55 protein-coding genes and 3 pseudogenes (1 of these 58 only partly in view) are annotated in these 56,549 nt (G+C 71.2%); 44 read left to right on the forward strand and 14 right to left on the reverse strand.

The annotated features are described in order from the left end of the window. Window positions 1–29: 29 nt before the first annotated feature. From ABZ659_RS22475 to tgmC, 5 genes are all read left to right on the forward strand, one after another. Window positions 30–446 (forward strand): ATP-binding protein, encoded by a 417-nt coding sequence (locus tag ABZ659_RS22475; RefSeq protein ID WP_360223066.1) that lies wholly within the window; start codon window positions 30–32, stop codon window positions 444–446. After that, window positions 440–832, forward strand: coding sequence for a hypothetical protein (locus tag ABZ659_RS22480; RefSeq protein WP_360222867.1), 393 nt, complete (start codon window positions 440–442; stop codon window positions 830–832). The genes ABZ659_RS22475 and ABZ659_RS22480 overlap by 7 nt, the downstream gene beginning before the upstream one ends. A gap of 89 nt (window positions 833–921) precedes the next feature. Further along, window positions 922–1,224, forward strand: coding sequence for a putative ATP-grasp-modified RiPP (tgmA, locus tag ABZ659_RS22485; RefSeq protein ID WP_360222870.1), 303 nt, complete (start codon window positions 922–924; stop codon window positions 1,222–1,224). Window positions 1,225–1,229: 5 nt separating this feature from the next. Beyond that, window positions 1,230–2,192 (forward strand): ATP-grasp ribosomal peptide maturase, encoded by a 963-nt coding sequence (gene tgmB / locus ABZ659_RS22490; protein ID WP_360222873.1) that lies wholly within the window; start codon window positions 1,230–1,232, stop codon window positions 2,190–2,192. Next, window positions 2,182–3,369 carry an ATP-grasp peptide maturase system methyltransferase gene (tgmC, locus tag ABZ659_RS22495; protein ID WP_360222876.1) on the forward strand — a complete coding sequence of 396 codons (1,188 nt, stop codon included), beginning with the start codon at window positions 2,182–2,184 and terminating at the stop codon, window positions 3,367–3,369. The genes tgmB and tgmC overlap by 11 nt, the downstream gene beginning before the upstream one ends. A gap of 71 nt (window positions 3,370–3,440) precedes the next feature. On the opposite strand, the gene ABZ659_RS22500 is transcribed toward tgmC, so the two are convergent. Beyond that, window positions 3,441–4,043, reverse strand: coding sequence for a hypothetical protein (locus tag ABZ659_RS22500; RefSeq protein WP_360222879.1), 603 nt, complete (start codon window positions 4,041–4,043; stop codon window positions 3,441–3,443). Between the two features lie 278 nt (window positions 4,044–4,321). On the opposite strand from ABZ659_RS22500, the gene hemL reads away from it, so the two are divergent. The 8 genes from hemL (at window position 4,322) to ABZ659_RS22540 (ending at window position 12,491) form a co-directional block, all read left to right on the forward strand. Then, window positions 4,322–5,638, forward strand: coding sequence for a glutamate-1-semialdehyde 2,1-aminomutase (gene hemL, locus ABZ659_RS22505; protein WP_360222882.1), 1,317 nt, complete (start codon window positions 4,322–4,324; stop codon window positions 5,636–5,638). After that, on the forward strand, window positions 5,635–6,321 hold the full coding sequence (locus ABZ659_RS22510; RefSeq protein ID WP_360222885.1) for a histidine phosphatase family protein: 687 nt from the start codon (window positions 5,635–5,637) through the stop codon (window positions 6,319–6,321). The genes hemL and ABZ659_RS22510 overlap by 4 nt, the downstream gene beginning before the upstream one ends. Window positions 6,322–6,482: 161 nt before the next feature. Then, window positions 6,483–7,712 carry a hypothetical protein gene (locus ABZ659_RS22515; protein ID WP_360222888.1) on the forward strand — a complete coding sequence of 410 codons (1,230 nt, stop codon included), beginning with the start codon at window positions 6,483–6,485 and terminating at the stop codon, window positions 7,710–7,712. A 66-nt stretch (window positions 7,713–7,778) separates the two neighbouring features. Further along, on the forward strand, window positions 7,779–8,411 hold the full coding sequence (locus tag ABZ659_RS22520) for a TlpA disulfide reductase family protein (RefSeq protein ID WP_360222891.1): 633 nt from the start codon (window positions 7,779–7,781) through the stop codon (window positions 8,409–8,411). A gap of 7 nt (window positions 8,412–8,418) precedes the next feature. Beyond that, window positions 8,419–9,189, forward strand: coding sequence for a cytochrome c biogenesis protein CcdA (locus ABZ659_RS22525; protein ID WP_360223068.1), 771 nt, complete (start codon window positions 8,419–8,421; stop codon window positions 9,187–9,189). Window positions 9,190–9,192: 3 nt separating this feature from the next. Beyond that, window positions 9,193–10,923, forward strand: coding sequence for a cytochrome c biogenesis protein ResB (locus tag ABZ659_RS22530; protein ID WP_360222894.1), 1,731 nt, complete (start codon window positions 9,193–9,195; stop codon window positions 10,921–10,923). Then, window positions 10,920–12,035, forward strand: coding sequence for a c-type cytochrome biogenesis protein CcsB (gene ccsB, locus ABZ659_RS22535; protein ID WP_360222897.1), 1,116 nt, complete (start codon window positions 10,920–10,922; stop codon window positions 12,033–12,035). The genes ABZ659_RS22530 and ccsB overlap by 4 nt, the downstream gene beginning before the upstream one ends. Before the next feature lie 60 nt (window positions 12,036–12,095). Further along, complete coding sequence (locus ABZ659_RS22540) at window positions 12,096–12,491, forward strand: hypothetical protein (protein ID WP_360222900.1); 396 nt, start codon at window positions 12,096–12,098, stop codon at window positions 12,489–12,491. Between the two features lie 3 nt (window positions 12,492–12,494). Here the strand turns inward: ABZ659_RS22540 and ABZ659_RS22545 are convergent, their stop codons facing one another. Together ABZ659_RS22545 and ABZ659_RS22550 are read right to left on the reverse strand one after the other, a co-directional pair. Next, a complete protein-coding gene (locus tag ABZ659_RS22545; protein ID WP_360222903.1) occupies window positions 12,495–14,054 on the reverse strand; it encodes a hypothetical protein in 1,560 nt (519 codons plus the stop codon). Beyond that, entirely contained in the window at window positions 14,054–16,183 is a 2,130-nt protein-coding gene (locus ABZ659_RS22550) for a hypothetical protein (protein WP_360222906.1), read from the reverse strand. The genes ABZ659_RS22545 and ABZ659_RS22550 overlap by 1 nt, the downstream gene beginning before the upstream one ends. Before the next feature lie 194 nt (window positions 16,184–16,377). On the opposite strand from ABZ659_RS22550, the gene ABZ659_RS22555 reads away from it, so the two are divergent. Next, complete coding sequence (locus tag ABZ659_RS22555; protein WP_360222909.1) at window positions 16,378–17,370, forward strand: DMT family transporter; 993 nt, start codon at window positions 16,378–16,380, stop codon at window positions 17,368–17,370. On the opposite strand, the pseudogene ABZ659_RS22560 reads toward ABZ659_RS22555, so the two are convergent. Both ABZ659_RS22560 and ABZ659_RS22565 read right to left on the reverse strand, forming a co-directional pair. Then, window positions 17,273–18,148, reverse strand: a pseudogene (locus ABZ659_RS22560) (LysR family transcriptional regulator); the annotation flags it as partial. The gene ABZ659_RS22555 and the pseudogene ABZ659_RS22560 overlap by 98 nt on opposite strands. Continuing rightward, complete coding sequence (locus ABZ659_RS22565) at window positions 18,148–18,537, reverse strand: PLD nuclease N-terminal domain-containing protein (protein ID WP_360222912.1); 390 nt, start codon at window positions 18,535–18,537, stop codon at window positions 18,148–18,150. The gene ABZ659_RS22565 and the pseudogene ABZ659_RS22560, both read right to left, overlap by 1 nt. Before the next feature lie 87 nt (window positions 18,538–18,624). On the opposite strand from ABZ659_RS22565, the gene ABZ659_RS22570 reads away from it, so the two are divergent. The 8 genes from ABZ659_RS22570 (at window position 18,625) to ABZ659_RS22605 (ending at window position 25,164) form a co-directional block, all read left to right on the forward strand. Then, window positions 18,625–20,076 carry a menaquinone biosynthesis decarboxylase gene (locus tag ABZ659_RS22570; RefSeq protein WP_360222915.1) on the forward strand — a complete coding sequence of 484 codons (1,452 nt, stop codon included), beginning with the start codon at window positions 18,625–18,627 and terminating at the stop codon, window positions 20,074–20,076. Between the two features lie 79 nt (window positions 20,077–20,155). After that, window positions 20,156–21,067, forward strand: a complete 912-nt coding sequence (gene mqnP, locus ABZ659_RS22575; protein WP_360222918.1) for a menaquinone biosynthesis prenyltransferase MqnP — start codon at window positions 20,156–20,158, stop codon at window positions 21,065–21,067. A gap of 49 nt (window positions 21,068–21,116) precedes the next feature. Then, a complete protein-coding gene (locus tag ABZ659_RS22580; protein ID WP_360222921.1) occupies window positions 21,117–21,785 on the forward strand; it encodes a UbiX family flavin prenyltransferase in 669 nt (222 codons plus the stop codon). 62 nt (window positions 21,786–21,847) lie between these two features. Next, window positions 21,848–22,303, forward strand: a complete 456-nt coding sequence (locus ABZ659_RS22585) for an Lrp/AsnC family transcriptional regulator (protein ID WP_360222924.1) — start codon at window positions 21,848–21,850, stop codon at window positions 22,301–22,303. Between the two features lie 50 nt (window positions 22,304–22,353). Further along, window positions 22,354–23,517, forward strand: a complete 1,164-nt coding sequence (gene mqnE / locus ABZ659_RS22590; RefSeq protein ID WP_360222927.1) for an aminofutalosine synthase MqnE — start codon at window positions 22,354–22,356, stop codon at window positions 23,515–23,517. 7 nt (window positions 23,518–23,524) lie between these two features. Beyond that, entirely contained in the window at window positions 23,525–24,049 is a 525-nt protein-coding gene (locus tag ABZ659_RS22595; RefSeq protein ID WP_360222930.1) for a GNAT family N-acetyltransferase, read from the forward strand. Window positions 24,050–24,141: 92 nt separating this feature from the next. Continuing rightward, complete coding sequence (locus ABZ659_RS22600) at window positions 24,142–24,444, forward strand: DUF4229 domain-containing protein (protein ID WP_360222933.1); 303 nt, start codon at window positions 24,142–24,144, stop codon at window positions 24,442–24,444. A 60-nt stretch (window positions 24,445–24,504) separates the two neighbouring features. Beyond that, complete coding sequence (locus ABZ659_RS22605; RefSeq protein ID WP_360222936.1) at window positions 24,505–25,164, forward strand: TetR/AcrR family transcriptional regulator; 660 nt, start codon at window positions 24,505–24,507, stop codon at window positions 25,162–25,164. A 92-nt stretch (window positions 25,165–25,256) separates the two neighbouring features. Here the strand turns inward: ABZ659_RS22605 and ABZ659_RS22610 are convergent, their stop codons facing one another. After that, a complete protein-coding gene (locus ABZ659_RS22610; protein WP_360222939.1) occupies window positions 25,257–26,105 on the reverse strand; it encodes a MaoC/PaaZ C-terminal domain-containing protein in 849 nt (282 codons plus the stop codon). Beyond that, entirely contained in the window at window positions 26,105–27,412 is a 1,308-nt protein-coding gene (locus ABZ659_RS22615) for a 3-oxoacyl-ACP reductase (RefSeq protein WP_360222942.1), read from the reverse strand. The genes ABZ659_RS22610 and ABZ659_RS22615 overlap by 1 nt, the downstream gene beginning before the upstream one ends. A 299-nt stretch (window positions 27,413–27,711) precedes the next feature. Here ABZ659_RS22615 and ABZ659_RS22620 point away from each other — a divergent pair, with 299 nt between their 5' ends. After that, window positions 27,712–29,670, forward strand: coding sequence for an AMP-dependent synthetase/ligase (locus tag ABZ659_RS22620; protein WP_360222945.1), 1,959 nt, complete (start codon window positions 27,712–27,714; stop codon window positions 29,668–29,670). Here ABZ659_RS22620 and ABZ659_RS22625 read toward each other — a convergent pair. The 3 genes from ABZ659_RS22625 to ABZ659_RS22635 are packed head-to-tail and all read right to left on the reverse strand — an operon-like array spanning window position 29,667 to window position 31,364. Further along, the gene (locus tag ABZ659_RS22625; protein ID WP_360222948.1) at window positions 29,667–30,356 is read right to left on the reverse strand and encodes a class I SAM-dependent methyltransferase; all 690 of its coding nucleotides are present in this window, start codon (window positions 30,354–30,356) and stop codon (window positions 29,667–29,669) included. The genes ABZ659_RS22620 and ABZ659_RS22625 overlap by 4 nt on opposite strands. 37 nt (window positions 30,357–30,393) lie before the next feature. After that, entirely contained in the window at window positions 30,394–30,708 is a 315-nt protein-coding gene (locus ABZ659_RS22630; RefSeq protein ID WP_360222951.1) for an AzlD domain-containing protein, read from the reverse strand. After that, a complete protein-coding gene (locus tag ABZ659_RS22635) occupies window positions 30,705–31,364 on the reverse strand; it encodes an AzlC family ABC transporter permease (RefSeq protein WP_360222954.1) in 660 nt (219 codons plus the stop codon). Before ABZ659_RS22635 ends, ABZ659_RS22630 begins: the two co-directional genes overlap by 4 nt. A gap of 108 nt (window positions 31,365–31,472) precedes the next feature. Between ABZ659_RS22635 and ABZ659_RS22640 the strand changes: the two genes are divergently transcribed. Beyond that, the gene (locus ABZ659_RS22640) at window positions 31,473–32,069 is read left to right on the forward strand and encodes an XRE family transcriptional regulator (RefSeq protein ID WP_360223071.1); all 597 of its coding nucleotides are present in this window, start codon (window positions 31,473–31,475) and stop codon (window positions 32,067–32,069) included. A gap of 113 nt (window positions 32,070–32,182) precedes the next feature. On the opposite strand, the gene ABZ659_RS22645 is transcribed toward ABZ659_RS22640, so the two are convergent. Then, a complete protein-coding gene (locus ABZ659_RS22645; protein ID WP_004984723.1) occupies window positions 32,183–32,386 on the reverse strand; it encodes a cold-shock protein in 204 nt (67 codons plus the stop codon). Window positions 32,387–32,810: 424 nt separating this feature from the next. Here ABZ659_RS22645 and ABZ659_RS22650 point away from each other — a divergent pair, with 424 nt between their 5' ends. The 6 genes and pseudogenes from ABZ659_RS22650 to ABZ659_RS22675 all read left to right on the forward strand — a co-directional run bounded on the left by ABZ659_RS22650 (window position 32,811) and on the right by ABZ659_RS22675 (window position 38,516). Further along, complete coding sequence (locus ABZ659_RS22650; RefSeq protein ID WP_360222957.1) at window positions 32,811–33,659, forward strand: menaquinone biosynthesis protein; 849 nt, start codon at window positions 32,811–32,813, stop codon at window positions 33,657–33,659. Between the two features lie 85 nt (window positions 33,660–33,744). After that, on the forward strand, window positions 33,745–35,481 hold the full coding sequence (locus tag ABZ659_RS22655; RefSeq protein WP_360222960.1) for a serine/threonine-protein kinase: 1,737 nt from the start codon (window positions 33,745–33,747) through the stop codon (window positions 35,479–35,481). Between the two features lie 70 nt (window positions 35,482–35,551). Further along, window positions 35,552–36,751, forward strand: a complete 1,200-nt coding sequence (gene mqnC / locus ABZ659_RS22660) for a cyclic dehypoxanthinyl futalosine synthase (protein ID WP_360222963.1) — start codon at window positions 35,552–35,554, stop codon at window positions 36,749–36,751. Window positions 36,752–36,764: 13 nt separating this feature from the next. Next, complete coding sequence (locus tag ABZ659_RS22665; RefSeq protein WP_360223074.1) at window positions 36,765–37,229, forward strand: hypothetical protein; 465 nt, start codon at window positions 36,765–36,767, stop codon at window positions 37,227–37,229. A 57-nt stretch (window positions 37,230–37,286) separates the two neighbouring features. Beyond that, window positions 37,287–37,815 (forward strand): annotated as a pseudogene (locus tag ABZ659_RS22670) (acyltransferase); the annotation flags it as partial. Continuing rightward, a complete protein-coding gene (locus ABZ659_RS22675) occupies window positions 37,812–38,516 on the forward strand; it encodes a demethylmenaquinone methyltransferase (RefSeq protein ID WP_360222966.1) in 705 nt (234 codons plus the stop codon). The pseudogene ABZ659_RS22670 and the gene ABZ659_RS22675, both read left to right, overlap by 4 nt. Before the next feature lie 179 nt (window positions 38,517–38,695). Here ABZ659_RS22675 and ABZ659_RS22680 read toward each other — a convergent pair. Further along, window positions 38,696–39,201, reverse strand: a pseudogene (locus ABZ659_RS22680) (GNAT family N-acetyltransferase). Window positions 39,202–39,299: 98 nt separating this feature from the next. Between ABZ659_RS22680 and ABZ659_RS22685 the strand changes: the two are divergent. Continuing rightward, a complete protein-coding gene (locus ABZ659_RS22685) occupies window positions 39,300–40,583 on the forward strand; it encodes a geranylgeranyl reductase family protein (RefSeq protein ID WP_360222969.1) in 1,284 nt (427 codons plus the stop codon). Between the two features lie 9 nt (window positions 40,584–40,592). Here the strand turns inward: ABZ659_RS22685 and def are convergent, their stop codons facing one another. Beyond that, window positions 40,593–41,219: a peptide deformylase gene (gene def / locus ABZ659_RS22690; RefSeq protein WP_360222972.1), complete on the reverse strand. Its 627-nt coding sequence runs from the start codon at window positions 41,217–41,219 to the stop codon at window positions 40,593–40,595. Window positions 41,220–41,410: 191 nt separating this feature from the next. Next, window positions 41,411–42,247, reverse strand: a complete 837-nt coding sequence (locus ABZ659_RS22695; protein WP_360222980.1) for a C40 family peptidase — start codon at window positions 42,245–42,247, stop codon at window positions 41,411–41,413. 724 nt (window positions 42,248–42,971) lie between these two features. Between ABZ659_RS22695 and ABZ659_RS22700 the strand changes: the two genes are divergently transcribed. The 13 genes in view from ABZ659_RS22700 to ABZ659_RS22760 are tightly spaced (at most 15 nt apart) and all read left to right on the forward strand, a layout consistent with a single transcriptional unit that may run on beyond the window. Continuing rightward, a complete protein-coding gene (locus ABZ659_RS22700) occupies window positions 42,972–43,331 on the forward strand; it encodes an NADH-quinone oxidoreductase subunit A (RefSeq protein WP_086791863.1) in 360 nt (119 codons plus the stop codon). A 12-nt stretch (window positions 43,332–43,343) separates the two neighbouring features. Further along, the gene (locus ABZ659_RS22705; protein ID WP_189217821.1) at window positions 43,344–43,898 is read left to right on the forward strand and encodes an NADH-quinone oxidoreductase subunit B; all 555 of its coding nucleotides are present in this window, start codon (window positions 43,344–43,346) and stop codon (window positions 43,896–43,898) included. Continuing rightward, window positions 43,895–44,635: an NADH-quinone oxidoreductase subunit C gene (locus ABZ659_RS22710; protein ID WP_360222985.1), complete on the forward strand. Its 741-nt coding sequence runs from the start codon at window positions 43,895–43,897 to the stop codon at window positions 44,633–44,635. Before ABZ659_RS22705 ends, ABZ659_RS22710 begins: the two co-directional genes overlap by 4 nt. Continuing rightward, window positions 44,632–45,954: an NADH-quinone oxidoreductase subunit D gene (locus tag ABZ659_RS22715; protein ID WP_360222988.1), complete on the forward strand. Its 1,323-nt coding sequence runs from the start codon at window positions 44,632–44,634 to the stop codon at window positions 45,952–45,954. The genes ABZ659_RS22710 and ABZ659_RS22715 overlap by 4 nt, the downstream gene beginning before the upstream one ends. Beyond that, a complete protein-coding gene (nuoE, locus tag ABZ659_RS22720; protein ID WP_360222991.1) occupies window positions 45,951–46,820 on the forward strand; it encodes an NADH-quinone oxidoreductase subunit NuoE in 870 nt (289 codons plus the stop codon). The genes ABZ659_RS22715 and nuoE overlap by 4 nt, the downstream gene beginning before the upstream one ends. Then, entirely contained in the window at window positions 46,817–48,169 is a 1,353-nt protein-coding gene (gene nuoF / locus ABZ659_RS22725) for an NADH-quinone oxidoreductase subunit NuoF (RefSeq protein ID WP_360222994.1), read from the forward strand. Before nuoE ends, nuoF begins: the two co-directional genes overlap by 4 nt. Continuing rightward, window positions 48,166–50,667, forward strand: a complete 2,502-nt coding sequence (locus ABZ659_RS22730; protein ID WP_360222997.1) for an NADH-quinone oxidoreductase subunit G — start codon at window positions 48,166–48,168, stop codon at window positions 50,665–50,667. The genes nuoF and ABZ659_RS22730 overlap by 4 nt, the downstream gene beginning before the upstream one ends. Next, a complete protein-coding gene (gene nuoH, locus ABZ659_RS22735) occupies window positions 50,664–52,028 on the forward strand; it encodes an NADH-quinone oxidoreductase subunit NuoH (RefSeq protein ID WP_360223000.1) in 1,365 nt (454 codons plus the stop codon). The genes ABZ659_RS22730 and nuoH overlap by 4 nt, the downstream gene beginning before the upstream one ends. After that, window positions 52,021–52,668 (forward strand): NADH-quinone oxidoreductase subunit NuoI, encoded by a 648-nt coding sequence (gene nuoI, locus ABZ659_RS22740; protein ID WP_360223003.1) that lies wholly within the window; start codon window positions 52,021–52,023, stop codon window positions 52,666–52,668. The genes nuoH and nuoI overlap by 8 nt, the downstream gene beginning before the upstream one ends. Further along, the gene (locus ABZ659_RS22745) at window positions 52,668–53,510 is read left to right on the forward strand and encodes an NADH-quinone oxidoreductase subunit J (protein ID WP_360223006.1); all 843 of its coding nucleotides are present in this window, start codon (window positions 52,668–52,670) and stop codon (window positions 53,508–53,510) included. Before nuoI ends, ABZ659_RS22745 begins: the two co-directional genes overlap by 1 nt. Further along, entirely contained in the window at window positions 53,507–53,806 is a 300-nt protein-coding gene (nuoK, locus tag ABZ659_RS22750) for an NADH-quinone oxidoreductase subunit NuoK (RefSeq protein WP_356061246.1), read from the forward strand. Before ABZ659_RS22745 ends, nuoK begins: the two co-directional genes overlap by 4 nt. Window positions 53,807–53,821: 15 nt before the next feature. Continuing rightward, window positions 53,822–55,768 (forward strand): NADH-quinone oxidoreductase subunit L, encoded by a 1,947-nt coding sequence (gene nuoL, locus ABZ659_RS22755; protein WP_360223010.1) that lies wholly within the window; start codon window positions 53,822–53,824, stop codon window positions 55,766–55,768. 5 nt (window positions 55,769–55,773) lie between these two features. Continuing rightward, a protein-coding gene (locus ABZ659_RS22760; RefSeq protein ID WP_360223013.1) for an NADH-quinone oxidoreductase subunit M crosses the window boundary here: on the forward strand, window positions 55,774–56,549 show its 5' end (the start). 796 nt of this gene lie beyond the right edge of the window; only the first 776 of its 1,572 coding nucleotides appear in the window; its start codon is at window positions 55,774–55,776; the stop codon falls past the right edge of the window.

Raw genomic sequence — 56,549 nt, forward strand, 5'->3', positions numbered from 1 at the left:
CCCAGCCTCGGAGGGATGACCCCGTGACCATGACCGCCGCCAAGCCAACCGCGACTGGTGTTCCGGGCTACATCGAGACGGTGCCGTGCGAGCCGGAATCCGCGCGCCGCGCACGTCTGCTCGTGTCCGCGGCTCTGGACACCTGGGGCATAAGCGAGTTGGCCGAGGTGGGCACTCTGATCGTTTCGGAGCTGATCAGCAACGCCGTCAGCCACACGCCCTGTCGCGTGGTCCGTGTGGTGATTCGACGCGAGACGGCCGAAGTGATTCGGATCGGCGTTGCCGACAGGTGCCGAGACACCCCGGAACTGGGCTGTCCTGAAGGTGACTCCGAGGGCGGCCGTGGTCTGCTCCTGGTCGAGTCGCTGAGCTGGCGGTGGGGCTACGACCTGCATCGTTGGGGCAAGCTCGTCTGGGCAGAGTTGAGGGTGCCGACCGCATGCTGATCTCGCGTATCTCCTTACGACTCCTGCCCTCGGAGGGACTGGTGGGCGACCCGTTCCCGGACGCGTGCGTGCAGCTGGTCTTCGGCCCGACGCGTCCGTCTGACGAGGCCCGCGCGGTTGCTGTCCCAGAGCCGGTCCGGATAACTCCCACCGACCTTGTGCGGCTGCGCGTCGAGTCGGGACTGGCTCTCGGCGAGATCCGCGCGGAGATGCAGCGTGCCGAGATCGCGTGGCGGCAGCAGCTCAGCCGCTGGTATGGCGACAGCCGCCTGGCAGTCGAGGCCCGCGCACCGGACATCAGCCTCCTTCAACGTGTCCTGAACGGACTGCGGAATCCCGGTCCGGTTTGGACAGGCCCCGGCGCCACTTCTTCCCGGCGCACCTGAGACTCCCGCACAAGCAGGATCGTGTTCCTCGATGCCGTGCGGGTGAGCAAGTCAGGCGAAGGACAGAACTTCTGACAGGAAGGAAGACCGTGTTCAACCACATGGATCGATTCCCCACGGGCAGCCCGCTGCCGCAGGGGCATCTGACCGCGGCCCCGTGGGGTCTCCGTCGCATCGCCCCGTACCCGCCCGTCGAGGGCCCCGCCTACGCGACGGTGACGCTGGATCCGGAGACGCAGACCGCCCGGTACTTCGACACTTCCGGGGCGCCCACCATGTCCCCGGGCCACGGCACATCCTCCGGTACGAATCCCGCGACCGGCACCACAGGCCAGGGCGACCGCAACAGCGACTCCCCGGACAGCGACACGGGGAACGACACCGACCAGTGACTCTGGTGACGAACGACGATCGTCCGGTCCTGGTCGTCACCAACCTCGACGACCCGACCGCGGACTTCGTGATCGCCGAGCTGCACGACCGGGACGTCCCGGTCGTGCGGTTCGACTCCGGTGACTTCCCCGCCACTCTGTCGTGTTCGGCCATCATCGGTGGCACCGATAGGTGGCGGGGAAGCGTGCAGACCCCGACCCGACGTGCCGACCTAGGCGCGGTGCGCTCCGTGTATTACCGCCGTCCCTCCGGGTTTGCCTTCCCCCACCTCGACAAGCAGGACGACCGATTCGCCGTGGCCCAGGCGCGCTACGGGCTCGGCGGCATCATGACCTCTCTGCCCGGCTGCCTTTACGTCAACCACCCCCATCGCATCGGCGACGCCGAGTACAAGCCAGCCGGGCTTGCGGCAGCGGCGGCGGCTGGCTTCACGCTGCCGCCGACATTGATCACCAACGTTCCCGACGACGTGCGGGCCTTCATCAAGGCGCAAGGTGCCGTCATCTTCAAGCCGATCTCGGTTCCGCTCTACCTGGTCGACGGCAAGGCCCAGACGGTCCCCGTGACCGAGGTGACCGTCGACGAGATCGACGATTCCGTGTCCGGCACCATGCACCTCTTCCAGAAGCGGGTGCGCAAGGTTGCCGATATCCGGGTGACTGTGATCGGCGAGCAGATCTTCGCCGTGCGGATCGACTCCGGTCTCCTCGACTGGCGTACGGACTACGGCACTCACACATACACGCCGCTTGCCGCGACACCCGCGGTGGAGCGGTCGATGCGTGCCTATCTGAAGCACTTCGGGCTCGTCTTCGGGGCGTTCGACTTCGCTCTGACCGACCGCGGCGAGTGGATCTTCATCGAGTGCAATCCTTCCGGGCAGTGGGCATGGATGGAGCCGCCGACCGGTCTGCCGATGACTGCCGCACTCGCTGATCTCCTGGAAGGAGGACTCCGTGGCCAGTGAAACCGATATCGAGACGGCCGCAGCCGATCTCCGGCGCCGGCTCGCCCGACAACTGGAGAAGAATGGCTGGCTTCGCTCGCCGCAGTGGCGGGCCGCTGTGGAGGCCGTGCCACGCCACAGGTTCATCCCGCGCTTCTACCGGGAGAGCCACGCCCCGGGCGTTACCACCTGGGATCCGGTCACACCGGAGACGGTCGGTAAGGAGGAGTGGCTCCGGCTCGTCTACACCGACGAGACATGGATGACCCAGTTCGGCGGCCGGGACATCGACTGGGCCGACCCGAAGCCGATCAGCAACGCGACCCCGACCTCGTCGTCGACGTTGCCGAGCCTCGTGGTCCGGATGCTCGAAGATCTGGATGTGCAGGACGGCATGAATGTGTTGGAGATCGGCACCGGAACCGGTTACTCGACAGCACTGATGTGCCACCGGCTTGGCAGCGAGAGAGTGACCTCGATCGAGACGGACGAGGGCGTGGCCCGACGAGCCGGCTACGCCCTCAGCGGATCCGGTCATACCCCCCACCTGCTGGTGGGGGACGGCCGTGCCGGCCACCCCGCCGGAGCCCCGTACGACCGGTTGATCGCCACGTGCGGCTTCCGCAACATCCCGCCCGCCTGGCTGGAACAGGTCCGGCCGGGCGGCGTCATCCTCACCACCCTTCGCGGCTGGATGCGCTCCCTCGGTCTGGTCAAGCTCATCGTCACGGGCGACAGCGCGAGCGGCTGGTTCAGCGAGGACGAGCCAAGCTTCATGATCGCCCGCCAGCAGGACGCACCGGAGAACCTCGGCATGGTGCCGGGCCCCGACGACGGGACGGTACGGAGAGCCGTACGCGGGCCAGAACTTCTCACCGGCTCCGGGTCGGCGTTCATGGCGCAGCTCGCGGCGCCAGCCGCCCGTTTCTTCGCGATGGCGGTCGACGGCGGCCCGGTCAGCACGTTTCTACTGGACAGCGCTACCGATTCCTTCGCCGTCCTCGCTCCCACAGACAGCGGCTGGCAGGTCAGGCAGGGCGGCCCTCGCCGCCTGTGGGACGTGATCGAGTCGGCGATGGCCACCTGGGAGGAGTACGGCTCGCCGAACACCTCGGCGTTCGGAGTGACCGTCTCCCGCGACCAACAGGCCGTCTGGCTCGGGAACCCGAACGGCCCGCAGTGGCCGCTACCCTCCTGAGACAGCCGCCACCGACGCGAGGAACGCGAGGATGGACGACGAGCCGCGCCCGACCCCTACGAAACCCCAGCTCAGGGCCACACAAGGCAATACGGCTGATGCCCCGCCTCATGCAAGCGATGGCTGAAGTCCTGCCACTCGTGCAGCAGCTGGTACACGTTGAACGCGTCCCGCGGGCCGCCGCGGTCCGGGACCGTCGACCAGATGAAGGCTGCCGCGCCGACCGCCTCCTCGCCGATGCCGCGGAGGGGGTCGACGACGGTCATGGGGAGTTTGACGACGGCGTAGTCGGGGTGGAGGACGACCAGTTCCAGCGGGGGGACCTTGTGGAGGGGGACGCCCTCGATGCCGGTGAGGACCATCGCGGCCATCGTCTCCGGCTTGATCTTCGTGAACATGCCGTTCATGCCCAGCTCGTCGCCGCCGAGTTCCTCGGGGCGCATCGAGATCGGGACCCGGGCGGCCGTGGCGCCGTCCGGTGCGCCGAAGTACTTGTACGTCACCCCCACCCGACCACCATTCCTGCGCTCACTCGGTACGCCGGGAACCCCCGGGACGTCCGGTGTCCGGCGTGGTTCGGTTGTCTCCTCCGCGTCGCGTCGGTGCCTTCCCCGCCGGGCACGTCGAGGACCCAGGTCGTCAGTCCCCTCGCCCAGTCCGCCACCGCGATGCATATCTCCACCCGACTGCTTTTCTAGGACGCGTGACGCCCGCCGCGCAACCCGATCATCGTGTCAGTGACCTCCCCCACGGCCGCCCGCCGAAACGTGACGTGTTGAAACACCTGTCCGCGGGATCGTGGCAGCCCGTACGAGCTGTGTGTATCAGGTCTCAGTCTCGCAGATAGCGGTGGATTGATCAGACATATTCCCTCCCGTGGCCGACGTGCCGCTGCCCTACCCTGAGGAGGTCACCGTCAACGGAGTCCGAGAAGTCGGAGAAGTCGCAGGTCATGAGCGAAGCCCTCTATTCATACGACGCGCCTGTCTCGCAGGCTCTATTCGACCGTGCGGCCGTCGTCACGCCCGGTGGCGTGAACTCCCCGGTGCGCGCCTTCCGCGCGGTGGGCGGTACGCCCCGGTTCATGGTGTCCGGCACCGGCCCGTACCTGACCGACGCGGACGGGCGGGAGTACGTCGACCTGGTGTGCTCCTGGGGGCCCATGATCCTCGGGCACGCGCACCCCGAGGTGATCGCCGCCGTGCAGGAGGCGGTGGCGCGCGGTACGTCGTTCGGGACGCCCGGCGAGGGTGAGGTCGCGCTCGCCGAGGAGATCGTCGCGCGGATCGAGCCCGTGGAGCAGGTGCGGCTCGTCTCCAGCGGGACCGAGGCGACCATGTCCGCGATCCGGCTCGCCCGTGGGTTCACCGGGCGGGCCAAGGTGGTCAAGTTCGCCGGGTGCTACCACGGGCACGTCGACGCGCTGCTCGCCGCCGCCGGGTCCGGGGTCGCCACCTTCGCGCTGCCCGACACACCGGGGGTGACCGGTGCCCAGGCGGGGGACACCATCGTGCTGCCGTACAACGACCTCGACGCCGTGCGTGCCGCCTTCGAGGCCCACCCCGGGGAGATCGCCTGCGTGATCACCGAGGCGTCGCCGGGCAACATGGGCGTCGTACCGCCGCTGCCCGGGTTCAACCAGGGGTTGAAGGACCTGTGTGCCGCGCACGGTGCGCTGTTCATCTCCGATGAGGTCATGACCGGGTTCCGGACCAGTCGTGCCGGGTGGTTCGGGGTGGACGGGGTGCGGCCCGATCTCATGACCTTCGGGAAGGTCATGGGCGGGGGGTTCCCCGCCGCCGCCTTCGGGGGGCGTGCCGACGTCATGGCGTGTCTCGCTCCGGCCGGGCCCGTGTACCAGGCCGGGACGCTGTCCGGGAACCCCGTCGCCACCGCCGCCGGGCTGGCGCAGCTGCGGCTGCTCGACGACGCCGCCTACGAGCGGGTCGACGCCGTCTCCGCGCAGATCCAGGCGCTGGTGACCGAGGCGCTCAGCAAGGAAGGCGTCGCGCACACCCTGCAGAACGCCTCCAACATGTTCTCCGTGTTCTTCACCGACCGTCCGGTGCGGAACTACGAGGACGCCAGGGCGCAGGAGTCGTTCCGGTTCACCGCCTTCTTCCACTCGCTGCTCGCGAACGGGGTCTATCTGCCCCCCTCGTCGTTCGAGTCGTGGTTCGTGTCCACCGCCCATGACGAGCGGGCCGTGCAGCGGATCGCCGACGCCCTGCCCACCGCCGCCCGCGCCGCCGCGGAGGCCACGGCATGAGCGGCGGGAAGCGGGACATCACCGTCGTGCACGTCATGCGGCACGGGGAGGTCGCCAACCCGGACGGGGTGCTCTACGGGCGGCTGCCCGGGTACCACCTGTCCGAGCTGGGGCGGCAGATGGCCGACCGGGTCGCCGAGCACCTCGCCGGCCGGGACGTGACGTACGTCGTCGCCTCGCCGCTGGAGCGGGCGCAGGAGACGGCCACGCCGATCGCCAAGGCGCACGGGCTCGACCTCGCCACCGACGCGCGGCTGATCGAGGCCGAGAACGTCTTCCAGGGCAAGACCTTCGGGGTGGGGGACGGCGCGCTGCGGCGGCCGGAGAACTGGAAGCACCTCGTCAACCCGTTCCGGCCGTCCTGGGGTGAGCCGTACGTCGACCAGGTGGTCCGGATGATGGGCGCGCTGGACGCCGCCAAGGACCAGGCGCGCGGGCACGAGGCCGTGCTGGTCAGCCATCAGCTGCCGATCTGGATCCTGCGGTCGTACGTCGAGAAGCGGCGGCTGTGGCACGACCCGCGCAAGCGGCAGTGCACGCTCGCCTCGCTGACGACGTTCACCTACGAGGGCGACCGGATCGTCTCCGTCGGCTACACCGAGCCCGCCCGTGACCTGGTGCCCGCCCATCTCCTCGCCGGGGCCAGGCCGGTGAAGGGGAAGGACAAGGCGTTCGGGGCGTGACGTGCGCGTGAGGCGCGGGTAGGGCGCTTCCTTACCCGTTCGTGACAATCGTTGCGGAATCTTCGCAAAGAAAAGCGAATGGCGGGAAACCTTCCGTTCGTCGTGTCCATCTCACTGGGTGACCAGCGTGGAACGCACGGACTGCGACGGACGGGGACGTCATGCGCAACTTCACCCGGCGGGGAGTCATCGGGATCGGCGCGGGGGCTGCCGCCGCGGGGCTCACGGGCTGCGGCAGCCTCACGTCGTCAGACGGGGCGAGCCCGAGTGCCGGTTCCTCCCGGACCCCGGGCAAGAAGCCCGCGGCCACCGTCCGGCCCATCGGGGACGGCTCCACCGCCCGCACCGGCAAGCAGCCCCACCAGCCGCCCGCGCCCGAGCCGCTGGAGCCCGGTCAGAAGCCGCCGCAGTTCGTCGTCTTCTCCTGGGACGGCGCCGGTGAGGTCGGCAACGGGCTCTTCCCGCGCTTCCTCGACCTCGCCAGGGAGCACGGGGCGGGCATGACCTTCTTCCTCTCCGGGATCTATCTGCTCCCCGAGTCGAAGAAGCGGCTCTACGACCCCCCGAACAACCGGCGCGGCGCCTCCGACATCGGCTACCTCACCGACGCGCACATCAGGGACACGTTGCAGAACGTGCGCCGTGCGTGGCTCGAAGGGCACGAGATCGGCACCCACTTCAACGGGCACTTCTGCGCCGGGTACGGCTCGGTCGGCAACTGGACGCCCGCGCAGTGGCGCAGCGAGATCGAGCAGGCGAAGTCCTTCGTCAAGGAGTGGCGGACCAACACCGGGTGGACCGACCTGGAGCCGCTGCCCTTCGACTACGACAAGGAACTCGTCGGCGGGCGGACGCCCTGTCTGCTCGGGCAGGACAACCTGCTGCCCACCGCCCGCGAGCTGGGCTGGCGCTACGACGCCTCCTCGCCCGGCGGGCGCCAGGTGTGGCCGGTGAAGCGGGAGGGGCTCTGGGACCTGCCGTTGCAACAGATACCTTTCCCCGGGCATTCGTTCGAGGTGCTCTCGATGGACTACAACATCCTCGCCAACCAGTCGGTCAACTCGACCAACGCGCCCGCGTACCACTACCCGGGGTGGCGGGAGCAGGCCACCCAGTCGTACATATCCGGCTTCAAGCGGGCATACGAGACCAACCGGGCCCCCTTCTTCGTCGGCAACCACTTCGAGGAGTGGAACGGCGGCATCTACATGGACGCCGTCGAGGGGACCCTGAAGCACATCGCGGGGGAGAGGGAGAAGGGCGAGGACGTACGGCTCGTCTCCTTCCGGCAGTTCGTGGACTGGCTGGACGTCCAGCCGCCCGAGGTGCTCGACAAGCTGCGCGCACTGGACGTCGGACAGGCGCCGACCGGGGGCTGGCGGCAGCTCTGAGCAAGGGGTCCTTCGGCCCCAGGGGGGCGCCCAAGATCCCCAGAACCGACATGCGAAACTTTTCACATGAGTGCCGCCAGCCGCGCCCTCCAGCGCTCGAACCGCCCACGCCGCACCCGCCGCCGCGCCACCCTGCTCGCCGCCGGTGCGGCAGCCGCGGCACTCGCCCTGACCTCCTGCACCTCCGGGGGCACCTCCGGCGGAGGCGGTGACACCGGCTTCGTCGCCGGGTCCGACGGCATCGACACCGTCGCCAAGGGCGACCGCACCGCCGCCCCCGACCTGTCCGGCGAGACCGTCGAGGGCGGCCAGCTCGACGTCGCCGACCTCAAGGGCAAGGTCGTCGTCCTGAACGTCTGGGGCTCCTGGTGCTCGCCCTGCCGCGCCGAGGCCGAGAACCTCCAGACCGTCTACGACGACACCAGGGACCAGGGCGTCGAGTTCGTCGGCATCAACACCCGCGACGGCAACACGAGCAAGGCCCGCGCCTTCGAGGAGGAGTTCGGGATCACCTACCCGAGCCTCTACGACCCGACCGGCAAGCTGATGCTCCGCTTCGAGAAGGGCACCCTCAACCCGCAGGCCATCCCCTCCACCCTCGTCCTCGACCGGGACGGCAGGATCGCCGCGCGCACCCTCCAGGCGCTCAGCGAGAAGAAGCTGCGCGAGATGCTCGACCCGGTCCTGGCGGAGAAGTGACGTGGCTGTGACCGGACTCACGGCGCTCGCCGCCACCGGAACCAACGACACCGTCCTCAACGGGGCCCTGCTGCTCGCCCTGCCCATCGCCGTCCTCGGCGGGCTCGTCTCCTTCTTCTCCCCCTGCGTGCTGCCGCTCGTCCCCGGCTACCTGTCCTACGTCACCGGCGTCAGCGGCACCGACCTGGCCGACGCCCGGCGCGGGCGGATGGCGCTCGGCGCCTCCCTGTTCGTGCTCGGGTTCACCGCCGTGTTCGTCTCCGGCGGGGCGCTCTTCGGTTTCTTCGGGCAGGAGCTACAGGAACAGCACAGCGTGCTCTCCAGGGTGCTCGGCGTACTCATGATCGCCATGGGCGTCCTCTTCATGGGGCTGATGCCCTGGCTCACCCAGCGCGAGTTCCGCTTCCACCGGCGGCCGGTCGCCGGGCTCGTCGGCGCCCCCGTCCTCGGCGCGCTGTTCGGCATCGGCTGGACGCCCTGCATCGGGCCGACCCTCGCCTCGGTGCAGGCGCTCGCCCTCAACCAGGCCAGCGCGGGCCGCGGGGCCCTGCTGACCGTCGCCTACTGCGTCGGCCTCGGGGTGCCCTTCGTCCTCGCCGCCGTCGCCTTCCGCAAGGCACTCGGCGCCTTCGGCTGGATCAAGCGCCACTATGTGTGGGTGATGCGCGTCGGCGGCGTGATGATGATCGCGACCGGCGTGCTGTTGCTGACCGGCGCCTGGGACCGCCTGGTGCAGGAAATGCAGACCTGGTCCAACGGCTTCACTGTGGGGATCTGACCGATGACCGACACCACGACGCCCGCCGCCGAGGACCAGGACCTCGGCGCCGCCGGTTCCCAGCTCTCCACCGCCCCGCGCGAGGAGACCCCCAACCTGCCCTCCCTCGGCGTGATCGGCTGGGCCCGCTGGTTCTGGCGGCAGCTCACCTCCATGCGGGTCGCGTTGCTGCTGCTCCTGCTGCTGTCGCTGGCCGCGATCCCCGGCTCGCTGATCCCGCAGACCGGCGTCGACGCCACCCGGGTCGCCGACTTCCGGCGACGGCACGAGACCCTCGCGCCGCTCTACGACACGCTCGGCCTGTTCCACGTCTACAGCTCGGTGTGGTTCTCCGCGATCTACATCCTGCTGTTCGTCTCCCTCATCGGCTGCATCATCCCGCGCACCTGGCAGTTCGTCGGCCAGCTCCGCGGCCGTCCGCCCGGGGCGCCCCGCCGCCTGACCCGGCTGCCCGCCTACACCACCTGGCGCACCGACGCCGACCCCGAGCAGATCCGGGAGTCCGCCCTCGCCCTGCTGCGCAAGCGCCGGTTCCGCGCTCATGTGGCCGGGGACGCCGTCGCCGCCGAGAAGGGCTACCTCCGCGAGGTCGGCAACCTCCTCTTCCACCTCGCGCTGATCGTGATGCTGGTCGCCTTCGCCTGGGGCCAGCTGTTCAAGTACGAGGGCAACAAGCTGGTGGTGGAGGGCGACGGGTTCGCCAACACCCTCACCCAGTACGACGACTTCAAGTCCGGCAACCTCTTCACCCAGGACGACCTGGACCCCTTCAGCTTCCAGCTCAGGGACTTCCGCGGCACCTACGAGCCCTCCGGCCCCAACCGCGGCACCGCCCGCACCTTCGAGGCCCACCTCACCTACAGCGTCGGCGCCTACGGGGAGGAGAGGGAGACCACCGTCGAGGTCAACGAGCCGCTCGACATCGGCGGCTCCAAGGTCTACCTCGTCAGCCACGGCTACGCCCCGGTCGTCACCGTCCGGGACGCCTCCGGCAAGGTCGTCCTCGACAAGGAGGCCGTGGCGATGCTGCCGCAGGACGGCAACATCACCTCCACCGGCGCCATCAAGGTCATGGACGGCTACCGCAACGCCCGGGGCGAGCGGGAGCAGCTCGGCTTCCAGGCGTTCTTCGTGCCGACCTTCGCCGGGGAGGGCAGCGGCACCATGCTGTCGCAGTTCCCCGCGCTGCTGAACCCGCGGCTGGCGCTGAACGCCTTCCACGGCGACCTCGGCGTGGACTCCGGGATCCCGCAGAGCGTCTACCAGCTCGACAAGAAGCACCTCAAGGAGTTCAAGGACGCCGACGGGCAGCTGTCCAAGCAGCGGCTGAAGATCGGCGAGACCATGGACCTGCCCGGCGGTCAGGGCTCCATCACCTTCGAGGGCGTCCAGGAGTGGGCCGGTTTCCAGATCGCCAAGCAGCCCGCCAGCGGCTGGGCGCTCGGCGGTGCCCTCGCCGCCATCCTGGGCCTGTCCGCCTCCCTGTTCGTCCAGCGCCGCCGGGTGTGGGTGCGGGCGGCGCGGGGCGCCGACGGGGTGACCGTGGTGGAGATGGCCGGACTCGGCCGGAGCGAGTCCGCGAAGGTGCCCGAGGAACTCGGCGACCTCGCCGGACGCCTCTACCAGGACGCGCCCAGCCCCCAGGACCCCGAGCAAGAGCAAGAGCAAGACCCAGAGACCGACCCGACAACCCACCCCACCACCGCTGTGCCTGCCGAAGGGGCTGAGAAGTGACCCTCGCCGCCGCGACCAACGAGAACCTCGCGAACATCAGCAACACGCTGATCTACTCCTCGATGGCCGTCTACACCCTGGCCTTCCTCGCCTATATCGCGGAGTGGCTCTTCGGCAGCCGCAGCAAGGTCGGCCGCACGGCCGCCGCGCTCACCACCACCACCGCCGGGACGGCGACGGCTCCGGCCGTCACCGCGCGCCAGGCGGGCGGCGGCACCGCCGTACTGGAACGGCCGCAGGTCGTCGTCCGGGCGACGGGCGGCGCGCGGGACGTGCCCGACGGGCCGGGGGCGCACGGCGGGGACCAGCAGGGCGACCTCTACGGGCGGATCGCCATCTCGCTCACCGTGCTCGCCTTCGCGCTGGAGTCCGGCGGGGTGCTCACCCGGGCCCTGTCGGTGGAGCGGGCGCCGTGGGGCAACATGTACGAGTTCAACCTCACCTTCTCCACCACGGCCGTCGGGGTCTACCTCCTGCTGCTGGCGCTGAAGATGAACATCCGCTGGCTCGGGCTCTTCCTGACCACCAGCGTCCTCCTCGACCTCGGCCTCGCCGTCACCGTCCTGTACACCGACAGCGACCAGCTGGTCCCCGCCCTCCACTCGTACTGGCTGTGGATCCACGTCTCCACCGCGATCCTCTGCGGCGCCGTCTTCTACGTCGGCGCGGTCGGCACGATCCTCTACCTCTTCCGCGACTCCTACGAGAACAAGCTCGCCAGCGGCGGCCAGCCCGGCCAGTTCGCGCGGTCCTTCCTGGAGCGGCTGCCCGCCGCGGCCACCCTGGACAAGTTCTCCTACCGGGTCAACGCCGCCGTCTTCCCGCTCTGGACGTTCACGATCATCGCGGGCGCCATCTGGGCCGGTGACGCCTGGGGCCGCTACTGGGGCTGGGACCCCAAGGAGACCTGGTCGTTCATCACCTGGGTCGCCTACGCCGGTTACCTGCACGCCCGCGCCACCGCGGGCTGGAAGGGCCGCAAGGCCGCCTACCTGGCGCTGCTCGCCTTCGCCTGCTGGCTGTTCAACTACTACGGCGTCAACATCTTCGTCTCCGGCAAGCACTCCTACGCCGACGTCGGCCTGGGCGTGCTCCAGTCCGCCGGGTTCTGACGCGAACAGCGGCGCCCGTGAGGGTGTGCGCGCGGCGCCGCGAGGGGGCAGGCTGGAGTCATGACCGGTTCCGTCGAACAGGGCACCAGCCAGACCCACGGGAACACCCACATCCTGCACTTCCTGGTCCGGCTTCCGAGGTCCATGGAGGCGGTCTGGCCCGCGTTCGTCACCCCGGAGGGGCTCGCGGCCTGGCTCACCCCGGCCGACGTGCTCGAACACCGGCTGGGCGGCGCGGTCAGCCTCCGTGGCGTGGGATCCGGGCAGGTCACCGCCTGGGACGTGGACCGCGTCGCCGAGTACACGTTCGAGGACGGCGGCCGACTCCGCTTCCACCTGGAACGGGACGGTGACGCGGGGTGCGCGCTGCGCTTCACGCGCGAGTTCCGGGGCGACGGGGAGTCGGAAGCGACCTGGCGGACCCGATTCGAACGGCTGGTCGAGTCGGCGGGGTAGGGCCTACGACGGCGGCAGGCACTCCTTCCCCGGCGGCTTCCCCTCCGGCCAGGCGATCCGCACGAACCGCGCCCGCCCCTCACTCGTCAGCTCCACGATCGGCACGGCCTTGTCGTACGGGTTGCCGTGCACGTCCAGACAGATCCAGCCGCTGGCCCCGTTCACCCGCAGTGACCCCTTGACCTGCGGCCACTGCAAACCCACGTCGGCCAGCGGCGGCACCGTCCGCCCCTCCGGGGTCGCCTGGCGGACGCCGTGGACGGCCACCCGCATCGCGTCGTACGCGATGATCAACTGGCCGTCCTCCAGCGTGACCGGCCCGATCGGCCCGATGGGCTCGCGCCCGCTGTTCGTCAGCAGCCGCTCCAGCTCCCGCGCGTCCCCCACCGAACCGCCGGTCTGCGCCGGGTCGTGCTCCCAGGCGTCCGGGTGCGCCAGCGCGGTGTACCGCACCGACAGGTTCCGCTTCAGGGCCGAGCGGTCCAGGTCCTCGTCGCCGGTGAGGTACGACGCCTCGTCGCCGGTCAGCACGGTGAACGCGCGGTCCTGGCAGCCGCGCCTGCCGAGCGCGTTGATGAACTGCCGCAACTGGGTGTGCCGCCCCGCGAACAGGATCGTGTCGGTGTCCCGGGAGGTGTCACAGACCAGGTGCGTGATCTGCCGGAACGTGTTGGCGGTCGTCCCCTCCTGGCTGCGGTCGTCCGGCGGCGTGAACGGCTGCGGCTCGTACGGCGACCCCTCCAGGAGCCGCCCGAACGACCGCTGCAACGTCGTCGTGTACGGGTCACCCGGCTTGTCGTACACCAGCAGCGCCCGACCCGCCTTCACCCGGGCGAACGACGTCAGCGCCCGCGCCTCGTCGGTGTTGGTCGGCGAGACCCGCGCCAGCCCCGGGAACGGGTCCACGCCGTCCTGGTCGTTGGCGAGGTCGTCGGCGGTGATGGAACTCCCCACCACCGGCACCCGCAGCCGGGTCAGCTCGGCCACCGCCCGCTTGTTGTTCTCGGTGCTGGAACCGACGCCGGTCACCGCCCGCAGTCGGTCCGGACCCTTCGTCATCTCCACCAGCCGCGCCACCGTGTGCTCCCACTGCGAGCCGTCCGCGCCCGGGTTGGCGAGCACCAGCCGGATCTGCGGGGTCTGCCCGTTGGAGTCGTGGTTGGCCTGGTACTGCGCCAGGTAGGCGCCCTGCAACTCGTGCAGCGTGTCGTGGACGTTGTCCCGGTCGGTCGCCGTGAACGGCGCCAGCATCGCGATCGTGACGTAGCTGTCCGGCTCCAGCGAGCGGTTCTCCCGGTCGATCGCCCGGATCGTGTCGGTGAACTCCGCCCGCCCGAAGTCGTAGGCCGTCGTCGACACGCCCACGCAGTCGTCACTGCCCTCGGGCCGCTCGACACCGGGGGCACACGAACGGTCCTCCCGCGTCAGCGCCCGCACCCCGAACGCGAGGCCCACCACCAGCGCCCCCGACAGCAGCAACGCCAGATAGCGGCGCAGCGGGATCTCCCACACGCCCTCGCGCAGCCACTCACCGAACCGGGCCAAGCGGGTCCTCCGCGCCATCAGCCGTCTCCGTCCCGGTCGTCATCGGCGTCGTCGTCGGCGTCGTCCACCGCGCGCAGGGGCCGCCCCGCGAGGGCGTTCGCGGGCCAGTCGCGCGAGGCCCGCCACAGCAGCGCGTTGCCCGCGGGCCGCAGGTTGGACAACTGCTCCAGCTCGTAGCGCAGCCGGTCGCACACCCGCTCCTCGGGCAGCACCAGCGGGTCGGTCAGCTGCCACACGGCGTGCAGCAGCCGCCGTACGCGCAGGTGCTGCGCGGTGTCCACGCCGTCCGGCACCCGCTGGTCGGCGTCCGTGTGGCCGAGCACCACCGCCGTACGCCCGTCCACCGGGCGCGCGTGGTCACGGCCCTCGGCGTCGTGCGCGTGGAAGTACGGCGCGGACGCCACGAAGGCGAGGGTGTCCAGCCACACCCGGGTGTCCAGGTCCGGAAAGGTGTCCCGCAGATGGTCCACCGCGGACTCGGGCGAACCCAGGGCGAGTTGGTGGTAGAGGCGGTAGCGGGCGCGGTCCTCGCCGGGGGCGTCGTCGGCGCCGTTGCCGTCGTAGTGCCGTATCAGGGTCTCGTGGGCGGCGCGCCAGCGGCGGTGGTCGGCGTCCCGGTGGTGCAGCCTGAGCAGCAGCAGGGTCCGAGTGAACGCGTCGCCCACGAACTGCCCCGGCACCACCGGCAACCCCTCCGCCGCCAGCCGGGTCTGCAACGCCCGCACGTCCGCGGGCCCGAAGTCGTCCGGCAGCAGCGCCTCGGCCAGCGCGCACGCCGACGCGTGGTCGTGGGCGGCGGCCAGCACCGTCAGCTCGTCCAGCCGGTCGGCGGGCACCAGCCGGTCCAGCAGCTCCCGGTAGGCGGGCTCGGCCTCGCCGTGCTCCCGCAGCCGGACCTCGGCGGTGACCAGCGTGCCCAGCGACCCCGCGTCGTCCGGATGCTGCGCCGCCGACTCCGCCAGCACCTCCACCCCCAGCGGGTTGCCGCCGGTCAGCCGGTGCATGGCGTGCGGCAACTGCGGCGGCACCGCCAGCTCCCCGCACACCGCGCCCACCAGGTGCAGGGTGTCGTCCGGCGACAGTGGCGACAGCGCCACCACCAGCGCCCGCGAGGAGTGCGCCCCCGCATCCGGCGCCCAGTCGGCGCGCCGCGCCACCTCCGGCAGCTCCCGGCGTACGGCGGCCCGCAGCGCGTTGGTCCGGCCGTCGCCGCGCAGCCCCGCGACGAACGCCACCTGGTCGGCGATGCCCTCCGCCCGGTCCCGCAGCACCGCGTCGACGAGCCCCGGACCCGGCACCGTCTGCGCGTTGTCGACGAGGACCAGCGGACGCCCTATGCGCTGCATCCGCGGCAGCACCCCGGTGTAGGCGTCGGACAGGTCGGCCAGCAGCGCCCGCACCAGATACCGCTCGGCGTGCTCGCGCGAGGCGCCGCCCGCCCGGAAGTGCCCGGAGAGCAGCATCAGCCCACGGCGCGCGTGCCCGCCCGCGTTCGGGTAGTCCCGGTACCACAGCGCGGCCCGCTGGTGCCGCCTGCTGCCGAACCCCTCGGAGATCGAGTCGAGGGTCGCCTCCACCGCCGCCGTCAGCAGCGGACCGGCCGTCGAGGTGGCCGCCGCGACCACGTTGGCGGCGACCCGCCCGGCCCAGCGGCCCGCCACCCCGGAGATCCACGAACCGCTCTCGTTCAGCAGCAGGATCCGCTCCACCTCGGTGCGGATGCGCTCCGAGTCGGCGTCCGCCCAGCCGCTCGCCGCCACCGCGACCAGCCCCGACATCAGCCGCGGGAACTGGATCCGCCCCGCCCCCGTCACCGGCTCCGCGAGCTGCTCGGCGGCCTCCAGCAGCGCCTGCGCCAACGGCGACCAGGACTCCTGCGGACGACCGAGGGGCGGCCGGGCGAACTGGGCGCCCGCGCAGTCCACCAACGCGACCGGGGTATGCCCCTTGTAGGCGTCCCGCAACTCCTGGAGCGCGGCGCTCTTGCCGAGCCCCCGCGCGCCGGTCAGTACGACGAACGGCACGTCCTTGGGATGCTCGACCGGTGTACCGCGATGCCGGTGCGGGCGCAGCCCCACCAGCCGCGGGGCAAGACCGGCCGGTTCCGCGTCGAAGAGCGCCCCGCGCCCGTACAGCCGACTTCCCACCCTAGTGTCCCCCTCCACCAACACCAGTTTATGAAGAGGGGGTTGATCCGGAACAGACCGCGTGGTGTCCGTTGTGTTACGAACTGACGGAGGCTCAGCGCGGACAGGAGCCATCGGCGCCGTCGATGGCCCCATCGGCAGGACGGCCCACTGGGCCGTGGACCGGCGGGTCAGGGGCTCGTAGCGTCCTGGGCATGACCTCACAGAGCAAGGGCACCGCCCAACTCACCGCCGCGATGGTGCTGTCCGGCACCCTCGGGATCTTCGTCGTCGAGTCCGGGGCGTCCCCGTTCAACGTCGTGTTCTTCCGGGTGCTGTTCGGCGCCCTCGCGCTCGGTGCCTACGTCGTCGCCCGGGGGTGGCTGCGCGGCCACGGGTTCACGCCGCGCACGCTGGGGCTGGCCGTCCTCGGGGGCGTGTTCATCGTCTTCAACTGGGTGTTCCTCTTCCAGTCGTACGAGAACACGTCGATCTCCGTGGCGACCGTCGTCTACCACACCCAGCCGTTCTACGTCGTCCTGCTGGGCGCCCTCCTCTTCCGCGAGCGCCTCACCGCGGCCAAGGTCGGCTGGGTCGCCGTCGCCTTCGCGGGACTGATCCTCGTGTCGGGGGTCACACCCGGCGACTTCAGCAGCGGTGACGGGTATCTCACCGGGGTCGGGCAGGCCCTGCTCGCGGCGCTGCTGTACGGGCTGTCCACGCTGGTCACCAAGCGGATCACCGGCGTGCGGCCCCATCTGATCGCCCTCGTGCAGGTGCTGGTCGGGATCCCGCTGCTGCTGCCGTTCGCCTCCTTCGGCGCGATGGGCGGCACCGGGGCCGACTGGGGGTGGCTGGTCGGGCTCGGCGTGATCCACACCGGGCTGATGTACGTGCTGATGTACGCCGCGTACGCCCAGCTGCCGACGTCGAAGATCGCCGTGCTGGCGTTCGCCTACCCGGCGGTGGCGATGGTGATGGACTGGGCGGTCTACGGGCACCACATCGGCCTCGTGCAGGCGCTCGGCGTGCCGCTGATCGTGCTGGCCAGCCTGAAGGTCACGCTGGCGCGGAAGGCGGTTCCGGCGACGCCCCGGACGGCTCCGGTGACTGCTCGGACACCAGGCGACGCGCCTGCTCCAGGAACAGCCGGGCGTGCGGCGGAAGCCGCTTCCCCGACCGCCACGCCAGTTGGGTCCACAGGGTGAAGGGTGGCCGCCACTCCAGGCGGACCAGGGAGCCCTCGGCGAGTTCGGCGGCGACCGTGACCTCGGGCAGCAGCGCGACGCCCAGGCCGGTCGCCGCCGCCCGTTTGGTCGCCTCGATCGTGCCGAACTCCCTGAAGGCCACGGGGGCCAGCGAGGTCAGCTCGCGTTCGAAGCAGTCGCGGTAGGCGCAGCCCGGCTCGGTGGCCAGCAGGGGGAGGGGGAGGAGGTCGGCGGTGGTGAGCGGGCGGCCGGTCAGGGGGTGGTCCGGGGCGGCGACCAGGGCGAGGGGCTCGGCGGTGAGGACCGCCGTCTCCAGACCGGGGTGGGCCGTCTCCGTCTCCATCAGGAAGCCCAGGTCGTAGGTGCCCTGGCGCAGGGCCTGGCGGGTCTCGTCGCCGATGGTGGTGCGCAGGGCCAGGCGGACCCCGGGGTAGCGGTGGTGGAAGAGTTCGAGGAGGGGCGGCAGGCGGTGGTTGGTCAGCGACTCCATGGTGCCGACAGTGAGGGTGCCCTCGGGCTCCCCGGCGCTGGTCACCGCCGTACGGGCCTCCTCCGTCAGCTCCAGTATCCGCCGGGCGTACGGCAGCAGGCGCTCGCCCGCCTCGGTGAGGCGGATCCGGCTGCCGAGCCGGTCGAACAGCTCCGTGCCGAGGGACGACTCCAGGGCCCGGACCTGACTGGTGACGCTGGACTGGGCGTACTTCAGCTCAGCGGCGGCGCGGGTGAAGCTCAGCACCGTCGCGACCTTCTCGAAGGTGACCAGCAGCCGCAGCTCCATCAGTCGGCCTTCGGCTCCTCGCCGCGCTCCTTGCGGCGCAGCTCGTCCTCGCGGCGGCGCAGGTCGGCCTCCCAGTCCTTCAGGAGGGACTCGTCCTTCTTGTTCTCCTCGCGCAGGGAGTTGAGGAACTCGGGGTTGTCGTCGGGGGCGACGTACGGCACGCGGTGGTCGCGGTGCCACTCGGAGGGGGTGCGGCCGCCCGCGGGGGCGTGCCGCGTCTTGCCCGCGGCCAGCCAGACGATCGGGCCGACGATCCAGAACAGCAGGATGATGAAGACCCAGGCGATCTTCGGCAGGTGCCTGGCCTCGTCCTCGGGTGTGTTCAGGCAGTCGATGAACGCGTAGATCGTCAACGCCAGCGGTACGAGGTACATCAGCAGCCTGAGCATGGTGTCCAGCCCCCGGGAAAGTGGTGGAGGGGCGCGTGTCCGGCCCCGTGACGGGGCCAGGGTAGCCCCTCGGGGATACTTGTCCGCATGGCTTACGACGATCTTCGCTCGCTGCTCAGGGCCCTGGAGCGAGAGGGCGACCTCAAGCGCATCAAGGCCGAGGTGGATCCGTATCTGGAGGTCGGGGAGATCGTCGACCGGGTGCAGAAGTCCGGCGGTCCGGCGCTGCTCTTCGAGAACGTCAGGGGCTCGGCGATGCCGCTGGCCATGAACGTCTTCGGCACCGACCGCAGGCTGCTGAAGGCGCTCGGACTGACGTCGTACGACGAGATCTCCGAGCGGATCGGCGGGCTGCTGAAGCCGGAGCTGCCGCACGGGTTCGTCGGGGTGCGGGAGGCGTTCGGGAAGCTCGGCGCGATGACGCACGTACCGCCGAAGAAGGTCAGGGACGCTCCGGTGCAGGAGACCGTGCTGACCGGGGACGACGTCGACCTGGAGCGGCTGCCCGCGCTGTTCACCTGGCCCAAGGACGGCGGGTCCTTCTTCAACCTGGGCCTGACCCACACCAAGGACCCCGAGTCGGGCGTCCGCAACCTCGGTCTGTACCGGCTCCAGCGCCACGACCGGCGCACGATCGGGATGCACTGGCAGATCCACAAGGACAGCCGCAACCACTACCAGGTCGCGGCCCGGCGCGGGGAGCGGCTGCCGGTCGCCATCGCCTTCGGCTGCCCGCCCGCCGTCTCCTACGCCTCCACGGCGCCGCTGCCCGGGGACATCGACGAGTACCTGTTCGCCGGGTTCCTCGCGGGCAAGCGGATCGAGATGGTCGACTGCAAGACGGTGCCGCTCCAGGTGCCGGCGCAGGCGGAGGTCGTGCTGGAGGGGTGGCTGGAGCCCGGCGAGATGCTGCCCGAGGGGCCGTTCGGGGACCACACCGGGTTCTACACGCCGCAGGAGCCGTTCCCGGCGCTGACCATCGACTGCGTGACGACGCGGAAGCGGCCGTTGCTCCAGTCGATCGTCGTCGGTCGGCCACCCACGGAGGACGGGCCGCTGGGGCGGGCGACGGAGCGGTTCTTCCTGCCGCTGCTGAAGATCATCATCCCGGACATCGTGGACTACCACCTGCCCGAGGCGGGCGGCTTCCACAACTGCGCGATCGTCTCGATCGACAAGAAGTACCCCAAGCACGCGCAGAAGACGATGCACGCGGTCTGGGGCGCGCACATGATGTCCCTGACGAAGCTGATCATCGTCGTGGACAGCGACTGCGACGTCCACGACCTGCACGAGGTCGCCTGGCGGGCGCTCGGGAACACCGACTACGCCCGGGACCTGACCCTCGTCGAAGGTCCCGTCGACCATCTCGACCACGCCTCCTACCAGCAGTTCTGGGGCGGCAAGGCGGGCATCGACGCGACGCGGAAGTGGCCCGAGGAGGGGTACACGCGCGACGGGGGATGGCCGGACATGGTGGAGTCGGACCCGGATACGGCCGAACGGGTGACGCGGCGTTGGAAGGAGTACGGACTGTGAGGTGGCAGGTCATTATGGCGAAGAGCAGCGCGGAGACGGGGTTTCCCCGCCACCGCGGGGGTGATCCGGAGTACGGCCTGTGACGACCTCCGCGGCCTCAGCGGCGCTCCCGCAGCAGCCGGGGCGTACGAAAGCCTTCCTGCGCCTCGTGATGATCGAGCACTCCGTCTTCGCGCTGCCCTTCGCCTACATCGCCGCGCTCACCGCGATGTACGAGTGGGACCGGAACATCCACTGGGGCCGCCTGCTCCTGGTCACCCTCGCCATGGTCGGCCTGCGCACCTTCGCGATGGCCGCCAACCGGATCATCGACCGCGAGATCGACGCCCGGAACCCGCGCACCGCCCACCGCGAACTGGTCACCGGCGCGGTGTCGGTCCGGCACGCGTGGACCGGCGCGCTGGTCGCCCTGGTGGTCTTCCTCGGCGCGGCGGCGCTGCTCAACCCGCTCTGCCTGGCGCTCGCGCCGGTCGCGGTGGTCCCGATGGTCGTCTACCCGTACGGCAAGCGGTTCACGGACTTCCCGCAGGCCATCCTGGGGCTGGCCCAGGCGATGGGGCCGGTCGGCGGCTGGCTGGCGATCAGCGGGTCCTGGTCCTGGGACGCCGTGATCCTGGGGCTGGCCGTCGGCGTCTGGATCGGCGGCTTCGACCTGATCTACGCCTGTCAGGACGTCGACACCGACCGGGAGACCGGCGTCCGCTCGGTCCCGGCCCGGTTCGGCGTCCCGGCGGCGATCTGGGGGGCGCGGGCCTGCCACGTGGTGACGACGGCGCTGTTCGCCTGGTACGCGGTGGCGACGGACGCGGGCGTCTTCCTCTGGCTGGGTCTGCTGGTGGTGGCCGGTGCGTTCGTCTACGAGCACTCGATCGTCCGGCCGCACGACCTGTCCCGGGTGAACCGTGCCTTCTTCAGCGTCAACGGTTTCATCGGCATCGCCCTGTTCGGGTGCGCGCTGCTCGATCTGCTGGTCCGGGGTCTGACGGTCTGAGGGGCGCACCCGTCCTCAGGTCGGGTCACCGCGCCGGTAGGCTCGTGATGTGAACGCAGGAGAAACGCAGCGCGTGCCTTGGATCGTGGGGGTCTCGGGAGCGTCCGGGACGCCGTACGCGGCTGCCGTGCTGCGGGCGCTGCTCGCGGCCGGGGAGAGCGTCGACCTGGTCGTCAGCCGGGCCTCGCGGCTGACCCTGCTCGACGAGACGGGCATCTCGTTCCGGGACGCCCACTGGCGGGAGGACCTGGCCGCGTGGCTGGCCCGGGGCGCCGACGGCAAGCCGGGGACGTTCACCGTGGACCTGTCGGACGTGCGGTACTGGCGCGCCTCCGACCTGGCGGCGGGGCCGTCGTCGGGGTCGTACCGGGCCAGGGGGATGCTGGTCGTGCCCGCCTCGACGGCGTGTGTCGCGGGGGTGGCCCTGGGGCTGTCCAAGGACCTGTTGCAGCGGGCGGCGAGCGTGACGCTGAAGGAGCGGCGCCCGCTGGCCGTCGCCGTGCGCGAGTCGCCGCTGACCGGTCAGACGCTGCGCCACCTGGTCGCCCTGGACGACGCCGGGGCGGCCGTCGTCCCGACCTCGCCCGCCTTCTACGCGGGCGCCACGCACATCCAGGACCTCGTCGACTTCGTCGCCGGGCGGGTGCTGGACACGGTCGGTGTCCCGCACCGGCTCTACGACCGCTGGAAGGGCGAACTCGGCGGGCCCCGCGCCTGAGTCCCTCCTCCCTCCCCTCCCCTTCTCTTACCCGACTCTCTCCAGTGGAAGGCATCGATCGCATGGACGCGGTGGACAGGCAGCTCATCCAGGCCCTGAGGGAGAACGGCCGGGCCTCGTACGCGGAGCTGGGGCGCCTCGTCGGACTGTCGGGCCCCAGCGTCACCGACCGGATCAACCGGCTGGAGGCGGCCGGTGTCATCACCGGTTACCGGGCCACCGTGAACGCCGCCTCGCTGGGCCTCGGCGTCACCGCCCTGATCGGCATCTCGCTCTCCGACGCCACCGACCACGAGGACGTGGCGCGCCGGATGCGGGACCTCCCCGAGATCGAGGACTGCTGGTTCATCGCCGGTGAGGACTCGTACATGCTCAAGGTGCGCGCGAACGACGTGGACGGCCTGGAGCGGATCATCCGGCGGCTGTCGGTAACGAAGGGCGTCTCCCGGACCCGTACCACCATCGTGCTCTCCACGAAGTGGGAGAACCGCGTGGGTGAGCTGCCCGAAGAGGTGTGACGGGCGGGGCGTACGGTGGGTCGGAACCGGTTTCTTCAGAGAGGTGTCGCATGGACGTCGGGCTCAAGCGGGAGCTGGAGGAGAAGGTCCGCTCCGGTGAGCGGCTGACCCGCGAGGACGGCATCGCGCTGTACGCGTCGGACGACCTGGCCTGGCTGGGCGGCCTCGCGCACGAGGTGCGGACGCGGATGAACGGCGACGTCGTCCACTTCAACGTCAACCGCCACCTCAACATGACCAACGTGTGCACGGCGTCCTGCGCCTACTGCTCGTTCCAGCGCAAGCCGGGCGAGAAGGACGCGTACACGATGCGCATCGAGGAGGCGGTGAAGCTCGCCCAGGAGATGGAGGGCGAGAACCTCACCGAGCTGCACATCGTCAACGGGCTGCACCCGAACCTGCCGTGGCGCTACTACCCGCGCTCGCTGCGGGAGCTGAAGGCCGCGCTGCCGGACGTGTCCCTGAAGGCGTTCACCGCGACCGAGATCCACCACTTCGAGACGATCTCCGGGCTGAGCGCGAGCGAGATCCTGGACGAGCTGATCGACGCGGGGCTCGAGTCGCTGACCGGCGGCGGCGCGGAGATCTTCGACTGGGAGGTGCGGCAGCACATCGTCGACCACCGCACCCACTGGGAGGACTGGTCGCGCATCCACCGGCTGGCGCACGAGAAGGGTCTGAAGACCCCGTGCACCATGCTGTACGGCCACATCGAGGAGCCCCGGCACCGGGTGGACCACGTGCTGCGGCTGCGGGAGCTCCAGGACGAGACCGGGGGCTTCCAGGTCTTCATCCCGCTGCGCTACCAGCACGACTTCGTCGACATGAAGGACGGCAAGGTCCGCAACCGGCTCCAGGCCCGGACGACCATGGCGACCCCGGCGGAGGCGCTGAAGACGTTCGCGGTGTCGCGCCTGCTGTTCGACAACGTGCCGCACGTGAAGGTGTTCTGGGTGATGCACGGGCTCCAGACCGCGCAGTTCGCGCTCCAGCACGGGGCGGACGACATGGACGGGTCGGTCGTCGAGTACAAGATCACGCATGACGCGGACCACTACGGCACCCCGAACAAGCTGACCCGCGACGACCTGCTGGAGCTGATCCGGGACGCTGGGTTCCGGCCGGTGGAGCGGAACACCCGGTACGAGGTCATCCGGGAGTACGACGGTCCGCGGGCCGGGGTCCGTGAGGCGCCGCAGCCGATGCGGGTGTGAGCACCGGATGCCGCTCGCCTTCACCCTCGACCCCGCCGTCACCCCGGACCTGCGCGACGGCGTCCTCGGCATGTGGGCGGACGTGACCAACGCGGGCGGGGCGGTCGGGTTCGTACCGCCCGTGGGCCCGGAGGCGATCCGGCCGGAGCTGCTGAAGCAGCTCACGGCGATGGCGGAGGGGCGCAGTCGGCTGGTCGTCGGCCACGACGAGACCGGGCGGCTGGCCGCCTCCGCGTTCCTCACCTTCAACACGCACCGGCTGATGACCCACTGGGCGTGGCTCTACACGGTGATGGTGCACCCGCGGTACCAGGGCCGGGGGTACGGCCGTGAGGTGATGGCCGCCGCCGCCGACGCGGCCCGCGCGGTCGGCGGGGTCGACGCGATCCGGCTGACCTGCCGGGGCGGGCTCGGTCTGGAGCGGTTCTACGCCTCCTGCGGTTACCAGGAGGTCGGGCGGGTGCCCGACGCGATCCGGGTGGCGCCGGACGACCTCCGGGACGACATCACGATGCTGCTCACGCTGCGCTGACGGACCCCCGTCCGAGACCTCCCGGTCCCCGTGCTTCACTGGACGGTGGAAAACGCGGTCGAAATGTTCCGGTGAAGGAAGAGTGGATTGAGATGCTCCGCTACACGCTGATGCGCCTCGGTGTCTTCGTGGGCTGCCTCCTGGCCGTCTGGGGCCTCGTCTACTCCGGCGTCGCACCGCGCGGTCTCGGGGACTCCAACGGCATGTGGGTGCTGCTGCTCTCCCTGGTCGTCTCCGCGCCGATCAGTTTCGTGGTGCTGCGCAAGGAGCGGGACCGGGCCTCCGAGCAGATCGTGCGCAAGGTCGACCGGGTCAAGGCCGACATGGAGGCCAACCGCAGCCAGGAGGACCTGGCCGACGACGCGGCGCGGGCGGCGCAGGGCCAGACGTCCTGAATCCCCGCGGACGGTCCTCGCGGGTACGGGACACGGGTGCGCGAACCGTAGTCTTTCCCCATGGGTGCCGTGAAGACCAAGCGGATGCCGCGTGCCGTCCGTGAACAGCAGATGCTGGACGCCGCCGTACGGATCTTCGGGCAGCGGGGGTACATGGCGGCGTCCATGGACGACATCGCCGAACTCGCGGGCGTGTCCAAGCCGTTGGTGTACCTGTACCTGAACTCCAAGGACGACCTCTTCACCGCCTGCATCCGCCGTGAGGCGACCGCGCTGGTCGCCGCCGTGCGCTCCGGCGTGGCCCCGGAACGGCCCGCCGACCGCCAACTCTGGGACGGGCTGCTGGCGTTCTTCACGCACACCGCCCGGCACCCGGACGCCTGGAGCGTGCTGCACCTCCACGCCCGTACGCACGGGGAGCGGTTCGCCGCCGAGCTGACGGCGTTGCGCGCGGAGATCGTCGCCTTCGTGACGGGGCTCATAGCCGCCGCCGCGCGGGAGGCCCACCGGGACCCCGACCTGCCCGAGCGTGAGGTGGCCGGGCTCGCGGAGGCGCTGGTCGGGGCCGCCGAGTCGCTCGCGGACTGGGCCAACGCGACGCCGGGCGTCACGGCGCGGCAGGCGGCGGCGACGCTGATGAACTTCGCCTGGGCGGGCCTCGGCAGCCTGATGCGCGGCAGGCAGTGGACCCCGCCGCCGCCCGAGCAGCCGCACGCCTAGGCGGTCAGTGGACCCTGCCGCCGCCCGAGCAGTCGCACGCCTAGGCGGTCAGTGGACCCCGCCGCCGCCCGAGCAGCCGCACGCCCAGGCGGTCAGTTCACGTACCCCGTCAGGTGCACCCGCTCCCCGCCGCGCAGTTCGAACCGTCCCTCGTCGTCCGCCGTGTACCGCACCACCCCCGGCAGCGGCACCGGCGCCCGGAACTCCGCGCGGACCCGTACCGCCTCCGCCGTGCCGTGGGCGGCCAGGCAGCGGGCGACGGTCCACATGCCGTGGGCGATGGGGCGCCGGAAGCCGAACGGGCGGGCGGTGAGGGGGTGCAGGTGGATGGGGTTGCGGTCGCCGGACACCGCGCCGTACCGCCGGCCCAGGTCGGCGCCGAGCCGCCACTCCGCGCGGGTGGGCAGCGTACGCCGGAGCGCGGGGAGCGGGGGCGCGGCGGAGTCGCCGTCGGCGGGGGCGGCGGGGCGGTGGTGCCGGGAGAGGTAGGTGCTGGAGGACTCCCACACGAGTTCCCCGTCGCGCTCCATCTGGGTCACGACCGTCGCCTGCGTGCCGCGGCGGTGCGAGGCCAACTGGTCGACGTACACGGAGATGTCGTACGTGCCGGTGGCCGGGAGGGTGGCGTACCGGGAGACCGCGAGCGTGGTGTGGACGAGGCCGAGCAGCGGCAGCGGGAAGTCCCGGCCGCTCATCAGGCTCATGGCGAGCGGGAAGCCGAGGACGTGCGGGTAGGTCAGGGGCAGCGCGTCGTCGCCGGGGGCGGGGAAGCCGCACACGCGCTCGTACGCCGCGAGCCGCGCGAGGTCGACGCGCACGCCCGGCAGCACCAGCCGGGTGCGGGGGAACGCGGCGCCGGAGCGGGGGCGTTTGAAGGGCGAGAACAGGGCGCCGCGGGCGAGCAGCGGCGCGAGGGCCGGGGCGTCGTTGAGGAGGATCACTACGCCCCCAGCAGACTCTGGCCGCAGACCCGGACCACCTGTCCGTTGACGGCGCCCGACGCGGGATGGGCGAGCCAGGCGACGGTCTCGGCGACGTCCTCGGGACGCCCGCCCTGCGCGAGGGAGTTCATCCGGCGTCCCGCCTCCCGGAGGAACAGCGGGACCGCGGCCGTCATCCGGGTCTCGATGAAGCCCGGCGCGACCGCGTTCACGGTGACGCCGTGCGCCTCGCGGGCCCGGGGCGCGAGGGCGCGGACCAGTCCGGCGACGCCCGCCTTGCTCGCGGCGTAGTTGGTCTGCCCGGCGTTCCCGGCGAGGCCCGCGATGGAGGCGGTGGCGACGATCCGGCCGCCGGGGCGCAGGGCGCCGTCCGCGAGCAGGGCGTCGGTGGTGCGCAGCACGCTCGCCAGGTTGACGTCGAGGACGGAACCCCAGCGCGCGGCGTCCATGTTGACCAGGCGCCGGTCGCGGGTGACGCCCGCGTTGTGCACCAGCACGTCGAGGCCGTCGGGCAGCGCGGCGGCGATCCGGTCGGCCGCGTCGGCGGCGGTGACGTCCAACGCGAGGGCGGTGCCGCCGAGTCGGTCCGCGAGCCGCTCGGCGTCCGCCCCGGCCGACGGCACGTCGAGGACGACGACCCGGGCGCCGTCCCTGGCCAGCGTCCCGGCGACGGCGGCGCCGATGCCGCGGGCGGCGCCGGTGACCAGGGCGGTGCGGGGGCCTTCCGGGTGGGGCGCGGCGGGGGTGGGCCCGACCTCGATCACCTGGCCGCTGACGTACGCCGACTTCGGCGAGAGCAGGAAGCGGAGGGTGGACTCGGCGGCGGCCGGGTCGGTGAGCCGGACGAGGTTGACGGTCCTGCCGCGGCCGATCTCCTTGCCGAGGGAGCGCGTGAAGCCCTCCAACGCCTGCTGGGCGGCGGCCTGGTGGTGGTCGGCGGGGTCGAGCGGGGCCCCGAGGACCAGCACCCGGCCGCTGGCCGCCACCGACCGCACGACGGGGTGCAGGGCGGCGTGCACCCCGGCGAGCGCGGTCACGTCACGGACGCCGGTGGCGTCGAGGACGACGGCGGCGACGGGCGCCGTGGCGTGGTCGTCCGCGGGCTTGAGTCCCGTACGGGCGAGGACGGCGCCGAGGTCGGGAGCGGGTGTGCCGCCGCCTGCCACCAGGTGGCGCAACGTGCCCTCCAGCGCGGGCCGTTCCGGTGACCAGCGGCTGAGCGGTACCGGCTGGGGCAGTCCCAGGCGCCGGGTGAGGAAGCGGCCGGGCGCGGTGCCGGTGAAGCTCAGATAGCGGTCGGCTGCCATGGGCGACTCCAGCTTGTGGGGACCGGTCTCTCGTCCTTACCTCCGAGTAAGGTTACCGTAGGTAAATCTCCGGGGCGTACGGGGTGACGGCCGCGCCCGCACCCCCGGGGACTGCACACGCCCGTCCCCGGACCCGCCCCTTACCCGCACGTACTCCCCACCCGGGAGCCGTACGATCACGCTGCCGACCTGCGGCACGCGTCGTCCCCGCGACCCGCGGCCGGTGAACGCCGCCGTACCCCCGCCGCGTACCTCATGCCGCGGAGCAGTACGCCCGCCGGAAGGCCCCTGGAGTCGCCATGCCCCTCTCGTACTCGTCCTCCTCGCCCGTGCCGTCCGACCCCACCGGTCCGTCGCCGGAGCTGGACTACGACCCCGACGGCGGCCCGGTCCTGGTGGAGCCGGAGATCCGGCGGCTGGACGGCGAGGTACGCGAGGTGGCCGTACCCCCGCTGGTGCCGCCCGTGTCGCACGGCTCGCTGGCCGACCTGCCGTTCGAGAACGCGGCCGTGGCGCCGGACCATCGGGTCGTCAGCCGCCGTGACCGGCAGGGGAGTTGGTCGGACCTGACGGCGGCGGAGTTCGCGCGCGAGGTGCTCGACCTGGCCAAGGGGCTGATAGCGGAGGGGCTGACACCGGGCGACCGGATCGCGGTGATGGCACGGACGTCGTACGAGTGGACGCTGCTCGACTTCGCCGCCTGGGCCGCCGGACTGGTGACGGTCCCCGTCTACCCGACCTCGTCCGTCTTCCAGGTCCGGTGGATCCTCCAGGACGCGGGCGCGGTCGCCCTGGTCACCGAGACCGCCGGCCAGGCGGCGGCTCTCGGCCCCGAACTGGGCCACCTGCCCGACCTGCGGCACCTGTGGGTCATCGAGAAGGGGCACGTGCGGCGGCTCACGGAGCTGGGCGGGCCGGTGCCGGACCAGGAGGTCGACGTACGGCGCGGGGTGCTCGGCCCGGACACGCTCGCCACGCTCGTCTACACCTCGGGGACGACCGGCCGCCCCAAGGGGTGCGCGCTGACGCACGGCAACTTCCTGGCCGAGGTCGACAACGCGATCGAACTCCTCTACCCGGTCTTCCGGGCCCGCACCACCGCCGAGCCGTCCACCCTGCTCTTCCTCCCCCTCTCCCACGTCTTCGGGCGGATGGTGGCCGTGGCCTGCGTCCGCGCCCGGGTCCGGCTCGGGCACACGCCCAGCATGAAGGCGGAGGACCTGATCGCCGACCTCGCCGCGTTCCGGCCGACGTTCCTGCTGGCCATCCCGTACATGCTGGAGAAGGTCTACAACAGCGCCCGCGCCACCGCCGAACGCGGCGGCAAGGCCGGCGCCTTCGCACGCGCCGCCAAGGTGGCCCGCCGCCACGGCGAGGCGGTGGAGGCCCGCAAACAGGGCACGGGTCCCGGCCCCGGCGCCGGTCTGAAGGCGGCCCGTGCCCTCTACGACCCGCTGGTCTACCGCCGCATCCGGGGCGCCCTCGGCGGCCGGGTCCGCTATCTGATCTGCGGCGGCTCACCGCTGGGCCGGGACCTGGCGGCCTTCTACGCGGGCGCGGGCATGGAGATCTACGAGGGGTACGGCCTCACCGAGTGCACCGGCGCCGCGACGGTCACCCCGCCCCTCAGACCTCGGCTCGGCACGGTCGGCTGGCCGCTGCCCGGCACCCGCGTCCGCATCGCCGCCGACGGGGAGATCCTGCTCTCCGGCGGCCAGGTGTTCCGCGGCTACTGGGACCCGCACGCGGGCGGCGTCGTCCCGGCCGCCCCCGACGGCTGGTTCCCGACCGGCGACATCGGCCGCCTCGACGACGAGGGCTACCTCACCATCACCGGGCGGAAGAAGGAGATCCTCATCACCGCGGGCGGCAAGAACGTCGCCCCGGCCCCGCTGGAGAACCGGCTCCGCAGCCACCCCCTGATCTCCCAGTGCCTGGTCCTCGGCGACCGCCGCCCCTACGTCACCGCCCTCATCACCCTCGACGTCGACGGCGCCAACCACTGGCGCCAGATGAACGGCCGCCCCCCGGCCCCACCCGAGGACCTCGCCCGGGACGAGGAACTGCGCGCCGTCCTCCAGCGCTCCGTCGACGAGGCCAACAAGATGGTCTCCCGCCCCGAGTCCATCCGCCGCTTCACGATCCTCCCCCACGACTTCACGGAGACGGCGGGCCACCTGACACCGTCGATGAAGCTCCGACGCGAGGCGATCCTGCGCGACTTCACGCGGGAGGTGGAGGCGATGTACGGGAGTTAGGGGGCGCCTGCCGGGCCGGAGTCCGTCTTCCGGGCGATCAGGAACGCGTGGGGGGTCGTCTCCGCGAACGCCTCCTCCGGCTCCCGCACCGCCCGCGTCCGGAGCGTGAACCCGGCCGCGGTCAGCAGCTCCGCCATCCGTTCCGGGCGGCGGCGCAGGAAGTCCAGGGTGACCGGGTGGCCGTAGGGGCGGTCGAGACGGCGGGGCTCGTCGCCGACCTGGAAGGCGAGGAAGAGGTGCCCGCCGGGGGCCAGCACGCGGTGGAACTCCGCGAACAGCTCCGGCAGTTCGTCCACCGGGGTGTGGATGGAGGAGTAGTACGACACCACCCCCGCCAGGTGGCCGTCCGGCAGGTCCAGCGCCCGCATCGACCCCTGTTCGAAGCGCAGGTGCGGGTAGGCGCGCCGGGCTGTCGCCACCATCGACGCCGACAGGTCGAGCCCGGACACCGGCAGCCCCAGGTCGGCCAGGTACGCCGTGACCCAGCCGGGCCCGCAGCCCAGGTCGGCCACCGGTCCCGCGCCGACGCCCACGAACTCGGCGAAGGCGGACAGCAGCGCCCGGTCCACCGGCCGCGCGGCCAGGCCGTCGCGGAACTGGTCGGCGTAGTCCTCGGCGATGGCGTCGTAGAAGGCGCGGGTGCTGGTCTCGGTGGGGGCGTCGGGGGTCGTGGAGTCGGTGGTCACGGGGGCACCGTAGTCGCTGCCACTGACAGCGGCCCCGCTACTCCACGCCCAGCGCCCGCAGTACCGCCGTCGCCCCCGCCGCGCCGAGGACGACCACCGCGAACGGCGCCCGGCGCCACGCCAGTACGCCCCCCGCCAGCACCCCCGCCGGACGCGCCCACCCGGCGAAGCCGCCGCCCTCGGTCAGCGCGCCCGTCGCCAGCAGCGCCACCAGCAGCACCACCGCGCCGGCGGACAGCAGCTCCCGTACCCGCACCGGCAGGACCACGCGCCCGTGCAGCACCGGACCCACCAGCCGGAAGGCGTACGTCCCGACCGCCAGCGCCAGGATCACCGCGACCGTCGCGCTCACGCCGCCCGCTCCCGTCGCGCGTACGGTGCCAGCCCGGCCAGGGCCAGCAGCACCGGCACCCCCGCGGGAACCGCCGGGGTCACGGCCAGCGCGAGCGCCGCGCCGGGCAGGGCGGCCCGGCGTACGGCCCGGTCCTCGCGGAGGGCGGGCAGGACCAGGGCCACGAGGACGGCGGGGAAGGCGGCGTCCAGGCCGTAGCGGCCGGTGTCCCCGAGCGCGCTGCCCGCCAGCGCGCCGACCAGGACGCCCGCGTTCCACACCGCGAACAGTCCGAGCCCGGAGATCCAGAAGGCGGCCCGGCGCCGGGCCGGGTCCGGCTGGGCCAGGGCGAAGGCCACCGTCTCGTCGGTGACCAGGTGCGCGCCGAGGAGCCGGGCGAGCCGTCCCGACCCCAGGGTGTCGGCGACGGCGAGGCTGAAGGCGGCCGTGCGGGTGTTCAGCAGCAGCCCGGTGGCCGCCGCGGCGAGCGGACCGCCCCCGGCCAGCAGCACACCGACCGCGCTGAACTGGGCCGAGCCCGCGTAGACGACCAGCGACATCACCACCGGCACCCATACCGGCAGCCCGCCGGTCACGGCGATCGCCCCGAAGGACACGCCCACGACCCCGCTCGCCAGCCAGACCAGGGAGGCGTCACGGACGAGGGGTGCCATCATGGGGACGACCGAGGGTGTTCGGAGTAGCGAACGCATGTTTCACAGAATGAACGCGAGCGACGGCGTTCGTCAAGGCGAACGAATGGGATGGTGCAGCGAACGATGGCTATGGCTGGCGGTACCGGCGACGGCACGGGCGGGGCCTCGGCGCCGCCCTCGCGCCTTCCCCTGGAGTGGATCGCGGCCTCACTGCGGCGCGAACGCACCCGCGCGGGCCTCTCGCTCTCCGAGCTGGCCAAGCGCGCCGGGATCGCCAAGTCCACGCTGTCGCAGCTGGAGGCGGGGGCCGGGAACCCGAGCGTGGAGACCCTGTGGGCGCTCGGGGTCGCGCTCGGGGTGCCGTTCAGCGCGCTCGTGGAGCCGCCCGCGCCCGCCGTGCGGGTGATCAGGGCGGGGGAGGGGCTGTCCGTCGCCTCCGAGCAGGCGAACTACGTCGCCACGCTGCTCTCCGCGAGCCCGCCCGGCGCCCGCCGGGACATCTACCGGCTACGGGCGGAACCCGGCGCGGCGCGCGAGTCCGAGCCGCATATTCCGGGGTCGGTGGAACACCTCGTGGTCGGCGCCGGTCGGCTGAAGGCCGGTCCGCGCGGTGAAGAGGTCGAGTTGGGTCCGGGAGATTACCTGAGTTACCGGGGGGATGTGGCCCATTCGTATGAGGCGCTGGTACCCGGTACGGCTTTTGTGCTGATCATGCAGCATGTGTGAGCCCGGGGGAATTCCTTTTCGGCGGCTGGCCGAAAAGGGCAGGAGCCCCGTCGCCGTACTGGACGGCGCGGGGCTCCTTGGGTACTGCACTCGTTCCCGGATCGGAGGATCGATCAGACCGGGGTGACGTTCTCCGCCTGCGGGCCCTTCGGGCCCTGGGTGACGTCGAAGGACACCTGCTGGTTCTCCTCAAGGGACCGGAAGCCGGTCGCGTTGATCGCGGAGTAGTGGACGAAGACGTCGGGGCCGCCGCCTTCCTGGGCGATGAAACCAAAGCCCTTTTCGGCGTTGAACCACTTCACGGTTCCGGTAGCCATAAGCCCTCCTTGGGCCCAAAGGGTTGCCCTGCTCCAGAACCAGCAAGTGTGAAGATATTTGCATTCTGCACAACTGCATCCGTCTAGGAACGACTAGAGCCTGCGGTCACATGCTCCGCAGGCTCTGTACTGCAAGGGAAACCAAACTGCAACTTGCGGCGAGCCTAGCACGCGCGCACGGGAATGCAATAGAGGGCAAGATCACGTCACCCGGATGTTTGAACGGAGGCGTGTGATGCTGACGTGGCGATCATCTGCCCCCGCAGCCCCCGCAGCCCCCGCAGCCCCCGCAGCCCCCGCCGACCCGGGAGGGTGCACCCTACCGCACAGGGTCAGCGCCTCCCCGGCGTGCCAGACCGAGGGCGTCGACGGGCAACGTGGGGCAGGCCGGCCTGGCGCGCCGGGCAGGCGCTAGCCTCCCGATGTGGACATTTCTCGCACCCGGCCGCGCGTCGGTCACATCCAGTTCCTGAACTGTCTGCCCCTGTACTGGGGGCTCGCCAGAACGGGCACGCTCCTCGACTTCGAGCTGACGAAGGACACCCCGGAGAAGCTCAGCGAGGGACTGGTGCGGGGAGACCTCGACATCGGGCCCGTCACCCTCGTCGAGTTCCTCCGCCACGCGGACGAGCTGGTCGCCTTCCCCGACATCGCCGTCGGCTGCGACGGGCCGGTGATGTCCTGCGTGATCGTCTCGCAGGTCCCGCTGGACCGCCTCGACGGCGCCCGGGTCGCCCTCGGCTCCACCTCGCGCACCTCGGTCCGGCTCGCCCAGCTGCTGCTGGCGGAACGGTTCGGCGTCCAGCCCGACTACTACACCTGCCCGCCCGACCTCAGCCTGATGATGCAGGAGGCCGACGCCGCCGTCCTCATCGGCGACGCCGCCCTGCGCGCCAACCTGGTCGACGGGCCCCGCTTCGGGCTCGACGTGTACGACCTGGGGGCGCTGTGGAAGGAGTGGACCGGGCTGCCGTTCGTCTTCGCGGTCTGGGCGGCGCGGCGCGACTACCTGGAGCGGGAGCCGGTCATCACCCGCCAGGTCCACGAGGCGTTCCTCGCCTCCCGCAACCTCTCCCTCGAAGAGGTCGACAAGGTCGCCGAACACGCCGCCCGCTGGGAGGAGTTCGACGAGGAGGTCCTCGCCCGCTACTTCACCACCCTCGACTTCCGCTTCGGCGCCCCGCAGCTCGCGGCCGTCGCGGAGTTCGCCCGCCGGGTGGGGCCGACGACCGGCTTCCCGGCGGACGTGGCGGTGGAGCTGCTGCGGCCGTAGCGGAGGGCGCCAGCCCGGGGCGGGGCTTATACCCTTCCGGGCAGTGCGGGGAAAACGGGGGAACATCCGGGGGAAGGGGGCGGTCATGCAACCGCTCGGTGCCGACGAGCCCACCACCGTGGGGCCCTACCGGCTGCTCGGCCGACTCGGCTCCGGAGGGATGGGACGCGTCTACCTGGGCCGCAGCGCGGGCGGCCGGACCGTCGCCGTCAAGATCGTGCACCCGCACTTCGCGCTCGACGAGGAGTTCCGCGCCCGCTTCCGGCGGGAGGCAGAGGCGGCGCGGCGGGTCGGCGGCGCCTGGACCGCGCCGGTCCTGGACGCCGACCCGGAGGCGCCGGTGCCGTGGATCGCCACGGCCTACGCCGCCGGACCCTCCCTCACCGCCGCGGTCACCGACGGCGGTCCGCTGCCCGCCGCCTCGGTGCGGGCGCTGGGCGCGGGCCTCGCCGAGGCGCTGGTGGCCGTGCACGACCTGGGGCTCGTCCACCGGGACGTGAAGCCGTCCAACGTCCTGCTCACCCTCGACGGCCCCCTCCTGATCGACTTCGGCATCGCCCGCGCCACCGACGGCACCGCCTCCCTCACCTCCACCGGCGTCTCAGTCGGCTCGCCCGGCTACATGTCGCCCGAGCAGATCCTCGGCAAGGGCGTCACGGGCGCCGCGGACGTCTTCTCCCTGGGCGCCGTCCTGGCCTACGCCGCGACCGGCGCGCCGCCCTTCCCCGGGGACTCCTCCGCCGCCCTGCTCTACAAGGTCGTCCACGAGGAGCCCGAACTGGGCGCCCTGAGCGGGGAGGTGCGGGAACTGGCCGCCGCCTGCCTGGCGAAGGACCCGGCCGCCCGTCCCACGCCCCGCGACATCGCCGCGCGGCTCGCTCCCGAGGGCGCCGCCCGGCTGGTCGGCGGCGGGTGGCTGCCGGGGGCGCTGGTCGAGCAGGTCAGCCGGAGCGCCGTACAGCTGCTGAACCTGGAGGCCGCGGCGGCCGTGGACGGCGGGTCCGCCGGGGGTGGGGTGCCCGCCGGGGACGGGGCGTCCGCTTCCGGGCCGGTGGGGTTCAGCAGTCCGGCCGTGGGGGTGACGACGGACGGGAGTGTCGGGCAGGGGCAGTTCGGGCCTCCGCCGGTGATGCCCACGGGGTATCCGCCCGCCTACGCGCCGGCACCGCCGCCCGGCTCCCCTCCCACGGGGCCCGGTGCCGCGCCCGCCGACCGGCCCGGCAAGCTCGCGGTCACCGTGTCGGCGTCCGCCGCGCCCGGCGCCGGCGGACGGGGACGGCGACTGAGCTGCACGGTCGCGCTCGCGGTGGCGGGGGCGGTGGCGGCCGTGACGGTCGGGTCGGTGTTCGTGTTCGACCTGCTGCCGGGCGGCGGCAGCCAGGACACGGCCGACAGCGGGCCGCCCACGGGCACCGGGCCCCCGACGGCGAGCGAGAGCGCCCCCGCGGGGTCGGGCGGCGGCGCGGCCGAGGTGCCCGACCGCTACCTCGGCACCTGGGAGGGCGCGGGCACCGCCCTCGGCGGCACGCTGCCCATGGGCACCTTCCGGGTCACCGTGCGGCAGGCCGAGGTGGGCGAGGAGGTCGGCCGGGTGCGGAACACCGATCCGGTCGGCGGCGTCTGCACCGACGTACTGACGTTGAAGCAGGTGGACGGCGAGCGGCTGGTGGCGCGTGCCGTCGGGGCCGAGGGGAACCGTTCCGTGTGCAGCCAGGCCCCGCACACCGTGACGCTCACCCCGGTCGGCGACGACCTGCGGTACGAGTCGGACAGCTCGGACTCGGGCCAGCCGGAGGCCAGGATGTCCAGGGTGGGGGAGTAGGCGGGCGCCGGAACCGGCTGGCGTAGGCTGGGCCGGTCTGTCCACAACCCTTGACGAAAGGGACGCTTCGGTGACCGAGAAGGCCGACCTCCAGTCTGTGCTCGACCGTGCCGCGGCCGGTGGGCGGATCACGCCCGAGGAGGCGCTCGCGCTCTACCGCGACGCCCCGCTGCACGCGCTGGGCGCCGCCGCCGACGCCGCGCGCCGCCAGCGGTACGCGGGCGTGGAGCACATCGCGACCTACATCATCGAGCGGAACATCAACTACACGAACGTGTGCGTCACGGCGTGCAAGTTCTGCGCCTTCTACGCGCCGCCGAAGGACACCGCGAAGGGCTGGACCCGCGACCTCGACGACATCCTGCGCCGGTGCGCGGAGACCGTCGAACTCGGCGGCACGCAGATCATGTTCCAGGGCGGCCACCACCCGGACTACGGAGTCGAGTACTACGAGAAGCACTTCGCCGCGATCAAGGCGGAGTTCCCGCAGCTCGTGATCCACTCGCTGGGCGCCTCCGAGGTCGAGCACATGGCCCGGATCTCCAAGGTGGGCGTCGAGGAGGCGATCCGGCGCATCCACGCCGCCGGGCTCGACTCCTTCGCCGGTGCCGGTGCCGAACTGCTGCCGGAGCGGCCCCGCAAGGCCATCGCCCCGCTGAAGGAGAGCGGCGAGCGCTGGCTGGAGATCATGGAGACGGCGCACGACCTCGGGGTCGAGTCGACGTCCACCATGCTGATGGGGACCGGCGAGACCAACGCCGAGCGCATCGAGCACCTGCGGATGATCCGCGACGTACAGGACCGGACCGGCGGCTTCCGCGCCTTCATCCCGTACCTGTACCAGCCGCAGAACAACCACCTGAAGGGCCGTACCCAGGCCACCATCTTCGAGTACCTGCGGATGATCGCCGTCGCCCGGCTCTTCTTCGACAACGTCGCCCACATCCAGGGCTCCTGGCTCACCACCGGCAAGGACGCGGGCCAGCTCACCCTGCACTACGGCGCCGACGACCTCGGTTCGATCATGCTGGAGGAGAACGTCGTCTCCGCGGCCGGTGCCAAGCACCGCTCCAACCTGATGGAGATGATCGAGATGATCCGCGGCGCCGACCGGGTGCCCGCCCAGCGGTCCACGACCTACGAGCACCTGCACGTCCACGAGGACCCGGCCGACGACCCCGTCGACGGGCGCGTGATGTCCCACATCTCCTCCACCGCCATCGAGGGCGGCACCGCCCATCCCGAGCTGAAGCTGCTGGCTTCCAACTGACCAGGTGCTGACCATCCACGCCGCCGACCTGGTGGTCGGCGGTTCCGGGGAGCTGTCGGGCGGTGCCGGGGGTCTGAAGGACGGCGCCGTCGCCGTCGACGGGGCGCGGATCGCCGCCGTCGGGACGCTCACCGAGCTGACCGCGCGGTTCCCGGGCGCGCGGGTGCGGCGGTGGCCCGGCGTCCTCGGGCCCGGCCTCGTCCACGACGGTCCGCTGCCGGACGCGCCCTCGCCGCGCGAGCGGGTGCACGCGGTGCTGAAACGGGGGGCCACGGCGGTCCTCGCCGCGTACGCGGACACGGCCGAGCTGCGCGGGGCGGCCGAGCGGAACGACGTGCGGGTGGTGGCCGGGAACGCGTCTCCCGGTCCGCTCGACGCGGGCGGGCGCGCCGATCTCGCCGTCTTCGCCGGGGAGTACGGGGTGGGGGAGGCCGTCGCCACGGTGTGCGCGGGGCGGTTGGTGCACCGGCGGCGGTGAGCGTACGGCGGGCTCCGTGCCGGTTCTCCGGGACGCCACGGCCGAGTCGCCGATGGCTACCTCTGGTTCGTCCTCCTCTCCCCACCGCCGCTGTGGCCGTTCCGGCGGGCCCCGGTCGCGGTGCTCGGCCTCTCCCTCGTGCCGGCGCTGGTCCTCACCTTCGCCGGGCAGCCGCCGGACGACCGCCTCGGCACCGGCCTGTGGGACCTGGCGACGTACCTGTGCCGCTGGCTCGTCGGCTCCGCCCACCGCGCTCGGCTACGGCGGCTGGTACGCGCTGGCCCACCAGGCCGAGTACGGCGGCTACGACCTCGACGACGACCCGCTCGCGCAGGCCTCCTGGTCGGCGGGGTTCGTGACCCTGCTGAGGTACGCCAAGGCGTGGTCCGACCGGTTCTGGGAGGTCCCCGCCTTCGAGGTTCATCTGCCGCTGGGGAGCCAGTGGTTCGTGTTCGGCGTGGCGTGGGTGCTGATCGGGGCGTTCGTGCTGCTGTGCGGGTGGGTGGAGGACGTGGCGGCGCGGAAACCGCCGCGCCTCCTCCCGGGCGGTCCGGCCGTGACCCCTGCTGCAAGAATGGCTCCGTGACCCGCGCATCCCTGGAAAAGCAGCCGCACGAAGTCGCCTCGATGTTCGACGACGTCGCGGAACGGTACGACCTGACCAACGACGTGCTGTCCCTCGGCCAGGACCGGCGATGGCGCAAGGAGGTCGCGCGGGCGGTCGACGCCCGGCCCGCGCAGAAGGTCCTCGACCTCGCGGCGGGTACGGGGACCTCCTCCCTGCCGTTCACCCGCGCGGGCGCGTACGTCGTGCCCTGCGACTTCTCCCTCGGGATGCTCCAGGTCGGCAAGCGGCGCCAGCCGTGGATGCCGTTCACCGCGGGTGACGCGACGCGACTGCCGTTCCGGGACGACACCTTCGACGCGGTGACGATCTCCTTCGGGTTGCGCAACGTCCAGGACACGGACGCCGCGCTGCGCGAGATGTACCGGGTGACCCGGCCCGGGGGGCGCGTGGTCATCTGCGAGTTCTCCCACCCGACGTGGGCGCCCTTCCGCACGGTCTACACCGAGTACCTGATGCGCGCCCTGCCCCCGGTCGCCCGCGCGGTCTCCTCCAACCCCGACGCGTACGTCTACCTGGCCGAGTCCATCCGAGCCTGGCCCGACCAGCCCTCCCTCGCGGACCGCCTACGCGGGGCGGGGTGGTCGAGCGTGGCCTGGCGCAACCTGTCGGGTGGCGTGGTGGCCCTGCACCGAGGCTTCAAGACCCAGCCGTCGAAGTAGCGGGTCCGCTCATCCGCTCATCCGCGGGCAGCCGTGCCGTTGGGGCGGCTCCCGGCCCAAGGAGCGGCACCCCGTGGCGCCGGGCCGCCCCGTGGGGCCGGGCCGCCCCGTGGGGCCGGGTCGCGCTATCCACCCCCGGCACGCGCAGGTGTCGTTCCGTAGCCGACGACTACCGTCCGTCACAACGCGAGCCGATAGCAGTGCCCCTGCTGCTGACTGCTCGGCGTCATGAACGTCTCGGCGAGCCGCATACCCAGCCGCCGCGTGACCGCTATCGACCGCGCGTTGCGGGCGTTGACCATCGCCACGACCTCCGACACCCCCGCCGCCCGCACCCGTTCCAGCGTCTCCCGGGCCGCGGCGGCGACGTACCCTTGCCCCAGTGCTCCCGCCCGAGCCGCCAGCCGATCTCGATCTCCCCCTTTGGGCCCCACTCCCACGGCCAGGGTTGGGCGCCGGTGAAGCCGACGACCCGGTCCTGCTCGTCCAGCATGGTCCACAGGCAGAACCCGTGCTCCGCGTCATGGCGGCGCTGGCGCGCGGTCAGCTCCTCGTAGACGGACAGTTCCGCGGACCGGCCGCCGTGGAACTCCATGACGTCCGGGTGGTCGAACACCCGGTGCCAGGCGACGGCGTCCTCGTCGGTGGGAACGCGCAGCCGCACTACAGGGAGGGTTCGGTTCACGAGGGCAGCCCTTCAGCCGGTTGATCAATTCTGCTGAATAGACTGCCCATGTCCAGTGCCGGTCGGCACTCAGATTTCGAACTTGGGGAGATCCCGCCGTGGCCGAGTCTCTGACGGACAACACCGCCGATGTGATCGTCGTGGGCGCGGGCCCGGCTGGATCCACGACGGCCTACCACTTGGCCAAGGCGGGACTGAACGTACTGCTGCTGGAGAAGACCGAGTTCCCCCGGGAGAAGGTCTGCGGCGACGGTCTCACCCCGCGCGCGGTCAAGCAGCTCGTGGCGATGGGCATCGACATCTCGGAGGAGGCGGGCTGGCTGCGCAACAAGGGCCTGCGCATCATCGGCGGCGGCGTCCGCCTCCAGCTGGACTGGCCGGATCTCGCCTCCTTCCCCGACTACGGCCTCGTCCGCAAGCGCGACGACTTCGACGAGCAGCTCGCCCGGCAGGCCCAGAAGGCGGGCGCCCGGCTGCACGAGCGCTGCAACGTCGGCGCCCCGATCGTCGACGACCGCACCGGCCGTATCACCGGCGTGCACGCCAAGATGGGCGAGGAGAAGCGCGAGGTCACCTTCCACGCGCCCCTCGTCATCGCCGCGGACGGCAACTCCACCCGCCTCTCGCTGGCGATGGGCCTGCACCGCCGCGAGGACCGCCCGATGGGCGTCGCGGTCCGCACGTACTTCACGTCCCCGCGCCACGAGGACGACTACCTGGAGTCCTGGCTGGAACTCTGGGACCGCCGCGGCCCCCAGGACCGCCTCCTGCCCGGCTACGGCTGGATCTTCGGCATGGGCGACGGCACGTCCAACGTCGGCCTGGGCGTCCTGAACACCTCCGACTCCTTCAAGGAGCTGGACTGGCGCGAGGTGCTGAAGGCGTGGTGCGCGTCCATGCCGGAGGAGTGGGGCTACACCCCGGACAACATGACCTGCCCGATCCGCGGCGCCGCCCTCCCGATGGCCTTCAACCGCCAGCCGCACTACACGCGCGGGCTGCTCCTCGTCGGCGACGCGGGCGGGCTCGTGAACCCCTTCAACGGCGAGGGCATCGCGTACGCCATGGAGTCCGGCCAGCTCGCCGCCGACGTCATCGTCCAGGCGCACGCGCGGGCGACTCCGGCCCAGCGGGAGGCCGCGCTCCAGCGCTACCCGCGCGTGCTCAAGGACACCTACGGCGGCTACTACACCCTCGGCCGCGCCTTCGTGAAGCTCATCGGCAACCCGAAGGTCATGCAGATCGCCGCCCAGCGCGGTCTGACCCACCCGATGCTGATGAGGTTCACCCTGAAGCTGCTCGCCAACCTGACGGACCCCACGGGCGGCGACGCGATGGACCGCATCATCAACGGCCTGAGCAAGGTGGCCCCGAAGGCGTGAGCGGGGCTCCTACGCGCTGAGCGCCTCGACGTTGGCGGCCCGGCGGGCGAACACCTCGTCCCGCCGGTCCGCGACCTGCCGCAGGGCCAGCTTCCGCTCCCGCGCGGAGAGCCGGTCCAGGTACACCTGACCGTCCACGTGGTCGGTCTCGTGGGCGAGGCACCGCGCGAAGTACCCGGTGCCCTCGATGACGAGCGGGGCGCCGTCCCTGTCGTACCCGCGGACGACGGCCCGGTCCGGACGCGGCACCGCCATGATCGCGCCCGGCACCGACAGACAGCCCTCGCTGTCGTCGACCAGCCGCCGCCCGGCCGGGTCCAGCGGATCGAGCACCGGGTTGACGATGTGCCCGACATGTCGGACACCGTCGTCGTCCGGGCAGTCGTAGACGAACAGCCGCAGGGCGACGCCCACCTGATTCGCCGCCAGTCCGGCGCCCTCGGCGATGTACATCGTCAGGAACATGTCGTCGATGAGCGCGGCGAGGTCGGGACCGAACTCCGTGACGTCCCGGCAGGGCTTGTGCAGCACCTGATCACCGACCTCGGTGATCCGCCGCACCGAACCGCGCCGGGCCTCGGGCGCCAGCGGCGGGTAGGACTCGACGGGCCGTCCCTGCAGGAAGACGCTGGGCATCGCTGCCCCTCCTTCTCTCTCCCGCGGTCCCGCCACCGTGGCGGGACCGTCGGGCAAGAGAGTGCGGGGGCCGACCGGCAGGGCGCAACCGGCGGTACGGCGGAGGGGCCGCTGCCCCCGAGCGGCTGCGGCCCCTGCCTGTGGCGCCTGGTGGCGCGTCGGCACGCGTCCGGTGCCGTGTGTGTCCCGGGTCAGAGCACCCGGACCGCGCCCGACGCCGGGTAGCCGGAGAGGTCCTGGATGACGACGCCCTTGGAGGGGTTGGCCGCGTCCAGGTACTGGCCGTTACCGATGTAGACACCCGTGTGGTACGCGGAGCCCTTGCCGCCCCAGTACAGGATGTCCCCGACCTGGAGGCCGGAGAGGGAGACCTCGGTGCCGGCCATCGACTGGTCCTGGGAGACCCGGGGGAGGTCCACGCCGACCTGGCGGAAGGCGGCCTGGACGAGGGCGGAGCAGTCCCAGGCGTTGGGGCCGGTGGCGCCCATGACGTAGGCGTCGCCCACCTGTGCCTTGAGGAAGGCGATGACCGTCGCCACGCTGCCGCTGGCGGGCGCGGTGACGGTGGTGCCGGTGTCGGTGCTGGCCGTGAGGGTGACGCGCTCGGCGTCACGGGCGGCGCGCTCCGCGGCGGCCTTGCGGGCGGCCTCAGCGGCCTTCTTCTTGGCCTCGGCCTTGCGCTTCGCCTCGGCGAGGTCGGCCTTGGCCTCCTTCGCGGCCCGCGCGGCGGCCGCGTCACGCTCGGCCTCCAGCTCGTAGTTCGCGGCCGCCAGTTGGGTGGCGTCCGCGGACTCCGCGACCTGAGCGGCCAGGTCAGCCGTCAGGACGGGCAGTTCCAGGGTCTGCGTGACCGGCTCGGCGGCGCTCGCCGCGGCCGACGCGCTGGCCACTGCCACGGTGCTGAGGATGCCACCGGCAACTCCGGCCCGCATCGCGATCTTCGACGACGCGTTGCGGCGGGGTTTCCGGTGGCTGGGTATGTGAGCGGTGTGGGACATGGGACCAACGGGTATCAGGGGCTCCTCCATACCTTCAAGAAACGTGGTCTGCGCCACAATTGTTCAAAGGGCCCCTCGAACGTCGGGCGTGTCGCCCTTTATTGACGCCGTAACGGACATTGCGGACGCAGGTGATCAAGCCTGTGATCACGGGCTTTCGTCGATACGCCCTAATTGCCCGCTGCCTACCACTCGTTGCGTTCGTTGGCCAAGCCCGCTTTTCCTCCGCCTCTCGCGAATGTGGCGGAGGTCACGGAACGGTTACCGGAGGGGTCGCGTCCCGCGCGCGTGTCGAGCGTGCGTCGGGAGTGTGCCGACTTCGTGAACGCGTGCACGCGTTCACACCCTTCCGCGTGACCCCCGTGGGTTGTGAACGCGGGCCACTATCAGCGCCGCCCGTCCATCTCCAATTTGCATGTAGCGGAACCATCTTGATATTGAGACACCCCCTCCGAGCTGCGCTGACTTGCGAATATGTCACCTCTGGTGATCACTCAGATGCTTCGGGTGTGAAGATCACCGCTCATCCGACTTCATGATCCTTCGTCAGGTGGTGGAGATCACAAAGGTTGTGTAATACCCCGTGTCGCAGATCACAGACCCACGGGCATAAGATGCGAGGCAACTGGGCTTGTGACCTGCTTCACATGTTCTCGATCTTCGCCGGGACGGGCGGGGTTTGTGGGACTGACGGGGCGGATGCGGGTCCGGTGAACCGCCAGCAGTCAGTGCCGACTGAGAGGAGCGAGGAGCGGTGAACGCGTATGCGCCCATCCTCGTACTGGGAGCCCTCGGGGCAGGCTTTGCGATCTTCTCCGTGGTCATGGCCACGCTGATCGGTCCAAAGCGGTACAACCGGGCCAGGCTCGAGGCCTACGAATGCGGTATCGAGCCAACCCCCACGCCGGCCGGCGGCGGGCGTTTCCCCATCAAGTACTACCTGACGGCGATGCTCTTCATCGTCTTCGACATCGAGATCGTCTTCCTCTACCCCTGGGCCGTCACCTTCGACGCCCTGGGTGTGTTCGGGCTCGTGGAGATGCTGCTGTTCGTGCTCACCGTCTTCGTCGCCTACGCCTATGTGTGGCGGCGCGGCGGCCTGGAATGGGACTGAGGGGCCTAAGTCATGGGACTCGAAGAAAAGCTGCCGAGCGGATTCCTGCTGACCACCGTCGAGCAGGCCGCGGGCTGGGTGCGCAAGTCGTCGGTCTTCCCGGCCACCTTCGGCCTCGCCTGTTGTGCCATCGAGATGATGACCACCGGCGCCGGGCGGTACGACCTCGCGCGCTTCGGCATGGAGGTCTTCCGCGGCTCACCCCGCCAGGCGGACCTGATGATCGTCGCGGGCCGGGTCAGCCAGAAGATGGCGCCGGTGCTGCGGCAGGTCTACGACCAGATGCCGAACCCCAAGTGGGTGATCTCCATGGGCGTGTGCGCCTCCTCGGGCGGCATGTTCAACAACTACGCCATCGTCCAGGGCGTCGACCACGTCGTCCCGGTCGACATCTACCTCCCCGGCTGCCCGCCGCGCCCGGAGATGCTGATGGACGCCATCCTCAAGCTCCATCACAAGATCCAGCACTCCAAGCTCGGTGTGAACGCGGAGGAAGCGGCCCGCGAGGCGGAGGAGGCCGCGCTCAAGGCCCTGCCGACGATCGAGATGAAGGGGCTGCTGCGATGAGCGACGCCAACAGCGGCGAGGCCAATCCGGAGAAGGACCTCAGCGCATCCAACCTCCCCGGCCAGCGCGGCCAGGGCGGCGAGGAGATCCGCGTCCAGCGCGGCATGTTCGGCGCCAACAACGGCGGCGACACCTCCGGCTACGGCGGCCTGGTCCGCTCGGTACGGCTCCCGGGACCGTCCGCCCGCCCCTACGGCGGCTGGTTCGACGAGGTCGCCGACGAACTGGAGGGCGCCCTGGAGGAACAGGGACTCCTGCCCGCCAACGCCTTCGAGAAGACGGTCGTCGACCGCGGCGAACTCACCTTCCACGTGGAACGCGAGCACCTGGTCCGCGTCGCCCGCACCCTGCGCGACGACCCCGCGCTCCGCTTCGAGCTGTGCACGGGCGTCAGCGGCGTCCACTACCCGCACGACAAGGGCCGCGAGCTGCACGCCGTCTACCACCTGCGCTCGATCACCCACAACCGGCTGATCCGCCTGGAGGTCAGCGCCCCGGACGCCGATCCCCACATCCCGTCCCTGGTCGCCGTCTACCCGACGAACGACTGGCACGAGCGCGAGACCTACGACTTCTTCGGCATCGTCTTCGACGGTCACCCGGCCCTGACGCGGATCATGATGCCGGACGACTGGCAGGGCCACCCACAGCGCAAGGACTACTCCCTCGGCGGCATCCCCGTCGAGTACAAGGGCGCCCAGATCCCGGCTCCGGACCAGCGGAGGTCGTACTCATGAGCACTTCCCACGCCTCCCCCCGGGAGACCACCGAAGGCACCGTCTACACGGTCACCGGCGGCGACTGGGACGAGGTCGTCCAGTCCGCGGCCCGTGCCGACGACGAGCGCATCGTCGTCAACATGGGACCCCAGCACCCCTCCACCCACGGAGTGCTGCGCCTCATCCTGGAGATCGACGGCGAGACGGTCACCGAGGCCCGCTGCGGCATCGGCTATCTGCACACCGGCATCGAGAAGAACCTCGAGTACCGCACGTGGACGCAGGGCACCACCTTCGTCACGCGCATGGATTACCTGACGTCCTTCTTCAACGAGACCGGCTACTGCCTCGCCGTCGAGAAACTCCTCGGCATCGAGGACCAGGTCCCCGACCGCGCCACCCTCATCCGGGTGCTCCTGATGGAGCTGAACCGGCTCTCCTCGCACCTGGTGTGCATCGCCACCGGCGGCATGGAACTCGGCGCCACCACGATCATGATCTACGGATTCCGTGATCGTGAAATGATTCTCGACATCTACGAGCTGATCACGGGCCTGCGGATGAACCACGCGTACATCCGGCCCGGCGGACTCGCCCAGGACCTGCCGCCCGGCGCGGTGGACCACATCCGCGAGTTCGTGAAGAAGATGAAGAAGAACCTCCCGGAGTACGACAAGCTCGCCACCGGGAACCCCATCTTCAAGGCCCGTATGCAGGACGTCGGCTACCTCGACCTGACGGGCTGCATGGCCCTCGGGGTCACCGGGCCCATGCTGCGCTCCACCGGCCTGCCGCACGACCTGCGCAAGACCCAGCCGTACTGCGGGTACGAGACCTTCGACTTCGAGGTCCCGACCGCCGACACCTGCGACGCCTACGGCCGCTTCCTGATCCGCCTGGAGGAGATGCGCCAGTCGCTCAGGATCGTCGAGCAGTGCCTGGACCGGCTGGAGCCCGGGCCGGTCATGGTCCCCGACAAGAAGATCGCCTGGCCCGCCCAGCTCGCCATGGGACCGGACGGACTGGGCAACTCCCTGGACCACATCAAGAAGATCATGGGCACCTCCATGGAGGCCCTGATCCACCACTTCAAGCTGGTGACCGAGGGCTTCCGCGTCCCGCCGGGACAGGCGTACGCGGCGGTCGAGTCACCCAAGGGCGAACTCGGCGTCCACGCCGTCTCCGACGGCGGCACCCGCCCCTACCGGGTCCACTTCCGTGACCCCTCCTTCACCAACCTTCAGGCCATGGCGGCGATGTGCGAGGGCGGCCAGGTCGCCGACGTCATCGTCGCCGTGGCCTCCATCGACCCCGTGATGGGAGGCGTCGACCGGTGACCACCTCTTCTTCGGAGCGGGGCGTCAGCCTGGGCATGCCGCAACTGCCCGCGCCCGGCTACCCGGACGACGTCCGCACCCGGCTGGAGCGGGACGCGCGCGAGATCATCGCCCGCTACCCCGACTCCCGGTCCGCCCTCCTGCCGATGCTGCACCTCGTGCAGTCGGAGGAGGGCCACGTCACGCGCACCGGGATGCAGTTCTGCGCGGACGTGCTCGACCTGACCACCGCCGAGGTGACCGCCGTCGCCACCTTCTACACGATGTACCGGCGCCGGCCGAGCGGCGACTACCAGGTCGGGGTGTGCACCAACACCCTGTGCGCGGTGATGGGCGGCGACGCGATCTTCGAGGCGCTCCAGGAGCACCTCGGCGTCGGCAACGGCGAGACCACCGACGACGGCAAGGTCACCCTGGAGCACATCGAGTGCAACGCGGCCTGTGACTACGCGCCCGTCGTGATGGTCAACTGGGAGTTCTTCGACAACCAGGACGTGGAGAGCGCCAAGCGCCTCGTGGACGACCTGCGCACCGGAGGCGAGGTCACCCCCACGCGCGGGGCGCCGCTGTGCACCTTCAAGGAGACCGCCCGGATCCTGGCGGGCTTCCCCGACGAGCGGGACGGCGCCGCCGAGGCGACCGGAAGCGCGGGACCCGCCTCACTGATCGGCCTCAAGATCGCCAAGGGCGAGGCGGCACCCGCGCGGGTCGTACACCCGCGGGACGCCGGAGCCCGCGAGGAGACCCGGGACAAGGTGCACGAGCCGTCGCCCGCCGAGCACCTCAGTTCGCATGACGCGCCGCAGGACACATCGGCCTCCGACCCCTCCAACCCGGCGGGGCCCGTCGCCGAGGAGGGGGAGTGATGACCTTGGCACCCGAGCTGAAAGACACCAGCCCCGAGAAGCTGCTCGCACCCGTGCTGTCGGCCTTCTGGGACGAGGACAGGTCCTGGACGCTGGACGTGTACCGAAGGCACGAGGGATACGAGGGACTCCGCAAGGCGCTGGCCATGTCGCCCGACGACGTGATCGCGTACGTCAAGGACTCCGGGCTGCGCGGGCGCGGCGGCGCGGGATTCCCCACCGGAATGAAGTGGCAGTTCATTCCCCAGGGGGATGGAAAGCCGCACTATCTAGTTGTCAACGCCGACGAATCAGAGCCCGGAACGTGCAAGGACATCCCGCTCCTCTTCGCGAACCCGCATAGCCTCATCGAGGGCATTGTCATCGCCTGTTATGCCATCCGGTCTTCTCATGCCTTCATCTATCTGCGTGGCGAAGTGGTCCCCGTGCTGCGGCGGTTGCACACGGCCGTGAGCGAGGCCTATGCGGCCGGCTACCTGGGCAAGAACGTCCTCGGTAGCGGCCTCGATCTCGATCTCACCGTGCACGCGGGCGCTGGCGCGTACATCTGCGGTGAGGAGACCGCACTGCTCGACTCGCTCGAAGGCCGCCGCGGGCAGCCGCGGCTCCGTCCCCCCTTTCCTGCGGTCGCGGGCCTCTACGCGTGCCCGACTGTGGTGAATAACGTCGAGTCGATCGCGTCAGTTCCCGCCATCATGAAGAACGGCAAGGAATGGTTCAGGTCGATGGGCAGCGAGAAGTCCCCGGGCTTCACGCTCTACTCGCTCAGCGGCCATGTCGCCAACCCCGGCCAGTACGAGGGGCCGCTCGGCCTCACCCTGCGCCAGCTCCTGGAGATGGGCGGCGGCATGAGGCCGGGCCACCGGCTGAAGTTCTGGACCCCCGGCGGCTCCTCGACCCCGATGTTCACCGACGAGCACCTGGACGTCCCCCTCGACTACGAAGGGGTGAGCGCCGCGGGTTCCATGCTCGGCACGAAGGCGCTCCAGTGCTTCGACGAGACGACCTGCGTGGTGCGCGCCGTGACGCGCTGGACCGAGTTCTACGCCCACGAGTCCTGCGGCAAGTGCACACCCTGCCGCGAGGGCACCTACTGGCTCGTCCAGCTGATGCGTGACATCGAGGCCGGGAAGGGTCAGATGTCCGACCTCGACAAGCTGAACGACATCGCCGACAACATCAACGGCAAGGCGTTCTGCGCCCTCGGCGACGGCGCCGCCGCGCCGATCTTCTCCTCGCTGAAGTACTTCCGTGAGGAGTACGAGCAGCACATCACGGGCCGTGGCTGCCCCTTCGACCCGGCCAAGTCGACGGCCTGGGCCGACCACCGTACGGAGGTGAACGCATGACAGTGACCACCAGCGCTCCCTCCGGCGGGGGCGAGGCCGCCCGCCCGCCGGAAGACCTCGTGACGCTGACGATCGACGGCGCCGAGGTCAGCGTGCCCAAGGGCACCCTGGTCATCCGGGCCGCCGAACAGCTCGGCATCGAGATCCCCCGGTTCTGCGACCACCCCCTCCTCGAGCCGGCGGGCGCCTGCCGCCAGTGCATCGTCGAGGTCGAGGGCCAGCGCAAGCCGATGGCGTCCTGCACCATCACCTGCACCGACGGCATGGTCGTCAAGACCCAGCTCAGCTCGCCGGTCGCGGAGAAGGCCCAGAAGGGTGTGATGGAGCTGCTGCTCATCAACCACCCGCTGGACTGCCCCGTCTGCGACAAGGGCGGCGAGTGCCCGCTGCAGAACCAGGCGATGTCGCACGGCAACGCCGAGTCCCGCTTCGACGGCAGGAAGCGCACGTTCGCCAAGCCCGTGCCGATCTCCACACAGGTGCTGCTCGACCGGGAGCGGTGCGTGCTGTGCGCCCGCTGCACCCGGTTCTCCAACCAGGTCGCGGGCGACCCGATGATCGAGCTGCTGGAACGGGGCGCGCTCCAGCAGGTCGGCACCGGCGAGGGCGACCCGTTCGAGTCGTACTTCTCCGGCAACACCATCCAGATCTGCCCGGTCGGCGCGCTCACCTCGGCGGCGTACCGGTTCCGCTCCCGCCCCTTCGACCTGATCTCCTCGCCGTCGGTGTGCGAGCACTGCTCCGGCGGCTGCGCGACCCGCACCGACCACCGGCGCGGCAAGGTGATGCGGCGGCTCGCCGCCAACGAGCCCGAGGTCAACGAGGAGTGGATCTGCGACAAGGGACGCTTCGCGTTCCGGTACGCACAGCAGAAGGACCGCCTCGAGACACCGTTGGTGCGCAACGCCGAGGGTGAGCTGGAGGCGGCGTCCTGGCCGGACGCGCTGCAGATCGCCGCGCAGGGCCTGCTGGCCTCGCGGGGCCGCACCGGAGTGCTGACCGGCGGTCGCCTCACCGTCGAGGACGCCTACGCGTACAGCAAGTTCGCGCGGGTGGCGCTCGACACCAACGACATCGACTTCCGCGCGCGCGTGCACAGCGCCGAGGAGGCCGACTTCCTCGCCGCGCGCGTCGCCGGCCGCGGTCGCGACCTCGACGGTACGGGCGTCACGTACACGGCGCTGGAGAAGGCGCCCGCCGTGCTGCTGGTCGGCTTCGAGTCGGAGGAGGAGGCGCCCGGCGTCTTCCTGCGGCTGCGCAAGGCGTGGCGCAAGCACGGGCAGCGGGTGTTCTCACTGGCCACGCACGCCACCCGGGGCCTTGAGAAGGCGGGCGGCACGCTGCTCCCCGCCGCCCCGGGCACGGAGGCCGAGTGGCTGGACGCGCTGGCGGGCGGTGTCGGCCTGGAGAACGACGGCGCGGTCGCCGCGGAGGCGCTGCGCGCCGAGGGCGCGGTGATCGCCGTCGGTGAGCGGCTGGCCGCCGTGAAGGGCGGGCTCACCGCCGCCGTACGGGCCGCGTCCGCGACCGGTGCGCGGCTGGTGTGGATCCCGCGGCGGGCCGGGGAGCGCGGCGCCGTCGAGGCGGGCGCGCTGCCGTCGCTGCTGCCGGGCGGGCGCCCGGCGACCGACCCGCGCGCGCGTGAGGAGGTCGCCGCCGTCTGGGGCGTCGCGGACCTGCCGCACAGCTACGGCCGCGACACCGGCCAGATCATCGAGGCCGCCGCCACCGGCGAGCTGCAGGCCCTGCTGGTGGCCGGGGTGGAGGTCGCGGACCTGCCGGATCCGGCACGCGCGCGTGAGGCGCTCGCCGAGGCCGGGTTCGTGGTCTCGCTCGAACTGCGGCCCAGCGAGGTGACCGAACTCGCGGACGTCGTCCTGCCGGTCGCCGCGGTCGCCGAGAAGGCGGGCACCTTCCTCAACTGGGAGGGCAGGGCGCGCTTCTTCGAGGCTGCGCTCAAGCCCGAGCACACCCCGCGCAGGCTGAGCGCCGACGCGCGGGTGCTCCAGATGCTGGCCGACGCCATGGACGTCCACCTGGGCCTGCCGGACCTGCGGACCGTGCGCGCCGAACTGGACCGGCTCGGCGCCTGGGAGGGGCCGCGGGCCACCGACCCGCTGGAGACGGCGGGCGGGCTGCCGCGACCGGCCGTCGGCGAGGCGGTTCTCGCCGGGCACCGGCTGCTGCTCGACCAGGGCGTCCTCCAGGAGGGCGACGAGGCGCTCGCCGGGACCCGGCACGCCGCGCACGCGCGCGTGTCGGCCGCCACGGCCGTCGAGGCGGGCGTCGAGGACGGCGGCGTGATCGCCGTGACCGGCCCCGCCGGGACCGTCGAACTCCGGCTGGAGGTCACCGAGATGCCCGACCGTGTGGTCTGGCTGCCGCTGAACTCCGTCGGCGGGGGCGTCGCCTCCGACACCGGCGCCCGGCCCGGCTCGCTCGTCCGCATCGGCCCGGCGACCGACGCCGCCGAAGCCCTCAAGGAGGTGGAGGCATGAGCCCGTACCTGGCTGCTGAGGACCTCTCGCTGTTCGGCACCGATCCGTGGTGGCTCGTCGTCACCAAGGCGGTGTTCTGCTTCGCCTTCGTCTTGGTGTCCGTGCTGTTCGCCATCGTCTGGGAGCGCAAGGTCGTCGCCTGGATGCAGTTGCGCGTCGGGCCCAACCGGCACGGCCCCTGGGGAATGCTCCAGTCACTCGCCGATGGCATCAAGCTCATGCTGAAGGAGGACCTGATCGTCCGCCGTGCGGACAAGGTGGTCTTCGTCCTCGCGCCGATCGTGGCGACGGTCCCGGCCTTCATGGCGATCGCGGTGATCCCTTTCGGCCCGGCCGGGAACGAGGTCTCGATCTTCGGCCAGCGCACCACGATGCAGCTCACGGACCTGCCGATCGCGATGCTCTACATCCTCGCGGTCGCCTCGGTCGGCATCTACGGCATCGTGCTGGCGGGCTGGAGCTCCGGCTCCACCTACCCGCTCCTGGGGGGCCTGCGCTCGTGCGCGCAGATGATCTCCTACGAGATCGCCATGGGCGCCGCCTTCGCCTCCGTCTTCCTGTACTCGGGGACGATGTCGACCTCGGCGATCGTCGAGGCGCAGGAGGACCGCTGGTACGTGATCCTGTTGCCGGTCTCCTTCCTGATCTACATCGTGACGATGGTCGGTGAGGTCAACCGCGCCCCGTTCGACATGCCGGAGTCCGAGGGCGACCTCGTGGGCGGCTTCAACACCGAGTACTCGTCCATCAAGTTCGCGATGTTCATGCTTGCCGAGTACGCGAACATGATCACGGTGTCGGCGGTGGCCACGACGCTCTTCCTGGGCGGCTGGCGGGCGCCCTGGCCGGTCAGCACCTTCTGGGAGGGAGCGAACCACGGCTGGTGGCCGATGCTCTGGTTCGTCCTCAAGGTGCAGCTCCTGCTGTTCTTCTTCATCTGGCTGCGCGGCTCCCTGCCCCGGGTCCGCTACGACCAGCTCATGAAGCTCGGCTGGAAGGTCCTCATCCCCGTCTCCCTGGTCTGGCTGATGCTGGTCGCCACCGTGCGGACCCTGCGGAACGAGAACTACGACTTCACCGACATCGCCCTCTACGTCGGCGGCGGTGTGCTCGTCCTGCTGCTGCTGTCCTTCGTCGCGGACATGTTCCGCGACCGCGGCAAGGCGGAGCGGGAGGAGCCCGCCGGACCGCCCGGCTTCGACCCGATGGCGGGCGGGTTCCCCGTGCCGCCCATGCCGGGGCAGGAGCTGCCGCCGGTGCCCAGGCGCCGCCCCCGCCACGAGCGCGAGTTGATTGTCAGTGGTGGGACGGATACTGCCAGTGACGGATCTCTGGATGGAAAGGAGGCGTCCGATGGCTGAGGAGCCCCAGGAGGCCGGGCAGACGAAGCCCGGGTTCATGAACCCCGTGGCCGGTTTCGGCGTGACCTTCAAGGCCATGTTCAAGAAGCGGCTGACCGAGCAGTACCCCGAACAGGAGAAGACCACCGCCCCACGGTTCCACGGACGGCACCAGCTCAACCGCCATCCGGACGGCCTGGAGAAGTGCGTGGGCTGTGAGCTGTGCGCCTGGGCGTGCCCGGCCGACGCGATCTACGTCGAGGGCGCGGACAACACCGACGAGGAGCGCTACTCGCCGGGCGAGCGGTACGGCCGCGTCTACCAGATCAACTACGCCCGCTGCATCCTGTGCGGTCTGTGCATCGAGGCATGCCCCACGCGCGCGCTCACGATGACCAACGAGTTCGAGCTGGCCGACTCCAGCCGCGCCAACCTCATCTACACCAAGGAGCAGCTGCTCGCCGGCCTTGAGGAGGGCATGGTCGACAGCCCGCACGCGATCTACCCCGGCATGGACGAGCAGGACTACTACCGGGGCCTGGTCACCGAGGCCGCCCCCGGCACGGTCCCGCAGCCGGCCGTCTCCAAGGGGGAGGCCCCGCAGGAAGCCGCCGCCACCTCCGGCACGGACGAACCGGCGTCGCAGGAGGTGATCGGCTGATGACCGGGCAGCTCGCCGCCTACTCCACCTCCACCGGGGAGGCGGTCCAGTTCTGGATCCTCGGCACCGTCGCCGTGCTCGGCGCCCTGGCCACCGTCTTCATGAAGAAGGCCGTGCACAGCGCGCTCTGCCTCGCCGGGACCATGATCATCCTGGCGGTGTTCTACCTCGCCAACGGCGCCTACTTCCTGGGCATCGTGCAGATCGTCGTCTACACCGGCGCGATCATGATGCTGTTCCTGTTCGTGGTGATGCTGGTCGGTGTCACCGCGGCGGACTCCCTGAAGGAGACCATCAAGGGCCAGCGCTGGGTGGCCCTGGTGTGCGGGCTCGGCTTCGGCGTCCTGCTCGTCGGCGGCATCGGCAACGCCTCCCTGAGCGAGTTCAACGGCCTCGCCACGGCGAACGCCAACGGCAACGTGGAGGGGCTGGCGTCCCTCATCTTCACGAAGTACGTCTTCGCCTTCGAGCTGACCGGCGCCCTGCTGATCACGGCGGCCGTCGGCGCGATGGTGCTCACCCACCGCGAGCGCACCGAGCGCGCCAAGACCCAGCGGGAGCTGGCCGAGGAGCGCGTGCGCGAGGGCAAGCACCTCCCGCCGCTGCCCGCCCCCGGCGTCTACGCCCGGCACAACGCCGTGGACATCGCCGGTCTGCTCCCCGACGGCACCCCGTCCGAGCTGACGGTCAGCAAGACGCTCCGGGAGCGCGGCCAGATCCGGGACGTGTCGACGGAGGCGCTCAACGACCTGCGGGCGCTGGAACAGCGCGCGGCAGAGCGCCTGGAGCGGACCGCGATCGAACCGGCGACCTTCAAGCGGGCCGAGGAGGCATCGAAGTGAACCCGGTCAACTACCTCTATCTCGCGGCCCTGCTGTTCACGATCGGCGCCACCGGCGTGCTGATCAGGCGGAACGCGATCGTGCTGTTCATGTGCGTGGAGCTGATGCTCAACGCCTGCAACCTCGCGTTCGTCGCGTTCTCCCGGATGCACGGCAATCTCGACGGCCAGATCATCGCCTTCTTCACGATGGTCGTCGCCGCCGCGGAGGTCGTGGTCGGACTCGCGATCATCGTCTCGGTGTTCCGCGCCCGCCACTCGGCCTCGGTCGACGACGCCAGCCTGATGAAGCTGTAAGGGGTCGGAAGAATCGTGGAGAACCTGATTGCGCTGCTGGTCGCGGCGCCCCTGCTCGGAGCGGCCGTCCTGCTGTGCGGCGGCCGGCGGCTCGACGCCGTCGGCCACTGGCTCGGCACCGCCCTCGCGGCCGTCTCCTTCGGGATCGGCCTCGTCCTCTTCGGCGACCTGCTCGGCAAGGGCGCCGAGGAACGGACGCTCACACAGCACCTGTTCAGCTGGATCCCCGTCGAGGGCTTCCAGGCCGACGTCGCCTTCCGGCTCGACCAGCTGTCGATGACGTTCGTGCTGCTGATCACCGGCGTCGGCTCGCTGATCCACCTGTACTCGGTCGGGTACATGGAGCACGACGAGCGGCGCCGCCGCTTCTTCGGCTACCTGAACCTGTTCCTCGCGGCGATGCTGCTGCTCGTCCTCGCCGACAACTACCTGCTGCTGTACGTCGGCTGGGAGGGCGTCGGTCTCGCCTCCTACCTGCTCATCGGCTTCTGGCAGCACAAGCCCAGCGCCGCGACCGCCGCGAAGAAGGCGTTCCTGGTCAACCGCGTCGGTGACGTCGGCCTGTCCATCGCGATCATGCTGATGTTCACCACCTTCGGCACCTTCGCCTTCGGACCGGTGCTGGACAGCGTGGGGGAGACCTCCGAGGGCACCCTCACCGCGATCGGCCTGATGCTGCTGCTCGCCGCGTGCGGCAAGTCCGCCCAGGTGCCGCTCCAGTCCTGGCTCGGGGACGCGATGGAGGGCCCGACGCCGGTCTCCGCGCTGATCCACGCCGCGACGATGGTCACCGCGGGCGTGTACCTGATCGTCCGCTCCGGAGCGATCTTCAACGCCGCGCCGGACGCGCAACTCGTCGTCACCATCGTCGGCGCGGTCACGCTGCTGTTCGGTGCGATCGTCGGTTGCGCGAAGGACGACATCAAGAAGGCGCTGGCCGGTTCGACGATGTCGCAGATCGGCTACATGATCCTGGCCGCGGGCCTCGGCCCCATCGGCTACGTCTTCGCGATCATGCACCTGGTGACGCACGGCTTCTTCAAGGCCGGTCTGTTCCTCGGCGCCGGTTCGGTCATGCACGGCATGAACGACGAGGTCGACATGCGCCGCTACGGCGGCCTGCGCAAGTACATGCCGGTCACCTTCGTCACCTTCGGCCTCGGCTACCTCGCCATCATCGGCTTCCCTGGCCTGTCCGGCTTCTTCTCCAAGGACAAGATCATCGAGGCGGCGTTCGCCAAGGGCGGCACCGAGGGCTGGATCCTCGGCTCCGTCGCCCTGCTGGGCGCCGCGATCACCGCGTACTACATGACGCGCGTGATGCTGATGACGTTCTTCGGCGAGGAGCGCTGGCGCAACGCCCCGACGCCGTCCCCGGCGGAGCCGAGCGTGGAGCCCGCCGCCGAGACCCGCGGTGCGTACGAGGCACCGCACCCGCACGAGTCCCCCAAGGTCATGACGATCCCGATGATCGTGCTGGCCGTCGGCTCGGTCGCGGGCGGCGCGTTCTTCAGCATCGGTGACCGCTTCCTGCACTGGCTGGAGCCGGTCACCGGCCACGACCACGGGCACGCCCCGATCGGCGCGGCCACCGTCACCGCCGCGACCGTCGCCTGCATGGTCGTCGGCGTGGCGCTCGCGTGGGCGCAGTACGGGCGCCGACCGGTCCCGGCCGTCGCCCCGCGCGGGTCGCTGCTCACCCGGGCCGCCCGGCGTGACCTGCTCCAGGACGACTTCAACCACGTCGTCCTGGTACGCGGCGGAGAGCACCTCACCCGCTCCCTGGTGTACGTCGACCACACCCTGGTCGACGGAGTCGTCAACGGCACGGCGGCCTCGGTCGGCGGCCTCTCGGGACGGCTGCGCAGGCTCCAGAACGGCTTCGCGCGGTCGTACGCGGTCTCGATGTTCGGCGGTGCGGCGGTCCTGGTCGCCGCGACCCTGCTGATGAGGGCGGTCTGATACCGATGTCCTTTCCCCTGCTGACAGCGACGGCGGTACTGCCCGCGCTCGGGGCGGTCGCCACGGCGGCCGTACCGGCCGCGCGGCGCACCACCGCCAAGTGGCTGGCCCTGCTCGTCTCGCTGGCCACGCTCGCGCTGGCCATCACCGTCCTGGTCCGCTTCGACCCGGACGGTGACCGCTACCAGCTCACCGAATCCCACTCCTGGATCGCCGACTTCGGGGTCCGCTACGAACTGGGTGTGGACGGCATCGCGGTCGCGCTGATCGCGCTGACCGCCGTCCTCATGCCGTTCATCATCCTCGCGGGCTGGCACGACGCCGACCCGCTGGAGACCGGCAGCAAGCGGTGGCGGCCCACTCAGGGCTTCTTCGCGCTGATCCTGGCCGTCGAGGCGATGGTGATCATCTCCTTCGAGGCCACCGACGTCTTCCTCTTCTACATCTTCTTCGAGGCCATGCTCATCCCGATGTACTTCCTCATCGGAGGCTTCGGGGACCGTGCCCACGAGCACGGCGAGGAAGTGGCGGCCACGCAGCGGTCGTACGCCGCGGTGAAGTTCCTGCTCTACAACCTCGCCGGTGGCCTGATCATGCTGGCGGCGGTGATCGGCCTCTACGTGGTCGCCGGGAACTTCTCGCTCCCGGAAATCGCAGAGGCCCGCGCGAGCGGCCAGTTGGACATGGCGACCAGCACCGAACGCTGGCTGTTCCTCGGCTTCTTCTTCGCCTTCGCGGTGAAGGCGCCGCTGTGGCCGCTGCACACCTGGCTGCCCAACGC

Origin of the sequence: Streptomyces sp. NPDC006997 (genome assembly GCF_040635175.1) — a bacterium.
In the GTDB taxonomy this organism is placed as follows: domain Bacteria; phylum Actinomycetota; class Actinomycetes; order Streptomycetales; family Streptomycetaceae; genus Streptomyces.

Coding starts and splice junctions, on each gene's coding strand:
- ABZ659_RS22605 (WP_360222936.1), top strand. CDS start 24,505: ATGGGTGCCGTGAAGACCAAGCGGATGCCGCGTGCCGTCCGTGAACAG.
- ABZ659_RS22530 (WP_360222894.1), top strand. CDS start 9,193: ATGACCGACACCACGACGCCCGCCGCCGAGGACCAGGACCTCGGCGCC.
- ABZ659_RS22710 (WP_360222985.1), top strand. CDS start 43,895: ATGAGCGACGCCAACAGCGGCGAGGCCAATCCGGAGAAGGACCTCAGC.
- nuoH (WP_360223000.1), top strand. CDS start 50,664: ATGAGCCCGTACCTGGCTGCTGAGGACCTCTCGCTGTTCGGCACCGAT.
- ABZ659_RS22620 (WP_360222945.1), top strand. CDS start 27,712: ATGCCCCTCTCGTACTCGTCCTCCTCGCCCGTGCCGTCCGACCCCACC.
- ABZ659_RS22705 (WP_189217821.1), top strand. CDS start 43,344: ATGGGACTCGAAGAAAAGCTGCCGAGCGGATTCCTGCTGACCACCGTC.
- ABZ659_RS22475 (WP_360223066.1), top strand. CDS start 30: ATGACCGCCGCCAAGCCAACCGCGACTGGTGTTCCGGGCTACATCGAG.
- ABZ659_RS22545 (WP_360222903.1), bottom strand. CDS start 14,054: ATGGCGCGGAGGACCCGCTTGGCCCGGTTCGGTGAGTGGCTGCGCGAG.
- ABZ659_RS22520 (WP_360222891.1), top strand. CDS start 7,779: ATGAGTGCCGCCAGCCGCGCCCTCCAGCGCTCGAACCGCCCACGCCGC.
- ABZ659_RS22540 (WP_360222900.1), top strand. CDS start 12,096: ATGACCGGTTCCGTCGAACAGGGCACCAGCCAGACCCACGGGAACACC.
- mqnE (WP_360222927.1), top strand. CDS start 22,354: ATGGACGTCGGGCTCAAGCGGGAGCTGGAGGAGAAGGTCCGCTCCGGT.
- ABZ659_RS22695 (WP_360222980.1), bottom strand. CDS start 42,247: ATGGAGGAGCCCCTGATACCCGTTGGTCCCATGTCCCACACCGCTCAC.
- ABZ659_RS22585 (WP_360222924.1), top strand. CDS start 21,848: ATGGACGCGGTGGACAGGCAGCTCATCCAGGCCCTGAGGGAGAACGGC.
- ABZ659_RS22635 (WP_360222954.1), bottom strand. CDS start 31,364: ATGATGGCACCCCTCGTCCGTGACGCCTCCCTGGTCTGGCTGGCGAGC.
- ABZ659_RS22645 (WP_004984723.1), bottom strand. CDS start 32,386: ATGGCTACCGGAACCGTGAAGTGGTTCAACGCCGAAAAGGGCTTTGGT.
- nuoI (WP_360223003.1), top strand. CDS start 52,021: ATGGCTGAGGAGCCCCAGGAGGCCGGGCAGACGAAGCCCGGGTTCATG.
- ABZ659_RS22730 (WP_360222997.1), top strand. CDS start 48,166: ATGACAGTGACCACCAGCGCTCCCTCCGGCGGGGGCGAGGCCGCCCGC.
- ABZ659_RS22555 (WP_360222909.1), top strand. CDS start 16,378: ATGACCTCACAGAGCAAGGGCACCGCCCAACTCACCGCCGCGATGGTG.
- ABZ659_RS22600 (WP_360222933.1), top strand. CDS start 24,142: ATGCTCCGCTACACGCTGATGCGCCTCGGTGTCTTCGTGGGCTGCCTC.
- ABZ659_RS22595 (WP_360222930.1), top strand. CDS start 23,525: ATGCCGCTCGCCTTCACCCTCGACCCCGCCGTCACCCCGGACCTGCGC.
- ABZ659_RS22615 (WP_360222942.1), bottom strand. CDS start 27,412: ATGGCAGCCGACCGCTATCTGAGCTTCACCGGCACCGCGCCCGGCCGC.
- ABZ659_RS22515 (WP_360222888.1), top strand. CDS start 6,483: ATGCGCAACTTCACCCGGCGGGGAGTCATCGGGATCGGCGCGGGGGCT.
- ABZ659_RS22510 (WP_360222885.1), top strand. CDS start 5,635: ATGAGCGGCGGGAAGCGGGACATCACCGTCGTGCACGTCATGCGGCAC.
- ABZ659_RS22655 (WP_360222960.1), top strand. CDS start 33,745: ATGCAACCGCTCGGTGCCGACGAGCCCACCACCGTGGGGCCCTACCGG.
- ABZ659_RS22715 (WP_360222988.1), top strand. CDS start 44,632: ATGAGCACTTCCCACGCCTCCCCCCGGGAGACCACCGAAGGCACCGTC.
- ABZ659_RS22570 (WP_360222915.1), top strand. CDS start 18,625: ATGGCTTACGACGATCTTCGCTCGCTGCTCAGGGCCCTGGAGCGAGAG.
- hemL (WP_360222882.1), top strand. CDS start 4,322: ATGAGCGAAGCCCTCTATTCATACGACGCGCCTGTCTCGCAGGCTCTA.
- ABZ659_RS22640 (WP_360223071.1), top strand. CDS start 31,473: ATGGCTGGCGGTACCGGCGACGGCACGGGCGGGGCCTCGGCGCCGCCC.
- ABZ659_RS22480 (WP_360222867.1), top strand. CDS start 440: ATGCTGATCTCGCGTATCTCCTTACGACTCCTGCCCTCGGAGGGACTG.
- ABZ659_RS22500 (WP_360222879.1), bottom strand. CDS start 4,043: ATGCATCGCGGTGGCGGACTGGGCGAGGGGACTGACGACCTGGGTCCT.
- ABZ659_RS22565 (WP_360222912.1), bottom strand. CDS start 18,537: ATGCTCAGGCTGCTGATGTACCTCGTACCGCTGGCGTTGACGATCTAC.
- def (WP_360222972.1), bottom strand. CDS start 41,219: ATGCCCAGCGTCTTCCTGCAGGGACGGCCCGTCGAGTCCTACCCGCCG.
- ABZ659_RS22745 (WP_360223006.1), top strand. CDS start 52,668: ATGACCGGGCAGCTCGCCGCCTACTCCACCTCCACCGGGGAGGCGGTC.